This window comes from Bradyrhizobium sp. Ses1, assembly GCF_059512365.1.
Genome location: NZ_JCAMOQ010000033.1, coordinates 1 through 56,791, shown reverse-complemented (window position 1 = coordinate 56,791; position 56,791 = coordinate 1). Strand labels below are relative to the sequence as shown.

General features: G+C 63.1%; 51 protein-coding genes and 1 pseudogene (1 of these 52 cut by a window edge). 25 read left to right on the top strand and 27 right to left on the bottom strand.

The genetic code is table 11. The features are described 5' to 3' along the window. The 5 genes from AC5ZG5_RS29930 to AC5ZG5_RS29910 all read right to left on the bottom strand — a co-directional run. Positions 1-1,317 carry the 5' portion of a CaiB/BaiF CoA transferase family protein gene (locus AC5ZG5_RS29930; RefSeq protein ID WP_456644010.1) on the bottom strand. The gene continues 1,110 nt to the left of window position 1, outside the view, so only the first 1,317 of its 2,427 coding nucleotides appear in the window; the start codon lies at positions 1,315-1,317; its stop codon lies beyond the left edge, outside the window. A 140-nt stretch (positions 1,318-1,457) separates the two neighbouring features. Continuing rightward, positions 1,458-2,897, bottom strand: a complete 1,440-nt coding sequence (locus AC5ZG5_RS29925) for an amidohydrolase family protein (protein ID WP_456644009.1) — start codon at positions 2,895-2,897, stop codon at positions 1,458-1,460. Between the two features lie 14 nt (positions 2,898-2,911). Then, positions 2,912-3,937: an ABC transporter substrate-binding protein gene (locus tag AC5ZG5_RS29920; RefSeq protein ID WP_456644008.1), complete on the bottom strand. Its 1,026-nt coding sequence runs from the start codon at positions 3,935-3,937 to the stop codon at positions 2,912-2,914. A 36-nt stretch (positions 3,938-3,973) separates the two neighbouring features. Next, on the bottom strand, positions 3,974-4,750 hold the full coding sequence (locus tag AC5ZG5_RS29915; protein WP_456644007.1) for an ABC transporter permease: 777 nt from the start codon (positions 4,748-4,750) through the stop codon (positions 3,974-3,976). Position 4,751: 1 nt separating this feature from the next. Continuing rightward, complete coding sequence (locus AC5ZG5_RS29910; RefSeq protein ID WP_456644006.1) at positions 4,752-5,609, bottom strand: ABC transporter ATP-binding protein; 858 nt, start codon at positions 5,607-5,609, stop codon at positions 4,752-4,754. A 197-nt stretch (positions 5,610-5,806) separates the two neighbouring features. Here AC5ZG5_RS29910 and AC5ZG5_RS29905 point away from each other — a divergent pair, with 197 nt between their 5' ends. From AC5ZG5_RS29905 to AC5ZG5_RS29895, 3 genes are all read left to right on the top strand, one after another. Continuing rightward, positions 5,807-6,565, top strand: coding sequence for a GntR family transcriptional regulator (locus AC5ZG5_RS29905; RefSeq protein WP_456644005.1), 759 nt, complete (start codon positions 5,807-5,809; stop codon positions 6,563-6,565). Positions 6,566-6,570: 5 nt separating this feature from the next. Further along, positions 6,571-7,806, top strand: coding sequence for an amidohydrolase family protein (locus AC5ZG5_RS29900; RefSeq protein WP_456644004.1), 1,236 nt, complete (start codon positions 6,571-6,573; stop codon positions 7,804-7,806). A 100-nt stretch (positions 7,807-7,906) separates the two neighbouring features. Continuing rightward, positions 7,907-9,127: a mandelate racemase/muconate lactonizing enzyme family protein gene (locus tag AC5ZG5_RS29895; RefSeq protein ID WP_456644003.1), complete on the top strand. Its 1,221-nt coding sequence runs from the start codon at positions 7,907-7,909 to the stop codon at positions 9,125-9,127. Positions 9,128-9,157: 30 nt separating this feature from the next. Here the strand turns inward: AC5ZG5_RS29895 and AC5ZG5_RS29890 are convergent, their stop codons facing one another. From AC5ZG5_RS29890 to AC5ZG5_RS29880, 3 genes are all read right to left on the bottom strand, one after another. Further along, the gene (locus AC5ZG5_RS29890) at positions 9,158-10,276 is read right to left on the bottom strand and encodes an extracellular solute-binding protein (protein WP_456644036.1); all 1,119 of its coding nucleotides are present in this window, start codon (positions 10,274-10,276) and stop codon (positions 9,158-9,160) included. A 14-nt stretch (positions 10,277-10,290) separates the two neighbouring features. Further along, the gene (locus AC5ZG5_RS29885; protein WP_456644002.1) at positions 10,291-11,445 is read right to left on the bottom strand and encodes a CaiB/BaiF CoA transferase family protein; all 1,155 of its coding nucleotides are present in this window, start codon (positions 11,443-11,445) and stop codon (positions 10,291-10,293) included. A 197-nt stretch (positions 11,446-11,642) separates the two neighbouring features. Next, complete coding sequence (locus AC5ZG5_RS29880) at positions 11,643-12,419, bottom strand: IclR family transcriptional regulator (RefSeq protein WP_208824636.1); 777 nt, start codon at positions 12,417-12,419, stop codon at positions 11,643-11,645. Positions 12,420-12,619: 200 nt separating this feature from the next. On the opposite strand from AC5ZG5_RS29880, the gene AC5ZG5_RS29875 reads away from it, so the two are divergent. The 3 genes from AC5ZG5_RS29875 (at position 12,620) to AC5ZG5_RS29865 (ending at position 15,327) form a co-directional block, all read left to right on the top strand. Next, positions 12,620-13,093, top strand: coding sequence for a MaoC family dehydratase (locus AC5ZG5_RS29875; RefSeq protein WP_456644001.1), 474 nt, complete (start codon positions 12,620-12,622; stop codon positions 13,091-13,093). Further along, positions 13,075-14,484, top strand: coding sequence for an MFS transporter (locus AC5ZG5_RS29870; RefSeq protein ID WP_456644000.1), 1,410 nt, complete (start codon positions 13,075-13,077; stop codon positions 14,482-14,484). The genes AC5ZG5_RS29875 and AC5ZG5_RS29870 overlap by 19 nt, the downstream gene beginning before the upstream one ends. A gap of 72 nt (positions 14,485-14,556) precedes the next feature. After that, positions 14,557-15,327: an SDR family oxidoreductase gene (locus AC5ZG5_RS29865; protein WP_456643999.1), complete on the top strand. Its 771-nt coding sequence runs from the start codon at positions 14,557-14,559 to the stop codon at positions 15,325-15,327. A 64-nt stretch (positions 15,328-15,391) separates the two neighbouring features. On the opposite strand, the gene AC5ZG5_RS29860 is transcribed toward AC5ZG5_RS29865, so the two are convergent. The 9 genes from AC5ZG5_RS29860 to AC5ZG5_RS29820 all read right to left on the bottom strand — a co-directional run bounded on the left by AC5ZG5_RS29860 (position 15,392) and on the right by AC5ZG5_RS29820 (position 25,492). Continuing rightward, a complete protein-coding gene (locus AC5ZG5_RS29860; protein ID WP_456643998.1) occupies positions 15,392-16,627 on the bottom strand; it encodes an ABC transporter substrate-binding protein in 1,236 nt (411 codons plus the stop codon). Between the two features lie 171 nt (positions 16,628-16,798). After that, complete coding sequence (locus AC5ZG5_RS29855) at positions 16,799-18,055, bottom strand: MFS transporter (RefSeq protein WP_456643997.1); 1,257 nt, start codon at positions 18,053-18,055, stop codon at positions 16,799-16,801. 85 nt (positions 18,056-18,140) lie between these two features. Next, on the bottom strand, positions 18,141-18,986 hold the full coding sequence (locus tag AC5ZG5_RS29850; protein WP_456643996.1) for a CmcJ/NvfI family oxidoreductase: 846 nt from the start codon (positions 18,984-18,986) through the stop codon (positions 18,141-18,143). Between the two features lie 371 nt (positions 18,987-19,357). Then, a complete protein-coding gene (locus tag AC5ZG5_RS29845; RefSeq protein ID WP_456643995.1) occupies positions 19,358-20,299 on the bottom strand; it encodes an ABC transporter substrate-binding protein in 942 nt (313 codons plus the stop codon). After that, positions 20,296-21,396, bottom strand: coding sequence for an LLM class flavin-dependent oxidoreductase (locus AC5ZG5_RS29840; RefSeq protein ID WP_456643994.1), 1,101 nt, complete (start codon positions 21,394-21,396; stop codon positions 20,296-20,298). Before AC5ZG5_RS29840 ends, AC5ZG5_RS29845 begins: the two co-directional genes overlap by 4 nt. 29 nt (positions 21,397-21,425) lie before the next feature. Beyond that, positions 21,426-22,598 (bottom strand): acyl-CoA dehydrogenase family protein, encoded by a 1,173-nt coding sequence (locus tag AC5ZG5_RS29835; protein ID WP_456643993.1) that lies wholly within the window; start codon positions 22,596-22,598, stop codon positions 21,426-21,428. After that, positions 22,592-23,389, bottom strand: a complete 798-nt coding sequence (locus tag AC5ZG5_RS29830) for an ABC transporter ATP-binding protein (RefSeq protein WP_456643992.1) — start codon at positions 23,387-23,389, stop codon at positions 22,592-22,594. Before AC5ZG5_RS29830 ends, AC5ZG5_RS29835 begins: the two co-directional genes overlap by 7 nt. Next, complete coding sequence (locus tag AC5ZG5_RS29825; RefSeq protein WP_456643991.1) at positions 23,383-24,414, bottom strand: ABC transporter permease; 1,032 nt, start codon at positions 24,412-24,414, stop codon at positions 23,383-23,385. The genes AC5ZG5_RS29830 and AC5ZG5_RS29825 overlap by 7 nt, the downstream gene beginning before the upstream one ends. Continuing rightward, positions 24,392-25,492 (bottom strand): ABC transporter substrate-binding protein, encoded by a 1,101-nt coding sequence (locus tag AC5ZG5_RS29820; RefSeq protein ID WP_456643990.1) that lies wholly within the window; start codon positions 25,490-25,492, stop codon positions 24,392-24,394. The genes AC5ZG5_RS29825 and AC5ZG5_RS29820 overlap by 23 nt, the downstream gene beginning before the upstream one ends. A 473-nt stretch (positions 25,493-25,965) precedes the next feature. Here AC5ZG5_RS29820 and AC5ZG5_RS29815 point away from each other — a divergent pair, with 473 nt between their 5' ends. Continuing rightward, positions 25,966-26,943 (top strand): ABC transporter substrate-binding protein, encoded by a 978-nt coding sequence (locus tag AC5ZG5_RS29815; protein WP_456643989.1) that lies wholly within the window; start codon positions 25,966-25,968, stop codon positions 26,941-26,943. Between the two features lie 392 nt (positions 26,944-27,335). Here the strand turns inward: AC5ZG5_RS29815 and AC5ZG5_RS29810 are convergent, their stop codons facing one another. Continuing rightward, on the bottom strand, positions 27,336-27,635 hold the full coding sequence (locus tag AC5ZG5_RS29810) for an HU family DNA-binding protein (RefSeq protein WP_028164358.1): 300 nt from the start codon (positions 27,633-27,635) through the stop codon (positions 27,336-27,338). Positions 27,636-28,061: 426 nt separating this feature from the next. On the opposite strand from AC5ZG5_RS29810, the gene AC5ZG5_RS29805 reads away from it, so the two are divergent. From AC5ZG5_RS29805 to AC5ZG5_RS29790, 4 genes are read left to right on the top strand one after another with little or no spacing between them, the layout of a single operon-like run. Then, positions 28,062-29,678 (top strand): ABC transporter substrate-binding protein, encoded by a 1,617-nt coding sequence (locus AC5ZG5_RS29805; RefSeq protein WP_456643988.1) that lies wholly within the window; start codon positions 28,062-28,064, stop codon positions 29,676-29,678. 24 nt (positions 29,679-29,702) lie between these two features. After that, the gene (locus tag AC5ZG5_RS29800) at positions 29,703-30,680 is read left to right on the top strand and encodes an ABC transporter permease (protein WP_456643987.1); all 978 of its coding nucleotides are present in this window, start codon (positions 29,703-29,705) and stop codon (positions 30,678-30,680) included. Between the two features lies 1 nt (position 30,681). Next, the gene (locus AC5ZG5_RS29795) at positions 30,682-31,512 is read left to right on the top strand and encodes an ABC transporter permease (protein WP_456643986.1); all 831 of its coding nucleotides are present in this window, start codon (positions 30,682-30,684) and stop codon (positions 31,510-31,512) included. Next, positions 31,509-33,134, top strand: coding sequence for an ABC transporter ATP-binding protein (locus AC5ZG5_RS29790; protein WP_456643985.1), 1,626 nt, complete (start codon positions 31,509-31,511; stop codon positions 33,132-33,134). The genes AC5ZG5_RS29795 and AC5ZG5_RS29790 overlap by 4 nt, the downstream gene beginning before the upstream one ends. Positions 33,135-33,216: 82 nt before the next feature. On the opposite strand, the gene AC5ZG5_RS29785 is transcribed toward AC5ZG5_RS29790, so the two are convergent. Both AC5ZG5_RS29785 and AC5ZG5_RS29780 read right to left on the bottom strand, forming a co-directional pair. Further along, positions 33,217-33,804, bottom strand: a complete 588-nt coding sequence (locus AC5ZG5_RS29785) for a phasin family protein (protein ID WP_456643984.1) — start codon at positions 33,802-33,804, stop codon at positions 33,217-33,219. A 296-nt stretch (positions 33,805-34,100) separates the two neighbouring features. Then, positions 34,101-35,402: an NAD(P)/FAD-dependent oxidoreductase gene (locus tag AC5ZG5_RS29780; protein ID WP_456643983.1), complete on the bottom strand. Its 1,302-nt coding sequence runs from the start codon at positions 35,400-35,402 to the stop codon at positions 34,101-34,103. 113 nt (positions 35,403-35,515) lie between these two features. Between AC5ZG5_RS29780 and AC5ZG5_RS29775 the strand changes: the two genes are divergently transcribed. The 4 genes from AC5ZG5_RS29775 (at position 35,516) to AC5ZG5_RS29760 (ending at position 39,562) form a co-directional block, all read left to right on the top strand. Further along, positions 35,516-36,370: a VOC family protein gene (locus AC5ZG5_RS29775; protein WP_456643982.1), complete on the top strand. Its 855-nt coding sequence runs from the start codon at positions 35,516-35,518 to the stop codon at positions 36,368-36,370. 113 nt (positions 36,371-36,483) lie between these two features. Then, complete coding sequence (locus tag AC5ZG5_RS29770) at positions 36,484-37,806, top strand: ABC transporter substrate-binding protein (RefSeq protein WP_456643981.1); 1,323 nt, start codon at positions 36,484-36,486, stop codon at positions 37,804-37,806. Beyond that, positions 37,803-38,741: a carbohydrate ABC transporter permease gene (locus tag AC5ZG5_RS29765; RefSeq protein ID WP_456643980.1), complete on the top strand. Its 939-nt coding sequence runs from the start codon at positions 37,803-37,805 to the stop codon at positions 38,739-38,741. Before AC5ZG5_RS29770 ends, AC5ZG5_RS29765 begins: the two co-directional genes overlap by 4 nt. Next, entirely contained in the window at positions 38,738-39,562 is an 825-nt protein-coding gene (locus AC5ZG5_RS29760) for a carbohydrate ABC transporter permease (protein WP_456643979.1), read from the top strand. The genes AC5ZG5_RS29765 and AC5ZG5_RS29760 overlap by 4 nt, the downstream gene beginning before the upstream one ends. A 122-nt stretch (positions 39,563-39,684) precedes the next feature. Here the strand turns inward: AC5ZG5_RS29760 and AC5ZG5_RS29755 are convergent. The 5 genes and pseudogenes from AC5ZG5_RS29755 to AC5ZG5_RS29735 all read right to left on the bottom strand — a co-directional run bounded on the left by AC5ZG5_RS29755 (position 39,685) and on the right by AC5ZG5_RS29735 (position 44,075). Further along, positions 39,685-40,375: pseudogene (locus AC5ZG5_RS29755) on the bottom strand (cysteine hydrolase family protein). A gap of 98 nt (positions 40,376-40,473) precedes the next feature. Beyond that, on the bottom strand, positions 40,474-41,511 hold the full coding sequence (locus tag AC5ZG5_RS29750; RefSeq protein ID WP_456644035.1) for a YeiH family protein: 1,038 nt from the start codon (positions 41,509-41,511) through the stop codon (positions 40,474-40,476). A 215-nt stretch (positions 41,512-41,726) separates the two neighbouring features. Beyond that, positions 41,727-41,945 carry a hypothetical protein gene (locus tag AC5ZG5_RS29745; protein ID WP_456643977.1) on the bottom strand — a complete coding sequence of 73 codons (219 nt, stop codon included), beginning with the start codon at positions 41,943-41,945 and terminating at the stop codon, positions 41,727-41,729. A 206-nt stretch (positions 41,946-42,151) separates the two neighbouring features. After that, positions 42,152-43,252 (bottom strand): BMP family ABC transporter substrate-binding protein, encoded by a 1,101-nt coding sequence (locus tag AC5ZG5_RS29740; RefSeq protein WP_456643976.1) that lies wholly within the window; start codon positions 43,250-43,252, stop codon positions 42,152-42,154. 70 nt (positions 43,253-43,322) lie between these two features. Beyond that, on the bottom strand, positions 43,323-44,075 hold the full coding sequence (locus AC5ZG5_RS29735) for a GntR family transcriptional regulator (protein ID WP_456643975.1): 753 nt from the start codon (positions 44,073-44,075) through the stop codon (positions 43,323-43,325). Positions 44,076-44,315: 240 nt separating this feature from the next. Between AC5ZG5_RS29735 and AC5ZG5_RS29730 the strand changes: the two genes are divergently transcribed. The 4 genes from AC5ZG5_RS29730 (at position 44,316) to AC5ZG5_RS29715 (ending at position 47,167) form a co-directional block, all read left to right on the top strand. After that, positions 44,316-44,480, top strand: coding sequence for a hypothetical protein (locus AC5ZG5_RS29730; protein WP_456643974.1), 165 nt, complete (start codon positions 44,316-44,318; stop codon positions 44,478-44,480). Continuing rightward, positions 44,477-45,409, top strand: a complete 933-nt coding sequence (locus AC5ZG5_RS29725; RefSeq protein WP_456643973.1) for a DUF1989 domain-containing protein — start codon at positions 44,477-44,479, stop codon at positions 45,407-45,409. The genes AC5ZG5_RS29730 and AC5ZG5_RS29725 overlap by 4 nt, the downstream gene beginning before the upstream one ends. 3 nt (positions 45,410-45,412) lie before the next feature. Then, on the top strand, positions 45,413-46,078 hold the full coding sequence (locus AC5ZG5_RS29720; protein WP_456643972.1) for a flavin reductase family protein: 666 nt from the start codon (positions 45,413-45,415) through the stop codon (positions 46,076-46,078). Between the two features lie 75 nt (positions 46,079-46,153). Next, the gene (locus tag AC5ZG5_RS29715) at positions 46,154-47,167 is read left to right on the top strand and encodes a formamidase (protein WP_456643971.1); all 1,014 of its coding nucleotides are present in this window, start codon (positions 46,154-46,156) and stop codon (positions 47,165-47,167) included. Positions 47,168-47,255: 88 nt separating this feature from the next. Here the strand turns inward: AC5ZG5_RS29715 and AC5ZG5_RS29710 are convergent, their stop codons facing one another. Beyond that, positions 47,256-48,518 carry an allantoate amidohydrolase gene (locus AC5ZG5_RS29710; RefSeq protein ID WP_456643970.1) on the bottom strand — a complete coding sequence of 421 codons (1,263 nt, stop codon included), beginning with the start codon at positions 48,516-48,518 and terminating at the stop codon, positions 47,256-47,258. 330 nt (positions 48,519-48,848) lie between these two features. Between AC5ZG5_RS29710 and AC5ZG5_RS29705 the strand changes: the two genes are divergently transcribed. From AC5ZG5_RS29705 to AC5ZG5_RS29680, 6 genes are read left to right on the top strand one after another with little or no spacing between them, the layout of a single operon-like run. Then, positions 48,849-49,958 (top strand): BMP family ABC transporter substrate-binding protein, encoded by a 1,110-nt coding sequence (locus tag AC5ZG5_RS29705; protein ID WP_456643969.1) that lies wholly within the window; start codon positions 48,849-48,851, stop codon positions 49,956-49,958. Then, a complete protein-coding gene (locus AC5ZG5_RS29700; RefSeq protein WP_456643968.1) occupies positions 49,955-51,073 on the top strand; it encodes an ABC transporter permease in 1,119 nt (372 codons plus the stop codon). The genes AC5ZG5_RS29705 and AC5ZG5_RS29700 overlap by 4 nt, the downstream gene beginning before the upstream one ends. 1 nt (position 51,074) lies before the next feature. Next, positions 51,075-52,001 (top strand): ABC transporter permease, encoded by a 927-nt coding sequence (locus AC5ZG5_RS29695; RefSeq protein WP_456643967.1) that lies wholly within the window; start codon positions 51,075-51,077, stop codon positions 51,999-52,001. A 23-nt stretch (positions 52,002-52,024) separates the two neighbouring features. Further along, on the top strand, positions 52,025-52,708 hold the full coding sequence (biuH, locus tag AC5ZG5_RS29690; protein WP_456643966.1) for a biuret amidohydrolase: 684 nt from the start codon (positions 52,025-52,027) through the stop codon (positions 52,706-52,708). Next, positions 52,705-54,237, top strand: coding sequence for an ABC transporter ATP-binding protein (locus AC5ZG5_RS29685; RefSeq protein WP_456643965.1), 1,533 nt, complete (start codon positions 52,705-52,707; stop codon positions 54,235-54,237). The genes biuH and AC5ZG5_RS29685 overlap by 4 nt, the downstream gene beginning before the upstream one ends. Then, positions 54,237-54,737 (top strand): nucleoside deaminase, encoded by a 501-nt coding sequence (locus AC5ZG5_RS29680; RefSeq protein ID WP_456643964.1) that lies wholly within the window; start codon positions 54,237-54,239, stop codon positions 54,735-54,737. The genes AC5ZG5_RS29685 and AC5ZG5_RS29680 overlap by 1 nt, the downstream gene beginning before the upstream one ends. A gap of 107 nt (positions 54,738-54,844) precedes the next feature. Here the strand turns inward: AC5ZG5_RS29680 and AC5ZG5_RS29675 are convergent, their stop codons facing one another. After that, positions 54,845-55,972: a hypothetical protein gene (locus AC5ZG5_RS29675; RefSeq protein WP_028164381.1), complete on the bottom strand. Its 1,128-nt coding sequence runs from the start codon at positions 55,970-55,972 to the stop codon at positions 54,845-54,847. Positions 55,973-56,791: the final 819 nt, after the last annotated feature.

Here is a 56,791-nt window from a genome sequence, read left to right as displayed (position 1 = left end):
GGCCGGCCGCCGGTCGACGCCGCGCCACCAGTCCGGATACTGGATCGCCTCGATCTTGATGACGTCGGCGCCGAGATCGGCGAGCGTTCGGGTGCAGATCGGGCCGGCCCAGCCCATCGAGAAGTCGATCACGCGGACGCCTTCGAGCGGCAAGCGGTTCGGCCCGCTCCGCTCCGGCAGCGGCACACGCGGCGGCGTCTCGATCTGTTGCTGTTCGCCGATGGCGGGAACCTTGCCGCCGCGGCGCGGCGGCGTGCCGGTCAACCGCTGCATGCAGCCGGCGGAAAATCCGCGCTCCTCGCCGATGGTGACGGGAACGATCGCGCCGCGCGCCCGCTTCTCCCCGTCGGCGATCAGCTCGGCGACTTCAGGCACCGGCACGATCGGGATTTTGCGCTTCAGCCCTTCGGCAAGCCATTCCTGTGCGGTGCGCTGCTTCAGCCGCGGCAGGAATTTGGCTTCGATCGCCTCGACATGCTGCAATCGATCGACGCCGAGGAACAGCTTTGGATCGTCGCGCAGCTCGAGCAATCCCAGCATCTCGCAGAACGAGCGCCATTGCGCCGGTGTCACCGTTGTGACGCCGAGCCAGCCCTGCTTGGTTTCGTAGATTCCGACCGGAAAGGTCGGCCAGAAGCGGTTGACGCCGATCCGCCGCATGATATCGCCGCGGGAAAACGACTCGAACATGATGTATTCGGTCACGGCGATGGTGGATTCGAAGATGCTCAGGCGGCTCGCGCGCCCGCGCCCGTCCTGCATCCGGCCGAGCACCGAGGATGACGCAGCGATAAAGCCCCACAGCCCGGCGAGAATGCCGGTCTGGAAATCCGGCGCGTGCATCGGCGGCCCTTCGGTCGGCCCCACCAATTTGATCAGCCCGGTCAGCGCGCGAATGGTCGAATCGGTTGCGGCAAAGCTGGCGTAAGGACCGACATCGCCGAACCAGTCAGCTTCGAGATGGATCAGGCCGGGATGCTTCTCCTTGATGGCGGCGAGATCCACGGGCGGACAATCGGACGCATCGATATCGCGGCCGTCGAGCAGGATATCGCAGGACTCGATGAGTTCCGTCAGGCGGGACGACGCGCTGGCATCCCAGCGATCGAACACGACGCTCGACTTGTTGAAGTTGAGGAACGCGAACCAGGCGCTCTCTCCTTTCGGAGTTAACGGCGCCGCGCGGCGAAGCGGATCGCCCGCTGGAGGCTCTACCTTCTGCACGGTGGCGCCGAAATCGGCGAACAAACGCGCGCAATAGCTGATCGCAGCCGCGCTCCCGATCTCGATAATCCGCAGATGCGACAACGCGCCCATCACGTTTCCTTAAGACCCCGCATGGCCAGCGCCAACGACGCACCGGCTCATTTTTTGTTGCGACCATCAAACCTTGCGGGCGCGATGATGCAAGCGGAAAATTCTCCCGCGTTGCGGAATTCGCTTTGACGTGCTTGCGTTTAGCGGCAGTCGAATTGCGCTTCGAACCAATTTTCGAGCGAAGTCGAAAGCGGTTGCCACATGCGCTGGAAGTGCGAGAGTTTTGCAGCACTGCTGCGATAGATCGCGCGCAACTCCTGTTCAATCGCAGGAAGATCGACGCCGATGACATGGCCTTCGCTGACGATCGTGCGTCCATCGACAACGACTTGCTTGAACAGCGACGCATTGCCGCGCGCGAACAAGAGATCGAGCGGGTCGACCAGCAGGATCTGGTCGCCGTCGAGCCGATCGAGATCAAGTGTGACGAAATCGGCCGGCGCGCCCGGCGAAAGCTCGCCGCTACCCGGCGCGCCGGTCGCGCGGCGGCCGTTGCGGATCGCGAGCGCGAAGAACTCGGCCGGCGTCCAGGTCCGCTTGAATCCGACGCCGCCGTGCATCATCTGCACCAGCCGCATCTCGCGTAGCACGTCGTCGTCCTCATCGAGCGCGAGCCCGTCCACGCCAACCGCGACCGCGCAGCCGCATTTGTGCGCGGCGGCGATCGGCGCAAGGCCGGAACGCAGATGCATGTTGGAACTGAAATTGGTGACAATGCGCGCCCCGGAGGCCGCGATCATGTCCAGCTCGTCAGGTCGCGCATGGATGCAATGCGCGAGCGTCAGGCGGTCGGAGAGAAAGCCGATGTCGCGCAGATAGCGGACGACGCCATCAGGAAAGTTCTGGTCCGCCCAGGCGCGCTGATAGATCGTTTCCAGCAGATGCATGTGAATGCGGCGGCCGGTCAGCGCGGAATTTTCGGCGACGGCCTCCAGCAACGGTTTGGAACACCACTGCACGCCGGCGGGGCCAAGCTGCACGTCGATCTTTGGGCCTGCAATCGCCGCGGCGATGGCGTCGGTCAGTTCGATATAGGCCTTCGGCGACATCGGCGCGCGGACGAACAGGTCCTTGATCGTCTTGCGATCGTCGCCGGATAGATTTGATAGCACCAGCTCGGCATCGCCATAGACAACCGGATTCTGGTCGCGCACCGCGATCGCAAAGGCGATGCGGATACCGACGTCGGAAGCGGCGCGCGCGATCTCTTTGGCTTCCTCCACCAGCGGCATGGTTCCGCTCGGGCGGGTGTAATGCACCATCATCGCAGCGCAGCCGGCGCGCGCCGAGCGTGCCAGCGCGGAGGCCGCAGTGAGATAGGGATCGACCGGCGAGCCCAGTGCGGAGCGCAGCAGCCAGCTCTCCAGGGGCATGCCGAGCGCGCCGAAGGACGATGCGGTCGGCCGTGCATGATCATGGGCGTTGACGAAAGCAGGAAGCACGAAGGAGCGCGGCCCCGCCGGCGGCGCTCCCCGGTCGATGGAGGTGATGATGCCGTTGTCGTGCCGGAGCACGACGTCGTTGAGCACGCCGCGGTCACGACCGGCGAATAGGCTATGTGCCGGGACTTCGTTCGCCATGACCGCAGATTATCTCAGTTAGTGGTGTAGACCAACTCCCGCTCCGCCCGCGGCGGCAGGAACTCGCGGCTAAAGATTTCGGACGGCGTCGGCGTGCGGGTGAGCTGATAGCCTTCGACGATGATGCCGATGGCGCGGGCCATGCGGTCATCCTTGACGTCGCCGACGCCGATCTCCTTCATCTCCGGCGAGACGATCAGCTTGTCGAAGGAATATTGCAGGCGGCGCTTCTCGACGTCGACATTGATCAAATTGTCGAAATTCACCGCGGCCTTCATGCCGGCGTTCTGGTCTTTTGCCACTGCGATCAGGCCCTTGTTGATGGCACGGACGAGGCCGGCGACGGCCTTCGGATTGGACGCGAGCAATTTGCGCGAGACCATCACGCCGTTGGAATAGAGATCCATTCCGTAATCGCCGAACGAGAACCACTTGAAGTCCTTCTCGGGATCCTGGCGGTTCAGCACCAGGTTGAAATAGCTGGTGATGTTGAAGACGAGCGCGGCGTCGATGTCGCCCTTGATCAGCATCGGCTCCTGCAGGTTCGGCGCCATGTTGGAGATCTTGATCTTCTCGCCATCGAGCCCGTTCTTGTGCACGAACACCGGCAGCAGCCGCGTGGTCGGCGTGCCCTGCGCGCCGCCGAGCGTGTGACCTTCGAAATCCTTGATGGTGTTGATGCCGCTCGATTTCTTGGCGACGATCGCGAACGGCGGCTGGTTCCAGATCATGTAGACCATCACAGGCGCGTCCTGCGGCTTGGTCGAAGCATTCTGGATGATGGCATTGACGTCGCCGAAGCCGGCGTCATAGGCGCCGGACATGATGCGTGTCACGGTCGCGCCCGAGCCTTCGCCCTGATCGATGACGACGTTGAGGCCTTCCTCTTTGAAGAAGCCATGGTCCTTGGCGTAGAAGAAGGCGGCGTCGGAGCCTTGGGTCTTCCAGCCGAGCGTGAACTTGATCGTGGTTTCCTCGGCCGCCGCTGGCCCTGTTAACAGGATTAGTCCCAACAGCGCGGCGCTCACTTTCCTTGACATGACGACCTCATGAATGATGGTTGATAAAACTCTTTCTCAGGTGGCAATCGCGTCGTTCTTGCGCGTGGCCCAGCCGGTGACCTGGCCTTCGATCAGCGAGAACACGACGTAGAGCGCGACGCCGAGGCCGGCGAGCACGAACAGGCCGGCGAACACCAGCGGCACGTTGAAATTGGAGGATGCGGTCATCATCACATTGCCGATGCCGCGATTGGAGGCGACGGTCTCCGAGAGCACCGCGCCGACAAAGGCGTAGGAAATCGCGACCTTCAGCGAGGCGAAGAAGAACGGCATCGTTCGCGGCAGACCGACATTCCAGAGGATGTCGAATTTGCTGGCGCCAAGCGCCTTCAAGACGTCCTCGAGTTCGGGTTCGGTGGTGGCAAGCCCGGTGGCGATGTTGACGACGATCGGGAAGAAGCAGATCGACAGCGCGGTGAGAACCGCCGGCACCGTGCCGGAGCCGAACCAGAGCACGAAGATCGGTACCACCGCTACCTTCGGGATCGAGGAGAAGCCGATCAATAGCGGATAGGCCGTGTCATAGGCAGTCTTCGAGACGCCGATGAAGGCGCCGAGCACGACACCGAGCGCCACACCCAATACGAAGCCGAACATCGTGGTCGCGAGCGTCTGGACGATGTGCGGCCACAGCACCGGAAAGCGCTCGAACAGTGTCACGAAGACCTGCGACGGACGCGGCAGCACGAGATCGGACATGCCGGTCATCAGGCAGAACAGTTCCCAGGCGACGAAGAACAGCACGATCAGCGCCGCCGACCACGCCTTCTGCCTGATATCGAGTGCTGTCATCTCAGACCGCTCCTTCCTGCACTGCACTGCGCGCGTCAACGATCATCGCGCGCAGCTTCTGGTTCAGCGCGACGAAATCAGGCTCGAAGGTCATCGCCACCGTGCGCGGCCGCGCAAAGCCGACATGGCCGTCGTCGAGGATGCGGCCGGGCCGCGCGCTCATCACGCAGATGCGGCTGGCGAGAAAGCCGGCCTCGCGCAGATCGTGGGTGACCAGCAGCACCGTCGGCTTGTGCGTCATCCAGAGCCCCTGCAGGATCGACCACAATTCCTCGCGCGTGAACTGGTCGAGCGCGCCGAACGGCTCGTCGAGCAGCAAGAGGCGCGGCTCATGGATCAGCGCGCGGCAGAGGTTGGCGCGCTGGAGCATGCCGCCGGATAGCTGCCAGGGAAAGCGGCCACCAAAACCTTTCAGGCCAACCTGCTCCAACAGCGCGTTGGCCTTGTCGCGGAATTCGCTCTTGCGGAGTCTTCGGAACTGCGAGCGGAACGGCTCAACGATCTTGAGCGGCAGCATGATGTTCCGCTCGATCGTCATCCACGGCAGCATGGTCGGATTCTGGAAGGCCATGCCGACCCGCATCGCACGCGCCGCCACCTCGCGGCCGCCGACGATGACGACGCCCGTAGTCGGCTGCACCAGGCCGCTGACCAACCGCAGGATCGTCGATTTGCCACAGCCGGACGGACCGACCAGCGCGACGAACTCGCCGTCCGCGATCCGCAGTGTCGTTGTCGATAACGCCGGCACTGCACGCGCGCCACGGCCGAACGTCACGGAGGCGTCGGATAGTTCAATGGCAATCGGCGCGCTTCCGGAAGGAACCGGCTCGCCGGAGAATTCGGAATTTGCTTGCATGCGCATCACGGCAGAAAGTGTATGCAAGCCAGATGCCAGCGCGGCTTTCCTACGGAATCAACGCGATTAGGGGAATCGGTACTGCTCCGGCGGATTCTTTTTAGGCAATCGGCTCATCAAAGTGCATGCAATTCGTGCGCACAATTATTGGACGCCTGTGCTAAGAATCGGCCCGCAAGCACTTACGGGACCAACCGATGGCGCCGCGCGCGGCCAGCAAGACTGCTGAATCGTCCGACAAGGTCAGCGTGATCTGCCGCGCGCTCCGCCGCGCCATCATCGAGCAGGCGCTGGAGCCGGGCGCGAAGCTACCGGAAGATTCGCTCGGCGAGCGTTTCGGCGTCAGCCGCACCATTGCGCGCCATGCGCTCGGGCAATTGGCGGCCGAGGGGCTGGTCGAACTGCGCCGCAACCGCATCGCCGTGGTGGCGACGCCGAGCTGGCAGGATGCGCGCGACGCCTTCGATGTCCGGATTCAGCTCGAGCGGCTCGTGGTGCGCCATCTCGCCGGCAAGCTCACCAAGGCGCAGATCGCGGAATTGAATGCGCATGTCGATGCCGAGGACCGTGCGCGCGGCGGCTCGGACCCGGTCTCGATCCGGCTTGCGACCGAATTCCACATCCTGCTCGCGCACATGACCAACAGCCCGATCCTGATCCGGTACGTCAGCGAGATCGCCTATCGCTGCTGCCTGACGCTGTCGCTGTTCAGCCGCCCGCATTCCTCGGAATGCGCCATCAACGAGCATCGCGCGATCATTGCGGCGCTGGTCAGGGGCGACGAGGAGAAGGTGATGAGCCTGATGCACAGCCATCTGGACTCGGTGGCGGGCCGCGCGCTGGTTACTCCGGTCCCGCAGCGCGGCCGCGATTTGCTCGATATCCTTGCCCCCTATGCCGAAGAGGCGGAGGGTGGCCGCGTCGTGAAACTGCCGAAGGCGGCGCGCGGACGCTGACGACGATGCGAACCGCCTTCGATCTCCTCTTCCGCAATGCGCGCACGCGAGGTGCGAGCACGCCGGTCGATATCGGCATCGCCGGCGGCCGGATCGCGGCGATCGAACGTCATCTCATCTGTGAGACGGCGGAAATCGATGTCGGCGGCAAGCTCGTGCTGCCAGGCTTCGTCGACACCCATATCCATCTCGACAAGGCCTGCCTGCTCGGCCGCTGCGCCCATGACCATGGCAGTGTCAGCGAAGCCATCCGGGCGGTGGCGGCGATGAAGCGCGATTTCACCGTCGAGGACATCTATGCTCGGGGCGCGCGCGTGATCGAGCGCGCGATCACCTTTGGCACGACGCGGATGCGCACGCATGTGGAGATCGATCCGCGCATCGGCCTGCGCGGCTTCCAGGCGATCAAGGCGCTGAAGCGCGATTATGCCTGGGCGATCGATATTTCCCCGTGCGTGTTCCCGCAGGAAGGGCTGACCAACGATCCCGGCGCCGAGGAATTGCTGATCGCAGCGCTGCGCGACGGCGGCGAGGCGATCGGCGGCTGTCCCTATGTGGACACCGATCCGAACGCGCATATCGAGAAGATCTTCGATCTGGCGCAGGCGTTCGACGTCGACGTCGATCTGCATCTTGACTTCGACCTCGATCCGTCCTGGTGGCATATGGAAGAAGTGTGCCGCCAGACCGAACGCCGGAACTATCAAGGACGCGTCGCCATCGGCCATGCGACCAAGCTCTCGGCGCTGCCACCGGATCGGCTGAAGACGGCGACCGAACGGTTGGCAAACGCTGGCGTTGCGGTCACCGTCCTACCCGCGACCGACCTCTATCTGCTGGGGCGCGACGCGACACATAACGCGCCGCGTGGCTTGACCGTCGCGCACAAACTCGTCACCGACGGCGTGCTCTGCTCGGTCGCGACCAACAATGTGCAAAATCCGTTCACGCCGTTCGGCGATGCCTCGCTGCTGCGGATGGCCAATTTCTACGCCAACATCGCCCATGCCAAGGTCAACGAATTCGACGCCTGCCTCGATCTGGTGACGGACCTCCCTGCCCGCCTGATGAACCTGCGGGACTACGGCATTAGCATCGGCAATCCCGCTGACATCATCGTGCTCGATACCGATAGCGGCCGCGCCGCGATCGCGGAATTGCCCGAGGTGCTCATGGGCTTCAAGGGGGGCCGCCAGACCTTCGAACGGCGCCGGCCAATGCTGTTTCCGCCAAAGAGCTAATCGCAACCTGCCGACCTGGATTGCCGCTGATGTGATTGACGCGCCGGCCGTTCCATTGTTGTTATCGGCTCAACGAAACAACAACGCCGGGCAGGAAACCATGGGCAAGTCGTCCAACATCAGAAGCATCGAAACGCTCGCCTGCGATGCCGGCTGGCGGAATTACCACTTCGTCAAGATCACAACCGAAGACGGTGTCGTCGGCTGGAGCGAGTTCGACGAGGGCTTTGGCGCACCCGGTGTCACCGCCGCGATCGAGCGGCTGTCGACGCGGATCATCGGCAAGAACGCGCTGCAGCACGAGCGTATCTATGCCGAACTGTTCTCCGCGACCCGGCCGGCCGCCGGCGGCGTGGTGGCGCTGGCGCTCGGCGCGATCGAGAACGCACTGCTCGACGTCAAGGCGAAGGCGCTCGGCGTGCCCTGCTACGAGCTGCTCGGCGGCAAGATTCGCGACCGCATCCGGGTCTACTGGTCGCATTGCGCGACCTGGCGCATCAACCATCCCGACTGGTACAAGCCGGCCATCACCGACCTCGACGGCGTCAAAGCGATCGGCCGCGAGGTGCGCGAGAAGCGCTTCACGGCGCTGAAGACCAACATCTTCGTTTATACCGACGGCAAGCCGCAGGGCTGGCGGCCCGGCTTCGGCGCGCCGTTCGAGCCCGAGATCAATGTCGACCGCACGGTGCTGCGCAATCTCTGCATGCATTTGGAGGCGATCCGCGACGGCGCCGGGCCCGATGTCGATCTCCTGCTCGATCTCAATTTCAACGCCAAGACCGAAGGCTATCTGAAGATCCTGCGGGCGATCGAGAAGATGGACATGTTCTGGGTCGAGATCGACACCTTCAACCCGCAAGCGCTAGGTTACATCCGCCGCCAGAGCCCGCATCCGATCTCCTCCTGCGAGACGCTATTGGGCCTGCGCGAATTCCTGCCCTACTTCACCGAACAGGCGATGGACGTCGCGATCATCGACACGCCCTGGAACGGCGTCTGGCAATCGATGAAGATCGCGAACGCCGCCGAACATTTCGAGGTCAACGTCGCCCCGCATAATTTCTACGGCCACCTCTGCACCATGATGAACGCGCATTTCTCCGCGGCGGTGCCGAACTTGCGGATCATGGAGACCGACATCGACCGGCTCGCCTGGGACCATGAGCTGTTCACGCATGTCCCTGAAATCGTCGACGGCCACCTCGTGATTCCGGACCGGCCAGGCTGGGGTACCGAGCCGAACGAAGAAGGCCTGCGCGCGCATCCGCCGAAGGCCAAGGGTGGACTGCTGAGTTACGGGCAGGCTGGGAAGAAGTAGGCCGCGCTTCGAGACTGCGCAGCCGACCTCTTAGGGTTCGATCGAAAGATCGGCCTCGAACAGGCGATTGAGGTCACCGATCAATGCAAGACCATTTTCGCGCGCTCTAAGCGCTGAGTTGATCTGCTCTGACGCCGCCGCCTGGAACGCCATATAACCATGGTATCGCGGCCGAACATAGGATCCCTCTAGCGTCGCGCGTGTGCTCCGATAAAACTCGGCGGTCGCGCTATTGACCACCGGATCGTCCCAGGCGGTTGCATGTCCGGGCTGGCCGCCGGCAGCGGCGTAAGGTCCGCGCTGCACCTCTGCGCTTGCGACCCAATAGGCGAAATCGATCGCGTGCATCGCGTGCGACGTCTTGGCGGAAACGGCAATTCCGGTACCGCCAAGCGCGGCGCCAATCGGCTTGCGCGAGCCGATCGTCGGGATGTTGGCGAAACGGATCAGTCGTCGGCGGAAGGCAGTCTGGGCGTAGGACACGTAACCGTAGATGAACGGAACGCAGTCGATGTCCGAGGCATCATCGACCATCCTTTCGAACACCGCGATCGGATCGCGATCGAGGTCCGCGGGATCGATCAATTCGGCAAGTTCGCGAATCCTGCGCCACACTTCGAGGCCCGTCTCGGCATCCACGAACCGGGAACGTTCAATGCCGCATGGCTGGCCGAGATGCGCTGCAAGCGTATAGAACACCATGAGGGAATGCGGCGGCCGGAGCGGAAGTGCCACTCGCCCGCGCCGCGCCAGTTCCATCACTTCGGTGAAGTCCGACGGAGCTTGCGCCAGCCGGTCCGGTCGAAACGCCTGGACCTGGGTGGCCGCATCGATCGGAAACGCCCATTGTCTTCCATTCCACCTATATGAAAGATACGACGGGCCGACGGATGCGGCTTCGAGCAAAGTCCGCTCCGCCGCCCGGCCGGTGACATCCAGCGGCAGCAGGCACTTCTCCTCGGTGACTTGCCCGACATGCGGATGATCGATCACAATCAGATCATAGCGCTCGGCGAGCTCCATCACCGGGAAGCTTTCGAAGTCCTGAAGCGAACGCTGCTCCCAGGTGATGTTCACTCCGCTGCGCCGTCGCCATATCTCCGAGCACGCGACCAGCGGGTCGTAGCCGCGCGGATGGCTCCACGTCATGCCCTTGAGATGGATCACAGCCCGAACTCCCGGCGGAGGACGGCCGAATGCTGACCGATCTTCGGCGCCGCCTGATCGCCCTTCGGCCTGAAGCCGTCGAAACGCAGCGGCACGCGCGTGGTCCGGATTCTGACATCCTCGCGCGACACGGTTTGCAGCATATCAAGCGACTTGAAGCCCTCACTCTCCAGCAATTCAGGCCAGGTCAGGACCTTCGCGCACCAGATGTCGGCGGGCTCGAGGATCGAGAGCCAGTCGTTGCTGGTTCGCTCGGCCAGCCGCTGGGCGATGATGGCCTTGATAGCGTCCCGGTCATTGAACCAGCTCGCGGGGTCGTCGCGATAGGGTGCGAGCTCATCCAGCCCGAGCAGGTCGGCAAGCTTCGGGATCGGCGCCATGGCGATCGCCAGGAACCCGTCCTTGGTCGGATACACGCCATATGGCGCGGCCAAATAGGCGTGAGCGCTGCGACGCGCGGAACGGCTGGGCAGTCGTCCGCCGTCATTCAGATGTACCGTCAGCACCTCGAGCTGGAAGTCGATGAGCGCCTCAAGCAAGCTTGTCTCCACATGAGCGCCCTCACCAGTCACGCCGCGGCGGACCAGGGCAGCGAGAATGCCCTGGGCCATCGTCGCGCCGGCCATCATGTCGGCAACCGCAAGCCCGAAAGGGACCGGTCCTTGGGCATCGTCGCCATTCAGCCACATCACGCCGGACCGGGACTGTGCCAGCAGGTCCTGGCCCGGGCGTTGCACCCACGGCCCCTCCTTGCCGTAACCCGTGATGGACGCGTAGACGATGCGCGGATTGAGCGCTCTCACGGCATTGTAGTCGAGCCCGATCCGCTCGATGACGCCGGGACGGAAATTCTGAACCACAACGTCTGCACGCGCGAGGAGCGTGCGCAGCGCCGCCAAATCGTTCGGGTCCTTGAGATCGAGGGCCAGGCTTTCCTTGCCGCGGTTGATCGCGTGGAAGATCGTGGAGTCGCCGCCGATCTCTGCGTCGCTGAGATACAGGCGACGGGACAGGTCGCCGCTCTCCGGCCGTTCGACCTTGATCACCCGCGCTCCGAGATCGAGCAGGCGGAGGCAGCAATAGGGACCGGATAGAAACTGGCTCATGTCGACGACCAGAAGACCTTCGAGGGGAAGCGTCGTTTCGAACATCGGGCCACCTTCTGTCGGACAAGTTCTCGCTCGCAGTGCCGGACTGCTCAAGCGCCCCTGCAGTTGATCCGCTCCGGCGCCATCATTCTTATATGAATATGATACTTACAAATGAATGGCAACCTCGGCGTGACGAATACCGGGCGGGCCAACGCAACCTGAGGGTCACTGGCCGGGCGTCAGGTCGGCGGCGGAATTCAGGCTACGCCCGCGGCAGCAGAAATCTCGCCTGCCGTCGTGAGCAGCATCGCGAGAATGTCGTCTCGTGATGGCGCGTCGTCGCGGTCGAGACGACGAATATGCGGGCAGGTAAGCGCCGCAAGTGGGATTCCGGTCGAGCTGAGAATCGGAGCGGAAATATTGGTGACTCCGGCGGTTTGCTGGCTTGGACGAACCTCGTAGCCTCGCTGTCGCACCTTTGCGATGATTTGCTCGAACCTTTCCGGTAAAGTCTCGCCTGGAATAGGCACTCGCTCGTCGAGCATCAGCTTGCGCTCTGTCTCGGTCACGAAGGCGAGCAAGACGTGGCCCGATCCGGTGTTCAGCAGGCTGATATGCGAACCTACCCGTATCGAGAGCCCCCAATAATCCGGAGCATCGGTCTGTGCGATGACCACTCCGCTGCCCCGGTCATAAACCACCATGTGGCAGGCCTGCTCCGCCTTGCGCGTGAAGCGGCGCATCGCAGGGAGTGCGAGACTTACGAGGCGCCGCATGGGCGGATGCCGATGAGCCAGCCCAAACAGCTTCAGGGACAGTTCGTAGCGATCTTCGCTGGTCCGCACGACGTAGTACCGCCGAACCAGCCGGTCCAGCATCCGGTAGATCTCGTTAGGTGAACGGTCGAGCGCCTTGGCGATTTCGGCCTGCGAAAGTCCCTCATCGGTACTCGACAAGAGCTCGATGATGTCGAGGCCCTTGTCCAGCGCAGGCGCCTTGTAAAGCTCTTCCGTCGTTTCATGTTTCTTCGTCATTGCTCACCCACGGCCCATGGGCGGCGACAATAGCACACGACCGGATTGCCGCCGGCCAGTGCCGCCGACGTTTTCGACGGCTTTTTCGGGGCACTTGACTTTCTTCCATATATGAAAATACTTTCCATATTTGAATAATGGCGGCAAGAGCCTTCGCGGCGTCGCTTGCTGCGCCGGGAGGACGTCAAGGAGTTTCACGCATGATCGTGAGCGAGCTTTTTTTCGAGGATTACCAGATCGGCTTCAGCCGCCGCACCCTCGGCCGCACGATCACGGAAGCCGACATTGTGATCCACGCCGGCCAGACTGGCGACAATTTCCCGCATCATATGGACGCCGAGTGGTGCACCAAGCAGGATTTCAAGCAGCGGATCGCACACGGAACGCTGGTCTTCAGCGTCGGCATCGGCATGACCGCGTCCACGATCAACCCGCATGCAATGTCCTACGGCTACGACCGGTTGCGGTTCATTCGCCCGGTCTTCATCGGTGACACCATCACCGTCAACGCAAGCATCACGACCAAGCGCGACCACGCCAAGCGCGCCGATGTGGGTGTGGTCGTCGAATCGATTGAGATGCTGAATCAGTCCGACGAAACCGTGCTCGTCTGCGAGCATCTCTATCTCGTCAAGCGAAGACGGCCCGGCGACGAGTGCCGCAAACCGCATTGAGACATTGCGCAAGACAACAAAGTTTAAACAAGGGAGGTCCGATGATGTCGCAGAATACCCTGGATTCGCCGCTGGAGAGCGCGATCCGGCGATCCGCATGGCGCTTGCTGCCGTTCCTCATGCTAATGCTTGTCCTGGCATTCCTCGATCGGGTCAATATAGGCTTCGTCAAGCTCGCCTATCAGGCCGATACCGGCATCGGGGACGCGGCCTATGCTTTCGGAGCAGGCATTTTCTTTATCGGTTATGCCCTGTTCGAGGTGCCCAGCAATCTCATCATGACGCGCGTCGGCGCACGCACCTGGCTCGCGCGCATCATGGTGAGCTGGGGACTGATCTCCGCGGCGATGATATTCGCGCGTTCGGACACCGTCTTTTATGTCCTGCGCTTTCTTCTCGGAGTCGCTGAGGCTGGCTTTTACCCGGGAGTGCTGCTCTATCTGACCTACTGGTTTCCGGCCAAGCAACGAGCGCGGGCAACCGGCCTGTTCTATCTCGGCGTCCCCCTCTCACTCGTATTCGGGAGCCCGCTCAGCGGCTACTTGCTGCAATTCGATGGGGTGCTGGGTCTGAAGGACTGGCAGTTCGTTCTTGCGGTCGAGGGATTAGCCGCAGCTTTTGTTGGCATCATTGCGTTCTTCTATCTTTGCGACCGGCCCGCGGAGGCGGCCTGGTTGACGCCGGCGGAGCGCAAGGCGCTGTCCGACGAAATCGCGCGGGAGGAAGCCCTCAAGGCGGGGCAGGTAAAGCATTCAGCCCTCGGTGTGCTCAGGGATGTGCGGGTTATCGCCTTCATCTTGGTCTACTTCTGCTTCCAAGTCGGCACCTCGCCGTTCTCTTTCTACTTCCCCTCAAAGCTCGCCTCGGCCACGGGAGGCAAAGTCGACTTTACGATCGGCCTCCTGCTGGCACTTCCCTGGCTGTGCTCGGCGATCGTCACCCTGCTTGCGACCGCATACGCCGATCAGCATCAGAATCATCGCCAAGTCGCTATAGTGCTGATCATCGCCGGCGTTCTGGCATCGGCCGCCGTCGGATTCACCAACAATCCGATTCTGCTCGTGATCGCCTTCTGTATTGCTGTCCCGGGGCTGACCTCGTCGCAGCCGGTCTTTTGGAGCCTGCCGACGCAATATCTGAGCGGCATCGGCGCGGCGAGCGGGATCGCCTTCATCGTATCCCTGGGCAATCTGGGCGGGTTCTTCTCGCCACAGATCAAGACCTATGCGGAGCAGGCCCTTGGCAACAGCAGCGTCGGCTACTTGGTCCTGTCGGTGATTGCAGCCGGTGCCGCAGTCATCCTGCTGGGTCTGCCGCAACATGAACCGCGCGCCCGCTTCGCGCCGCCCCTCGCCAAATTAGACGCCGCAGCCAGGAAGGATCCTGCCTAACCGCGCAATGCGAAGGCAGGCAAGAAAATCAAAGGATCGGCTGAGAATGCCGGCCGTTTTAAAGAGGGCCAGATGAGCAAACGTCTTGCTGGAAAGACCGCCGTTGTGACCGCGGCCGGAAATGGTATCGGGCGCGCGTCCGCAATGATGCTTGCCGCAGAAGGGGCAATGGTGTGGGCGACGGATATCGACCAGGTCGCGCTCGACGAGTTGAGAAGAGATGCAGACCGCGGCTTGCATCTGCGAGCTCATTGCCTGGATGTGCTCGATCCAGTCAAGGTAAGGCAATTCGCCGAATCGCTCGGACCGATCGACGTTTTGTTCAACTGCGCAGGCTACGTACATGCAGGAGATATTCTGCATTGCGAGGAGAGCGCTTGGGATCTCAGCTTCGATTTGAACGTGAAAGCGATGTACCGCTCCATCCGGGCGTTTCTTCCCGCAATGATCGAAGCCGGCCGCGGCGGCTCTATTATAAACATGGCGTCCGTTGCTTCGAGCGTGAAAGGTGTCCCGAACCGTTGCGCCTACGGCGCCTCCAAGGCGGCCGTGATCGGTCTGACGAAATCCGTTGCGGCGGACTTCGTATCGCATCAGATTCGTTGCAACGCCATTTGCCCCGGGACGATCGAGTCACCTTCCCTGCAAGCTCGCATAAAGGCACAGGCACTGAAGGACGGACTGGACGATGCCGCAGCACGTCAGAGCTTTACGTTGCGGCAGCCACTCGGAAGACTTGGTCGACCCGACGAGGTCGCGGCTCTCGTCACATATCTTGCTTCGGATGAGTCGGCGTTTACAACAGGAGCGATCCACATCATCGATGGCGGCTGGTCAACTTGAGTAGCTCGGTGGTTGGGCCCCGGCTCCAGCCCGGGAGGACGGAGCGGCATTTCATCCCGTACGATCACTTATCGCTAGGCGCGTTCAAAAATGCGCTTTCGACCACATCGCCGATCGGTTGCCAGACATTGCCGTCGAACTGCACCAGTCGCATCTGCTTGATCGGGCGGAAATCGGTCGGGCCGGTGTTGATCGCGATCCCCGGCAGCGCGACCGGATTGAGATAGTTCTTCAAGGACGCAGCCTGGCGCATGATGTTCTCGCGCGACAGATCATCGCCGCACTGGTTCAGCACCTGGACCAGGGTCTCTGCCGCGGCGTAGCCGAAGATGGCGTAGCTGTCCTCCTTGTCGCCGTCGGGATAGTATTTGTCCATGAAGGCCGACCATGCCTTGATCGGCGGGTCCTCCTTCCATGCCGCATCGTCGGCGTCCTTCAGGAAGGATGTCGAGATCACGCCGAGCGCATTCTGCAATCCCGCTGGCCGCAGCGCGCTGGCGATCGAGGCCGAGGCATTGTCGAGGATGAAGACCGGATGCCAATCCAGGTCGGCCGCAATGCGAATGGCGCGGGCGGCGATCGCCGGCGCTCCGTTGAACACCAGTATGTCGGCGCCGGAATCCTTCAATATCTTGATCTGCACCTGGATCGAGGTATCGGACGCATCAAAGGCGAGATCGGCGACGATCATGCCGGCGGTATCGCCGAGACCTTCCTGCAATCCCCTGAACAGATCGCGGCCGAACTGATCGTTTTGCCAGAGCACGGCGATCTTGCGGTCGGGATAGGACGCCTGGATGTAATTCGCATAGATCTGGCCCTCCGCGCGGAAGGTCGGCTGCCAGCCCATGCTCCACGGATATGTCTTCGGATTTGCCCATTCCTCGTCGCCCGAAGCGACGAACAATTGCGGGATCTTCTTGTCGTTGAGATAGGTCCGGGTCGCGAGATTGCTCGGCGTGCCGAATGAGCCGAACATCAAGAGCACGTTCTGCTTCTCGACCAGTTCGCGCGTCTGCTGAAGCGCGGTGCGCGGATTGGAGCTGTCGTCGACGGAGATGAACTTGATCTTGCGTCCGTTGATGCCGCCGCGCTCGTTGACCATGTCGAAATAGGCGGCTTCTGCCCTGCCGATGGTCGCAAAGGCCGCCAGCGGTCCGGTGTAGGGCATGACGTTGCCGATGCGGATCTCATTATCCGCGGCGCCTCCCTCGGACGCCTGCTGTGCGCTGGACGGCGCCCACGCGAGAAGCAGTGCGGCGGCGAGGGACAGCGACAATCTTGCTTTTCTTTGTTGCATCGGCATCGCCTCAAACCTGCTCGAACGGCAGCCTGCTGCGTTTCCCCGCCACAACAATAGCGCGTAAATATGGGCAGAGAAATGAAATGGTGCATTGCAGCGATCTGGCGATCATCGACGGTTGGCGCCGAAAGGAACTCCCATCAGCGCCAACAAAGCGGAGAACATCGTCTATTTTATCGCCACCGCCCGGGACGTATAGATCAAAAACACCACCGTGCCGGCCAGCAGGGCTGCTGCCATGAAGATCATCACGGCCGGCAATCCATAGAGTGCCGCCACGGCGCCGGTTATGGACTGCATCAATGCCGCGCCGAGGAAGAAGGAGAGATTGATCGCCGAAAGCGCCTTGCCTGCGCTCTGGGCGTCGACGAGCTGTCTGGTCATGCCGTAGAGCAGCGGCTGCGCCGAGACGGCAAGACCGATCAGGACGAACAGGACGAGATCATATTGCGGCGGCATGACGGCGACGCCAAACAGGTCAGATATCGGGTAGCCCGGAGCTCCCAGGGCCATCAGGAGAAGCAGCAGCGCCGATACGAGATGGGATGCCGCAACAACGGTGCGCCGGTGGCCGAGCCTGCGATCGATCATGCCGATGCAGACCGGCCCAGCGATCAGCGCCAGCGTGAACATGCCGAGTTGGTTGCCGGCTTCGATGCGGGTGAGCCCCTTGACCTCCATCAGCCACGGGCCGCCCCACAATCCCCTGAGCACGAGCGACGCGGCCAGCGAGACCAGCGACAAGGCGACCAGGCCCCGGAGCTGATGGGACAGGCCGAGGCGCAAGACTTCCATCATCTGCGAAAGCGGCGACGAATCGTCCTTGTGTTCAGCCGGCTGTCTCGGCACCAGCGCGAACACCGCAAGCAGCACCGCGACACCACCGACCGCCGATATCCAGAACCCCGCGCGCCAGCCAAAACGCTCGACCACGAAGGCCAGTGGGCTCGACGACAGCAGCATGCCGATGTTGCCGATCGACAGGATCGCGCCCGACCACAGGCCAAACTTGAGCGGGGAAAGCTGTTTCGCAGCCAGCGTCATCGGGCACATCAGCATGCCTGATGTCGCGATCCCCAGCATGAGCTGGCCAACGAGGAAGCTCCCCGGTCCGGTCGCAAACGCCGATGCCACTGCCCCGAAGATGGTTCCGATGAGCAGGCCCAGGGAGACTGGGCGAACGCCGAAGCGGTCCATCGCGGCGCCGACGGGAACCTGCGATGCGGCAAAGGCGAAATGGTAGATCGAGGTCAGGCTCGCGAGCGTCTGCGGCGGCGTCGCGAAATCGGCGGCCATCAGGTCGAGGCTGATGGCCGGGATCGTCCGCAGCAGGGTCGATAGCATATGGCCACAAGCCAGGGCCAACAGAGCATAAATCAGCGTGCGGGTACTGGACCCCGCATCTTCTTTGGTAACGCCGCCCACGAATCGTCTCGTCTTCCGAGGAATTTCGGGACGGCGTATCACCAATAGGCAGAGAACGCCAATCTCTGCCTAGGTATTGGGCAGTTTAGTGCTTATGGAACACCAGCGTCCGCACCTCGATGCTCTCGCGAGGCTCTGCATCAGCCGGCGTCGTCGGATCGATGAAGGCCGTATGCGGCGCGAAGCGCGTGCGGCCGTCGGTTGCCGAATCGTAGCACTTGAGCAGCAGCGCTTCGTCGGGGGTCATTTCCGGGAAATAGAACCAGCGGTGGTTCGCATTGTATTTCACGGAATAGGTCTCGCCCTGACGGTTCGGATAGATCAAGTCGGAGGCGATGAGATCGCCCTGCTCCACCGACTGGCCGTCGCACATCGCCAGCGGCGCATCGCGCAGCGGCCCGCGGATCGGCCTCCACAGGTTGATCACCTGGGCGCGACCTTTGAGAAGTTCGTTGGCCTCCTCAGGCAGATGTTCGAACACGCGGTTACGGCCGGACAGATCGGTCTGGTCGACATGGACCCGAGTCGCCGGCTGGCGCGGCGTCCCGTCACGCACATCAGGTGCACCCTCGACGCGCTTGCGCACGGTATGGTCGAAGATGACGACCCGATCCGCCTTCAATGTCGCCTTCAGGAAGGCTTCGACGGCGGGATAGTAGACGCGCCTGATTTCGTTGTCGTCGTAGTAGTTCTTCACCACGGTCGGATGCTTGACGAGAGCGAAGCCTTCACGGTCGAGCGAAAACTGGTTGGCGATCAGACGGCCGTCGAAGATCGGAACGTTGTGGGGTTCGGGGAGCGCCGTCGACTTGGGCTCGCCAGGCGGCGGATCAAAGGCGTAGGTGCGTGGCTTGCCCGCTGTCGGGGCGAGATAGTTGAGCTCGGCAGTGACGAAGGGAAGCGACTCGATCTTGGTTTCATGCAGGCCCATGGTGGTCTCCCGGACTCCCTATTGTTCGTTCTGCTTCATTTTGGCCGGGTGAACCGTCCGGGCAAGGGACGCCAAGAAATAGCAACGTTGACATTCTTGCGAGGATGAAACGTGGAAAATCCTTTCGGCACTCTCGACTCGCCAAGCGGATTATTTCCGCCGATCACGCATTCGGGAGGTGCGCTCCCTCTCCTACCCTCGTCATTGCGAGCCGCCGCTCTCTCCCCCGTCATTGCGAGCGCAGCGAAGCAATCCATGCCTCGACAAGCGGAGAGATGGATTGCTTCGCTTCGCTCGCAATGACGCTGGTGTGAGCGCTTTCGCGACTCATCTTGTTCGACCTCAGGGGGAGGTGGAAGATTGGCCCGGGCCTACAAACCCGTGCCCTTGCCGATCGCCGTCGCGAACGAGCGGTCGACGATCTCGGCGGCATTGAGCTGCTGCTTGATCAGACCCCACCGGTGATAGAGATCGATGGTCTTCTGCTCGTCGCTCACGACGGCGTCATCGATCGGGGTGATCTGGATCTTGGCCCGCGCCAGCCAGTTCAGCGGCACCGAAGTCGGGATATTCATCAGCTTGCCCCAGGTCTCGGCATAGCCGGCGACATTGTTCTGCGACCATGCCCGCGCCGCGGCGAGGCGACGGACGAAATCCTGCAACTGCTCGTGCTTGTCCTTGATCGCGCTCGGCGTTGCGACCTGAAAGCCGAGGCCGGGCGTGATGCCTTCGGCGGTGATTACGCGGCGCGACTTGAAGAGTACCTCTTCCTGGCTGACATAGGGCTCCCAGGTCGACCAGGCCTCGACCGACCCTTGCGTATAGGCGACCTTGGCGTCCGAGGGTGCGAGGAAGACGATCTGCACATCGCTCGCCTGCCAGCCCCTGGATTCGAGCGCGGCCAGGATCAACTGATGCCCGATCGAGCCGCGGCCGGTTGCGATCTTCTTGCCGCGCAGGTCGTCGAAACTCTTGATCGCGGATGTCTCGGGCACCAGGATCGCGAGCCCTTCGCGCGACTGCCGCACCGCCGCGATCGCTTTCACCGGCACGCCTGCCGCGGCGGCAAAGGTGAAGGGCGCATCGCCGACGAGGCCGGTGTCGATCGCGCCGGCGCTGAGCGCTTCCAACAGCGGTGCGGCCGCCGCGAACTCCCTCCACTCGATCTTGTAGGGCACGTCCTTGAGCACGCCGGCGGCTTCCATCACCGCCTGCGAATTGCCCTTCTGGTCGCCCACGCGCAACGTGGTTTGCGCGGACGCGATGCTCGTGCCGCTGAGCGCGAGCAAAACAGCGAGAGCGAACCGGATCATTCGGCGGCAATCCCACGCGTCGCATTGCGCTGGGCGATCAGCTTGCGCGTCAGCGGGATCAATTCACGGCCATAGTCGATCGCATCGATCAGCGGATCGAAGCCGCGGATCAGGAAGTGACTGACGCCGAGGTCGTAATAATCGGCGAACACCTCCGCCACCTGCTCGGGCGTGCCGACCAGCGCCGTGGTGTTGCTGTTGGCGCCGGTCAGCTTGGCAATCTCGGTCCAAAGCCGCTTGTCGATACGCGCGCCTTGATCGGCAAGCGCAAGCAGCCGCTTCGCGCCCGCGGTGGCATGACCATCAGCTGGCTTACGGTAGCCGGTCTGGTCCTGCAATTCGGTGGCGCGCTCGAGGATCGACTGCGCTTTGGCCCACGCCTTCTCCTCGGTGTCGGCGAGGATCGGCCGCACCGAGAGGCTGAAGCGCGGCGCCGGCCGGCCGTGCTTGGCGGCAGCAGCGCGCACGCGCGCGGTGACGTCGCGCACCTGCGCATAAGATTCGCCCCACAGCGCGAAGGTGTCGGCGTGCTTGCCCGCGACCTCCACCGCGGCATCCGAGCCGCCGCCGACAAAGGTGTAGATGCCGCCCTTCTGATGCGGCTTAACTTGCGAAAAGCCCCGCTCGACCTGGTAGTACTTGCCGCGATAGTCGAACGGCTTCTCGCTGGTCCATTCCAGGCGGACGATGTCGAGGAATTCGCTGGTGCGCGCATAGCGCTCGTCCTTGTCGTCGAGCGTATTGCCGTCCTGGCGCAGTTCGGTGGCATTGCCGCCAGTGATGACGTGCAGCGAGACGCGGTCAGGGTAGAACTGGTCGAGCGTGGCGAGCTGACGCGCCAAGAGCGTCGGCGCGGTGAAGCCCGGCCGCTGGGCGATCATCACTTTCAACGTCCTGGTGATGCCGAGCACGTGCTGGGCGACCTGCAGCGCATCCGGCGTCGTCGAGTGAAACGCGAGCAGCGCGCGGTCGAAACCGGCAAGCTCATGCGCCTTGGCGACCGTCTCGAGATAGGGCGGATCGAGCACGGGACCGGAGCGCACGATGGTCTCGGACGCATTGTTGTTGGTGATGAAGCCGATGAACTCGACTGACATGGGGAAGCTCCGATCTTGTTGGCTGTTGTTCAGATGCCCAGCGCCAGGCGTCCGGCGGCGATGCGGGTGGAGTCATCCTGCGGGGTGTGGACGCGGCCGCACAGCACATCGCGAAAATGCCGCTCCAGCGGATTGTGTCGCAACAGGCCGTGATTGCTGGTCAGTGACAGCGCGTCCTCCACCACGGCGACGGCATTGTTGGTCACCGTCAGCTTGACGATATTGGACTCGGTCGCGCTGAGCGGCAAGCCGGCATCGAACTCGGCGGCAAAACTGTCGATCAGGCGTGCATTGACCGCAAGCCGCGCCTCGATGCCGCCGAGGATTTCCTGAGCTCGTGGCAATGTCGCGAGCGGTCCGCCGAGATTGGCCGGAACACGTTCGCGCAGGAACCTGATCAGCCAGTCGCGCGCGGCGCGGGCGATACCGTCATAGATCGCGGCCACGAAGATGGCGTGGATGGTCGCCTGGGTGACATCAGGCGCGGTCCACTCTTCCGGCTTCCGCACGTCGACCTCGCAATCGAGCGGGAACACGACGTCCTCGAAAATCACGTCGTGACTGCCGCTGGCGCGCAGGCCGAGATGGTTCCAGGTCTCCTCGATCCTCGTTCCGGGCAATCCCGCGGGCACCAGGAACTGGCCGACGCGGGTTTCCGGCTCGTCGGTCCTGGCCCACACCAGATACCATTTCAGGATCGGCGCGCCGGTCGAATAGATCTTGCGGCCACTCAGCCGCCAACCCGTCTCTGTGCGGCGCGCAATCGTCGCCGGGAGGCCGCCGCGCGCAGGCGAGCCGAGTTCAGGCTCGACGCGCAGCGCGTTGATCAGCGCGACGCCCTCGACGGTCTCCTTGGCAAGCTTGCGCGATAGGCGTGCAGGCCAGCGCGGGCTGCGCGCCATCACCAGATGGTTGATGTAGTGCATCGAGAGCACCAGCGCCGTCGACGGATCGGCCTTGCCGATGATGGTGAGGATGCGCGCCGTGTCGCGGGCGCCCGCCCCTGCTCCGCCGAGCGCAGCCGGGACGGTCAGCGCGAGCAGACCGGCTTGCGCGAGGTCGTCGAAATTCTCGAACGGAAAGCTGGCGTCACGGTCGTGCGCTGCCGCCCGCCCGGCAATGACCTCGGCGAGCTGTGAGGCGCGCGCAACATGGTCCAGCGCTTCCGACGGCGTCAGCTCTTTCGCCGCAGATGTCACCATGTCGCATCGAGCCCGAGCAGGCCGAGGATCTGCCTGCGCAGATCGGCAAGATAGGGGTCGCCGCGATGGCGCGGATACGGCCGATCGACTTTGACGTCGGCCTTGACGCGCGCCGGGCGGTCGCTAAGCACGATGACGCGGTTGGCGAGGAACAGCGCTTCCTCCGCATCGTGCGTGACGAGCAGCGTGGTGAAGCCCTTGCGCTGCCAGAGCGAGACGATCTCCGCCTGCATGGTGATCCGCGTCAACGAATCCAGCTTGCCGAGCGGCTCGTCGAGGATCAGCACCTTCGGATCGTTGACCAGCGCACGCGCCAGCGCAACGCGCTGCGCCATGCCGCCGGAAAGCTGGTGCGGATAGGCTTTCTTGAAGGCGGAGAGGCCGACGAGATCGATCGCTGCGTCGACACGCTGCCGCTGGCTTTTCAGGATGCCCTGCGCCTCCAGCCCGAGCGCGACATTGTCCCAGACCGAGCGCCAGGGAAACAGCGTCGGGTCCTGGAACACGACGACGCGCGACGGGTGCGGTCCGTTGATGCGGATATCGTCCTCACGCAGCACGCCGCTGCGCGGCTTCTCAAGTCCGGCCACCAGCCGCAGCAGCGTGGACTTGCCGCAGCCGGACGGGCCGAGCAGCGCGACGAACTCGCCGGGCTTGATCGCCAAGCTGACGTCCTCGAGCACGGGCAGCACGGCGCCATCGATATCGAAAGCGTGGCTGACATGCTCGATATCGAGCTCGGCACCGACGGCAGGATAAGTGATCGCTTCGGCCAAAGCGGCGGCTACCATTTGACGACACCTTTCTGCCAGACCAGCAGGCGGTCGCGCGTCTTGAACAGCAGCGTGATCGCGCCGGAGCAAAGCAGCGACATCACGATCAGCGCGGCATACATGTTGGCATAGGCCGCCCAGCCCTGCGCCCACTGCAAATACCAGCCAAGCCCGGCCTTGACGCCGATCATCTCGGCCACCACCAGCACCGCGAACGAGGCGCCGAGCCCCATGAACAGGCCGACGAAGACATGCGGCAGCGCCGCGGGGATGGCCACCTTCAGCACCAGGAAGGACGGTTTGGCGCCAAGCGTCCGTGCGACGTCGTAATAGGCGTTCGGCACGCTCGCAACGCCGGACCAGGTCAGGACTGTTACCGGGAAACCGGTGGCAAGCGCGATCAGGAAGGTGCTCGCGCTCCAGCTCGAGGGAAAGGTGAAGAAGGCGAAGGGCAGCCAGGCGGTGGCCGGCAACGGTCCGATGAAGCGCAGCACCGGATGCACCCAGTAGCCCACCTTCTGCGACCAGCCGATCGATACGCCGGTCAAAAACCCGATGGCCGCGCCGATGATATAGCCACCGAGCTGCAGCTTCACGGATGCGATGACGCTGTTGAACAGCTTTGGCAGATCATCGGTATAGACTTCCACGATCGCCTGCGGCGGCGGGAAGAACGGCAGCGGCAGCCAGCCGAATTTTGCGGTGGCAATCTCCCAGAGCGTCAGAAACGACCCGAGCGCCACCAGCCACGGCGCGCGCCGGCGCAGCGCCACGCCGGCGCCACCGAGAAAATCGGCGCCGAGTGTCCCAAGCAGTGCAAGCGCTGCGATCAAGAACGCGCCGATCGCAACCCCATTCGTTCGCGACCAGTCGCCAAGATCTTCCCAGTAGAGGCTGGACGCGCCGAACGCCAGCCACGCGGCGCCGGCGGCCAGGCCGGCGCCATAGCCGCCACTGCGCAGCTTCTCAAGCCAGCCCGGGCTGACGCCGGCCGCGGCCTGTCCCGCGGCGGCCGATGCGTCAGACACTGAATACGTCGACATAAATCCGTTCCGCGAATTTCGCCGTGTCAGTGCTTTGCTTGAACACCGAGACGGTCTTCAGATCGTCGGCGTACCCTTTCAGCTCGCGCTTCAGGACTTCGCCAACAGGGTGATGGTGATGGGTGTGATAGCGCGCCATCGCTTCGAGATCGGCGAGCGTCGCAGTCTTCGGCGCATAGGGCTGGAACGACTTCGCGGCCTTGTCCGGATTCTGCGAGGTGAACATGGCGGCATCGAGCAGCGCCTGGGTGATCGCGCGCGCGACATGCGGCTCATTACGCACGAGAGAGCCGCGGAGGCCGACGATGCAGCAGGTCTTGTCGCGATATTCACCGTCAAGATTAGACGCGACTTCCTTGTATTGGCTGTCCTTGAGCCAGAGATAAGCGAGCGGATCGGAGGCGAGGAACGCCTGCACCTCGCCCTTCTCGACCGCGACGTTGAGAAGGTTGCCGGGATAGGCGCGCCAGTCGACGTCCTTGTTCGGATCAAAGCCCTGCTTGGCAAGCTGGATCGAAAAGAAGTTCTTGTCGGGACCGGCGAGATCGCCGACAGCGACGATCTTGCCCTTGAGGTCGGCGAGCTTGTCGACGCCGGAGCCTACGCGCGTCAGCACGCGCATGCAGCCGCCATGGGTGCCGGCGGCGATCTTGACGTCAAAGCCTTGCTCCAGCGGCTTGAGCCAGCGCAGCGCCATGCCGAGCCCGGCATCGCTCTTGCCGGTGGCGATCGCCTCCAGCAATTGGTCGGTCGAGCCGCTGTAGTTGACGAGTTCGATGTCGAGGTTCTGCTTCTGGAAGAAGCCGTAGTCGATCGCGACCGGCAGCGGCGCAAGACACACCGCGCCTGCGTTCCATGACAGCTTCAATTTGCGCGGCGCACCGGTCAGCGGCGGCGCATCGGATGCCGTCTTGCAGATCGGGAATTCGGAGAAGTCGATCGCCGGTATTGCACCGCGCGCGGAAAACGCCTGCGCGCCAAACGCCCCGATCGGCGCAGCAAAGGCGGCAGCCGCGCCGGCCCGGAGCAGCGTCCGCCGATCCATCGCCACTCTATTCTTCTTCTCTTCAATCGACATGCTCACCTCTATATTCGACACGGCTCCGCCGTCCGCGCGAACGGCCCAGCCCGCGCACATCTCATCCAGAGCTATTGTTGTAAGAAGGCGGATTTCTCCGGCGCTATTGGCACCCAATGCAACGGTCAAATGATGCGGTGCGATCGTGTCATCGTCAATGAAATGGAATTTCGAATGTGGCGCACGCGAAAGGGATTATCTCCACGATCCCAGCGGCGGACGATGAAACGATTTCGTCGTGACGCGATCGTCGGCAGCGCACGTACTGACGCAAATCGCGCGGGAATTTAGCCCTCTTGTAACGGTGCGCGTGGCGCCTTCTCCGCCGAGGAACCCAACGAGACGTTCTTTGTCGCCAGCCGCGCCAATACAGATTTCCGTTTCGTTGACTGCGCGGGGTTCGCTCATAGACTCGATGGAACGCTCATGTGCTCTCTACGCAATGGGCGAATGAAATCACAAAAGAGATGGACATGCGCAGGCTCACTCGCTTTCACTCCGTTACGCGCAAGCTGGCGACTGCATTCGTCGCTACCGCAATCACCCTTTCTTCAGTTCTCGCAGCGCTGGCCGACGACGCAATCGTGTTGCGGGTCGGCGACCAGAAGGGCGGCAACCGTTCGCTGCTCGACATCTCAGGTTTCGGAAAGAATCTGCCCTACAAGATCGAGTGGTCGGAATTTCCTGCGGCCGCGCCGATACTCGAAGCCTTGAACGCGGGCGCGCTCGACGTCGGCTATACCGGCGACCTCTCCTTCCTGTCGGTCTATGCATCGGGTGCGCCGATCAAGGCGATCGGTGGCACGCGGTCCGACGCCAGGACGCAAGCCATTCTGGTGCGCGAGGATTCGCCGATCAAGACCGCGGCTGATCTCAGGGGCAAGCGTCTCGCCGGCACGCGAGGCGGCTGGGGGCAATTCCTGATCGACGCGACACTGGAGAAATCCGGCTACAAGCTCGAGGACGCGACGTTCGCGCCGCTCGGCCCGGTCGATGCCAAGATCGCACTGCTTGCGGGATCGATCGACGCCTGGGCGGTGTGGGAGCCCTATATTTCGTTTGCGACGCTGAGGGACAAAGCACGCGTCGTTGCCGACGGCCAAGGCCTGACGCCGACGATCACCTTCATTGTCGCCTCCGATAACGCTATCGCCACCAAGCGCGCCGCGGTCCAGGACCTGCTGCAGCGACTGAACAAGGCACGGCTGTGGTCGCTCGATCATCTCGCCGACTATGCGAAGAACACGGCCGAGCTGACCAAACTTCCGGAGGACGTGCTGCTGAGCGCCTATACCGCGCAGAAGACCAGCCCGATCGCAATCGACGAGAACGTGGTCAAGGAAGTGCAGGAAGCCTCCGACCGCGCCACACGCTACGGCATCCTGTCGAAGACGCTCGACGTCGGCAAAGCCGTCGATCGCAGCTTCACCGCGGGCGCCAGTCTGAATTGATTGTCTCTTGAAAGGGCGGTTGGTGCCGCCGCGATGGACGCTGCGCCCCCTCTCCCGCTTGCGGGAGAACATTGGGCTGAGGGTGTCTCCACGATGGGACCATCCGTGAGGAGAGAGCTCTCACCCGGCGCTAAGCGCCGACCTCTCCCGCAAGCGGGAGAGGTGTCGTAAAGCGAGGAGACGTCGGATGCCCGGTCCTCTTCATCTTGCGCTCATCGTCGCGGGCCACCTGGCCTGCATGGCCCTGCTCGTGGGGCTTTCGTTTTGATGGCTTGTTCCCACGAGCGCTGATTGCCGCGCCCCGCGTTGCGGAGGGATAGAGGGTCAGGCCTCACGCGAACGCCGGGCGCGCTTCATAGCAAAAAGGCCCCCGCTTCCGGAGGCCTTTTGCCTTAGACCGCGTCCTTGGCGGCCTTGACCGGGCGAGCCCGGACGACCTTGCGGGCCGGCTTGGCCTTGAACACCGTCTCTTCGCCGGTGAAGGGGTTGATGCCCTTGCGCGCCTTGGTCGCGGGCTTCTTGATCACCACGAACTTCGCGAAGCCGGGGACGAGGAACACGCCGTTCTTCTTCAGCTCCTTATGACCGACGTCCGTGAGGGTATCCATCACGTTCTTGACGTCGCGCTTGGAGAGTTCGGTGGTGGTCGCGATCTTCTCGATCAGTTGCGACTTCGACAGTTGGGTAGCCATGGTTGCTCCATTGATTCTGGAAACGGCACGTTATGGCGGAAACTGGCTAAAAAAACAGGGTTTTCAGCATTCTTCACAGCTATATCGCCGCTGATACACCGGAATCCTGCGTTTTTCCCGGGTTTTTTCGTTGGTCGAGCCCCTTCGTCGTCTCGAACAGCCCTTTCATGAGCCCGCGACCGGGCCATCCGACACCCCGCGGACCCCTATTTTTCTGCTGCAGATTCGCACTTAGTGATTCGCGGAGCCCGCCGAACCCCCGCTTGGTCGAGCCGGGCCGATAGCACCCGTCCGGTGCCGGGAGAGGAGAATGATCGTTCGGATTGCGCTGCAATTAAGAGGTTCCTCTCCCAGCGTAACATCGGCTAAAGACGGCCTGTGGCCCCATGCCGCGCGCTGCCCGACGCCACTTTCTGGAGACCTTGTATGGATTTCACCCGCCTCGAGATCAACCGCCGCACCGCGCTTCTGACGTCGGCCGCCATCGCCGCCAACGTCATCAACCCGATGCGGGCATTTGCGCAGGAGACGCCGCGCAAGGGCGGCGTGTTCAACGTCCATTACGGCGCCGAGCAGCGCCAGCTCAATCCGAGCCTGCAGGCGTCGACCGGCGTCTACATCATCGGCGGCAAGATCCAGGAGAACCTGGTCGACCTCGACGCCGACGGCAAGCCGGTCGGCGTGCTCGCCGAGAGTTGGGAAGCCACCCCCGACGGCAAGACGGTCACCTTCAAATTACGCAAGGGCATCACCTGGCACGACGGCAAGCCGTTCACCTCTGACGACGTCGCGTTCACCGCGATGAACATGTGGAAGAAGATCCTGAACTACGGCTCGACGCTGCAACTGTTCCTGACCGCCGTCGACACGCCCGATCCGCAGACCGCGATTTTCCGCTACGAGCGGCCGATGCCGCTCAACCTGCTGCTGCGCGCCCTGCCGGACCTCGGCTACGTCTCAGCCAAGCACCTCTATGAGAATGGCGACATTCGTCAGAACCCGACCAACCTGGCGCCGGTCGGCACCGGCCCGTTCAAGTTCGTCAGATATGAGCGCGGGCAATACATCATCGCCGACCGCAATCCCGACTACTGGCGGCCGAACGCGCCCTATCTCGACCGCATCGTCTGGAAGGTGATCACCGACCGCGCCGCCGCCGCGGCGCAGATGGAGGCCGGCGAACTGCACTACAGCCCGTTCTCCGGGCTCACGATCTCGGACATGGCGCGGCTTGGGAAGGACAAGCGCTTCATCGTCTCCACCAAGGGCAACGAGGGCAACGCGCGCACCAACACGATCGAGTTCAACTTCCGCCGCAAGGAACTTTCCGACATCCGCGTCCGCCGCGCCATCGCGCATGCGATCAACGTGCCGTTCTTCATCGACAACTTCCTCGGCGACTTCGCCAAGCTCGGCACCGGCCCGATCCCCTCGACCTCGACCGACTTCTACCCGGGTGCGGACACGCCGCAATATCCTTACGACAAGGCCAAGGCGGTCGCGCTGCTCAATGAAGCCGGCTACAAGCCGGGCCCCGGCGGCACGCGCTTCTCGCTCCGGCTGTTGCCCGCACCGTGGGGCGAGGACATCTCGCTGTGGTCGACCTTCATCCAGCAATCGCTGCAGGAGATCGGCATCCCCGTGGAGATCGTGCGCAATGACGGCGGCGGGTTCCTGAAGCAGGTTTACGACGACCACGCCTTCGACCTCGCCACCGGCTGGCACCAGTACCGCAACGATCCCGCGGTATCGACCACGGTCTGGTATCGATCCGGCCAGCCCAAGGGCGCGCCCTGGACCAATCAATGGGACTGGGAAAACAAGACAGTCGACAAGACCATCGACGATGCGGCCACCGAGGTCGATCCGGTCAAGCGCAAGGCGCTCTATGCCGAGTTCGTCAAGGAAGTGAATACGGAACTGCCGGTCTGGATGCCGATCGAGCAGATCTTCGTCACAGTCATCGCGGCAAAAGCCCGCAACCACTCAAACACGCCCCGCTGGGGCTCGTCGAGCTGGCACGATCTTTGGCTTTCCGCGTGATCCTCAATACGTCAAGATGAGACCATGCGCATCTTGAGCCTTGCGGGGCGGCGGCTCGCCGCCTCGATCCCGACCCTGTTCCTGATCCTGATTGGCGTCTTCCTGCTGCTGCAGATGGCGCCGGGCGACACCGTCGACGCGCTGATGGCGCAAATGGGCGGCGGCGACGCCGCGACTGCGCGCGAATTGCGCCAGTTCTACGGGCTCGACCTGTCAATCCCGATGCAGCTCGCCAACTATCTCTGGCGCCTGGTCCGGCTCGATCTCGGTTTCTCCTCGATCTATGGCAAGCCGGTCGCCTCCGTGATCCTGGAGCGGCTGCCGCCGACCATCCTCCTGATGACGGCGTCGCTGTCGTTCGCGTTCTTCTTCGGCCTCGTGTTCGGCGTGATCGCCGCGCGCGGCGTCAACCGCTGGCCGGATACGCTGATTTCGACGCTCGGCTTTATCTTCTATGCAACGCCGTCGTTCTGGTTCGGCCTAATGGCAATTGTGGTGTTCTCGGTCTACCTGCAATGGCTGCCGTCGGGCGGTTTCGAGGATATCGGCACCGTGCAGACCGGCATCTGGCGCGTGCTCGACATCGCAAGGCACCTCATGCTGCCCACCTTGACGCTCGGGCTGATCTTCCTTGCCATTTACCTGCGCATCATGCGCGCCTCGATGCTTGAGGTGCTCAACCTCGATTTCGTCCGCACCGCCCGCGCCAAAGGCCTGGACGAGACCCACGTCGTGACACGGCATGTGCTGCGCAATGCCCTGCTGCCGATGGTGACGCTGATCGGGTTGCAGGCCGGCACCATGCTCGGCGGCTCGGTCGTCGTCGAAAGCGTGTTCTCGCTCCCGGGCCTCGGGCGGCTGGCCTACGAATCCGTGGTGCAGCGTGACCTCAATACGCTGCTCGGCATCGTCTTCGTCTCGGCCCTGCTCGTGATCGTGGTCAACTTCGTGACCGACCTCCTCTATGCGCGGCTCGATCCGCGGATCTCGGCGGATAGCTGACATGGACGTGCTGAAACGCTATTTCCGCAGCCCCGCCGCGGTGATCGGCCTAGTCCTGCTGCTCGTCGTGATCGCGATGGCGATCAGCGCCGGCTTCCTCTATCCGCGCGATCCGCTGTCGCTCGCAGGGCGCCCGCTGATCTGGCCGTTCTCCAACCCGCGTTTCCTGCTCGGCACCGACAATTCCGGGCGCGATATCGCCGCGCAAATTTTCTACGGCGCGCGGATCTCGCTTCTGATCGGCGGCGTCGCGACGGCGATCGCGATCCTGATCGGGATCCTGGTCGGCGCCTTTGCCGGCTATTATAGCGGCTGGGTCGACAATGTCCTGATGCGGATCACAGAGGCATTCCAGACCCTGCCGAATTTCGTGCTGCTGCTGGTGCTGGTCGCGGTGTTCGGCTCGACGCTGACGACCGTCACCATTGCGGTCGGCGTCGTATCCTGGCCGGCGCCGGCGCGATTGACCCGTGCCGAGTTCCTCTCACTGCGCAACCGCGAGTTCGTCCAGGCCGGCAAGACGCTGGGGATGCGGGACATCAAGATCATCCTCGGCGAGATTCTGCCCAATGCGCTGCCGCCGGTCATCGTCTATGCCAGCGTCGTGATGGCGGTCGCGATCCTCCTGGAGAGCGCGCTCGCTTTCCTCAGACTATCCGATCCCAATGTCGCCTCGTGGGGCAATCTGATCGGGCTCGGCCGCGACGTGCTGCGCGTGCAGTGGTACGTCTCGGCGATCCCTGGGATCGCCATTCTCGTCACCGTGCTCGCGGTATCGCTGGTCGGCCAGGGGCTGAATGATGCGCTCAACCCGAGGCTGAAGAGCCGATGAGCGACGCCATTCTTTCGCTCGAGAAGTTGAGCGTGCGCCTGCCGGAGGGCGCCGACCGGCCCCATGCGCTGTCGGACGTTTCGCTGTCGATCGCCTCGAACGAGATCCTCTGCGTGGTCGGCGAATCCGGCTCCGGCAAGTCGATGATGGCGAACACCATCATGCGGCTATTGCCGAACGAGGTGAAAATCGAGAATGGCCGGATGCTGTTCGAGAGCCGCGATCTCTGCGCCGCCGATACGGCCGAGATGCGCGAGGTGCGCGGCGCCGGCATCGCCATGATCTTCCAGGAGCCGATGACCGCGCTCAACCCGCTGCGCACCATCGGCGACCAGATCGGCGAAATGTTCTCGATCCACACCGAACTATCGAAAGCCGAGATCAACGCGCGCGTGCTGGCGCTGCTCGCCGACGTCCGCATTCCCGATCCCAAGCTGGCCGCAAAGGCCTATCCGCATGAGCTTTCCGGCGGCCAGCGCCAGCGCGCCATGATCGCGATGGCGCTGGCGCTCGACCCAAAGCTCCTGATCGCAGACGAGCCGACCACCGCACTCGACGTCACCACGCAGGCGCAGATATTGAAGCTGATCCGCGACCTGCAGCAGCGCAAGAAGACGGCGGTGCTGTTCATCACGCACGATTTCGGCGTGGTCGCCGAGATCGCAGATCGCGTCGTGGTGATGCAGCACGGCAGGATCGTCGAACAGGGCACGGCTCACCAGGTGCTGAGCCATCCGGCGCATCCCTACACCAGGCAGCTCATTGCCGCCGTACCACCGCTGAAAGCACCGCCGCCACGGCCGCTGTCGAGCGAGAACATCCTGACCATTTCCAACGTCTCAAAGACCTATCGCACCGGCGGCTTCCTCGGACGTGGCGCGCGCGTCACGGCCGCGGTCAAGGATACCTCTCTCGATCTGCCCAAGGGCGCAACGCTTGGCATCGTCGGTGAATCTGGCTCGGGCAAGTCGACCCTAGCGCGCTGCATCGTGCGCCTGATCGATCCCGATACCGGATCGATCGTGCTCAATGGCAAGGACTGGGCAAAACTGTCGCGCGAACAAGTCCGCCGCGAAACCCGGCATATCCAGATGGTGTTCCAGGATCCCTTTGCCTCGCTCAACCCGCGCCGCAAGGCGGCCGAGTTGGTGGCACAAGGCCCCATTGTCCACGGCACGCCGCGCGCCACGGCGATTGCCGAAGCCAGGAAATTGTTCGAACTGGTCGGGCTTGATCCGTCCGCCGGCGATCGCTACCCGCATGAATTCTCCGGCGGCCAGCGCCAGCGCATCGGGCTGGCACGGGCACTGGCGCTGAAGCCTGACGTGCTGGTCGCGGACGAGCCGGTCTCCGCGCTCGACGTTTCCGTGCAGGCGCAGGTATTGAAGCTCTTGGCCGATCTGCGCCAGCGGCTCGGCCTCTCCATCATCTTCATCACCCACGACCTGCGCGTCGCCGCGCAGATCTGCGACCTCGTCGCCGTCATGAAGGATGGCACGGTCGTCGAGCAGGGATTGGCCGCCGAAGTGTTCGGCAACCCGACGCACCCCTACACGAAGGCGCTGCTGGATTCGATTCCCGGCGGCGAGTTCGCGCGCGAGCACGAGACGGTGAGCGTGTAGCGTTCGATTTGGCCGCAATCCGAACAGAGCGGCTGAAGGAATCCGCTCTTGTCCGTGACTGCCAAGGCGGCGCAAAGCCCGACTAGGCGGCGCGCCGTTCGATAGTCTGAGCCATGCGCTTCGCGCTATCGTCAGCCGCCTTGAGCGACATGTCGGCCATTCGTCGGCCGCATCCCACAGCGTTCTCCACGGTTTCTCGCAGAAAATCACTTTGGACAGCGAGAACATCCTGAGGAGTACGGCAGCGCCACAATTCGTTCATGCGGTTCATACTGCACTCCATTTGGTGCCGGACGAACGCCAGATACTCTTGCGACATCCCGCTCATCCCTTTGGCAATTGCGGTGGTGGACTGAAGGACGCTGGCGGCGCTGTGAGCCGACCTTTCGGTTGCACGTTGTGCTTCCTCCGATAGTCCAAGTGCACCACCAAATTGATCGGTGGAGCGGCCCATGACCGCTGTCGTCATATCCAGGCCGAACCGCAGGGCGCTCTGTACCGCCTCGGCATTTTGGCGCAGCAGATCGGTGGCAGCCCGAGCCATCTCTTGACTGGCCTCAGCCGCGGTTTCTCCGATCCGTCTGGTCTGTTCAGCAGTTCTCTCGCTGACGCGCCGAACTGCATCCTCGGCGGCTTGAGTAGACTTATCCTCTGGACGTGGATTTGCCATCTGTTGCCTCCTCGTTATTGATTGTAGTTGGATATTGCAGTCGGGATTCCCGTGCGACTGGATCGCTGAACAGCGGGGCGAATCCTTCGCAACCAAACGCGGTGAGTTTACAACCGTTCCGGCATTTCTTGAGCTTTTGGGATGCTCTATAGGCGCCGGCTCCAAACTCGATTTCTGCGGCCTGGAACTCGGGCAGCCAGCTGCTCATCAAGCCGGGGCGTACATTGGATGATATCCGAGTTAGGTCAGGAATGCTCTCCTGACGGATGTCGCGCTCGGCACAGCGTTCCCCTGCTCTAGATCTCCCGCGCGTCGCGGCGGCGGTAGACCAATAGCATCAAGGGCGCGAGCTTTCGCAGCAGTCCATGCGCAGCAATCGGCCGCGCGTCGGTGAACGGCAGCGCCAAGTCTTTCACCGCTACGCCTTGCACCGCCTTTGCAAACTCGGCGCCAATCGCAATCGTCAGCGCCACTGCGCGGCCGTTGCAGCCGGTCCAGCCATAGGCGTCGGGGCCGAGCTGGTGGAAGCGCGGCAGGAAATCGGTGGTCATGCCGACATAGCCGTTCCAGACGTGATCGAAGGAGACTTCGCCGATCTGCGGCCACAAGCGTTGCAGCCGTTCGGCCACCCTCGCCTTCAGCCGCGCGGCCTTGTCGCCTGGGCCGATCACGGCGCCACCAGTCACGAGCCGGTTGCGCGCGTCGTAGCGCGCGAAATAGAGCTCGCCATGGGTATCCGACATCGCCTGCCGTCCTGGGATGATGGACTTGCGAACGTTGTCCGACAATGGCTGCGTCGCCATCTGCCAGGACAGCACCGGCATCACCTCGATCGCGATCTCCGGCACCAATGATTTCACGATCTCCCCGCTATAGGCATTGGTCGCGACCACCAGCGCGCGGCCCGAGATCTCGCCGTTGGCGGTCTTCACCACCCAGCGGTTATTCCTCCGCTCGAAACTCTCGACCGGAGAGCGCGCATAGATGCGTCCGCCGAGATCAAGCACGGCGCGCGCGAGCCCCCGCGCCAGCGCCAGCGGATTGATGTGGCCGCCGCTCCTGTTCCAGAAGCCGCCGTACCACGCATCCGAGCCCAGCATGTCGCGGACCTGATCGCGTGACAGCAATTCGACCGGCGCGCCGAATTTCGACCATTGCCGCACCCGCCGCTCGGCGATCTTGATGCGGCCGGGCGAATGCACCGGCTGCACCCAGCCGGCCTGCTCCTGCTCGGCCTGGATATCGTATCGCATGGCGACGTCGAACAGCGTCGAGGCGCTGTCGCGCAAGAGGCCGACAAAGCGCTCGCCGGCTGCGCGATGCTTGGCGACGATGTCCTCCGGATCGGGCCGCGACAAGGTCGGGATCACCTGGCCGTTGTTGCGCCCCGAGGCGCCCCAGCCCGGCTCCATCGCCTCGACGACAGCCACGTCCACGCCGGCCTCGCGCAAATGCAGCGCGGTCGACAGCCCCGTGAAACCGCCACCGATCACGACCACGTCGGCCTGCCGGGCGCCGGTCAATTCGGGCAGATCAGGCCCCGCGGGCGTCACTGCCGCCCATAGGGAATCGGGCCAGCGGACATCTGTTCTTTCCATCATCAATCTCTTCACGAGCGTTGCTCGGCGGCCAATGGGAACGTCGGCTTGCGGGCGCCGGATCGATCTGTTTAGTGTAGTACGCCATCTATCCATGCCGGGGAAACAACAGAGTGTCACTCAAGAACGTCATCGGAATCGATCACGCCGTGATCATGGTGAAGGATCTCGACCGGGCTGCCGACAACTGGAAGCATCTCGGCTTCACCGTTTCGCCGCGCGGCACCCATAGCGCGCATATGGGATCCGGCAACTACACCATCATGCTCGACCCCGACTATATCGAGCTGCTCGGCGTGCTCACCCCGACCGAGCACAACGCGCCGGCGCGGGCATTCCTGGAGCAGCGCGGCGAAGGCATCGAGCGCATTGCATTCACAGCGGTCGATTCGGCTGCGGGCGCCGAGGAGATTCGCGCGCGTGGCTACGCGCCGATCGGCCCGACCGATTTCGAGCGGCCGGTGACGATGCCCGATGGCACGCTGTCGGCGGCCAAATTCCGCACCTTCCAATGGCCGACCGCGGAGGCGCCGGGGGGCGTGCGCATCTTCGCCTGCCAGCACAAGACCCGTGAGACGGTGTGGATCCCCGAATTGATGACGCACGCCAACGGCGCGAAACGCCTGAGGCAGGTGCTCATCGTAACACCCGAGCCGGCCAAGGACGCTGCGCATCTGTCCGAGATGATCGATGTCGCAACAAGGAACGAAGCCGATGGCGCCGTCACTGTCCCCTCGGGCTCTGACCGCGCGGACTTCGTGTTCGCGACAAAGGACCAACTCGGCAAACGCTATCCCGGCGTCTCGCTGGCCGCGCTGCCCGAACGCGGCGGCGCCGGCCTGGTGATCGCGGCCGATGTTAGTGCAGCGGAGAAGGCACTGGGCCCGATCGGCGTACACAGTGCGGGCGCGATCTGCGTACCGCCTGCGGCGGGCAACGGCACGTTGCTTGCTTTCGTCAAGGCATAATCGACCAACCACTCGCGCGACAATTGTAGTGTATTGTCGCGCACATTAGGGCTAGGCAGAGCCCGCGCAGACGCTAGTATCTCTCCCAAACAAAAACGAGCAGGGAGAGAAATATGACGGATCACCAGATCTCGCGCCGGCAGCTTTTGGCCGGCACGGCTGCGGCCGGCGCGCTCAGCCTCACCGGGTTTCCGGCGCGCGCCGACATCGACTGGAAGAAATATAACGGCACCAAGCTCGAGGTGATCCTCGCCAAGGGGCCGCGCGGCGACAATCTGCAAAAATACATCAAGGAATTCACCGCGCTCACCGGCATCCAGGTTGAGTCCGAGCAGATCCCCGAGCAGCAGCAGCGCCAGAAATGCGTCATCGAGTTCGCTTCGGGCAAGCCGAGCTTCGACGTCGTGCATCTGAGCTATCACGTGCAGAAGCGGCAATTCGAGAAGGGCGGCTGGCTCGCCGATCTCTCCGGCTATTTGAAGGACCCGAATTTCACTCCGCCCGATCTGGTCGAAAGCGATTTCTCCGCCGCCGGACAGCAATACGCCAAGAACGACAAGGGCCAGATGCTGTCGCTGCCGTGGTCGGTCGACTATTTCATCCTCTATTACAACAAGGAGCTGTTCCAGAAGAAAGGCGTCGAGGTGCCGAAGACGCTGGACGAGATGGTGGTGGCCGCCGAGAAGCTCACCGACCCCAAGGAAGGCACCTTCGGTTTTGTCGGGCGCGGCCTGCGCAACGCCAACATGGCGATGTGGACCAACTTCTACCTCAACTATGGTGGCGAATTCCTCGACAGCAAGGGCAACATCCTGACCGACGGCCCCGAGGCGATCGAAGCCACCAAGCTGTACCAACGGCTGCTCACCAAATCGGCGCCTCCAGGCGTCGCCGGCTTCAACTGGATGGAATCGATGGCCTCGTTCACGCAAGGCAGGTCCGCGATGTGGATCGATGCCGACGGCTGGGCGCCGCCGCTGGAAGACCCGACCGCCTCGCGCGTCGTCGGCAAGGTCGGCTACACCCTCGTGCCCGCCGGGCCTAAGGGCGCGTTTTCCTCGACCTATGGCGATGGCATCGGCATCGCCGCGGCGAGCAAGAACAAGGAAGCCGCCTATCTGTTGTGCCAATGGGTGGTCTCCAGGACGCAGGCTGCGCGATTGCTGCAGGCCGGCGGCGGCGTGCCGTTCCGCAATTCGATCGTAAACGACCCTGATGTCGCCAAGGGTGTGAAGACCCAGGAATGGCTGAAGTCGGTCGTCGACTCCGCCAAGATCAGCAAGCTCGGACTGCCCGTCATCATCCCCGTCGCTGAATTCCGCGACATCGTCGGCGCGGCGCTCACCGCGACGCTCTCGGGCGCCGATCCGGCAACGGAGTTGAAGAAGGCGCACGAGCAATTCCGGCCCATCCTGGAACGCAGCGAAAAAGCGTGAGCACGATAACCGAGACGACTCCGGCCGCGACGGAAACCTCCGCCGCACCGGAGCAGGAATGGCATCGCCCCACCTACTGGCCTTTCGTGCTGCCGGCGCTCATCGTCGTACTGGCCGTGATCGTGTTTCCCTGGCTGTTCACGATCTGGATGAGCTTCAACGAGTGGAAGGTCGGCTCGCCCACCACCTTCGTCGGCTTTGCCAATTATCTGCGCTTGCCGAACGATCCGCGTTTCGTCGAGGCGGTCGGACACACCATCATCTACACCGCGCTCTCGGTGATATTGCCGCTGATCTTCGGCACGCTCGCGGCCGTGGTGTTCCACCAGCGCTTTGCCGGGCGCGGCTTCCTGCGCGGCGTCTTCATCATGCCGATGATGGCCACGCCCGTGGCGATCGCGCTGGTCTGGACCATGATGTTCCACCCGCAGCTCGGCGTGCTCAACTATCTCTTGTCGCTGGTCGGCCTGCCGCCCCAGCTCTGGGTGTTCAATCCCGCGACCGTCATTCCATCGCTGGTGCTGGTCGAGACCTGGCAATGGACGCCGCTGGTGATGCTGATCGTGCTCGGCGGCCTCGCCGCGATCCCGACCGAGCCCTATGAGAGCGCGGAGATCGACGGCGCCGGCTTCTGGCAGATGTTCCGCTACATCACGCTGCCGCTGATCATGCCGTTCCTGTTCATCGCTGGGATGATCCGCATGATCGACGCGGTGAAGAGTTTCGACATCATCTTCGCGATCACGCAAGGCGGCCCCGGCTCTGCCTCGGAGACCATCAATCTCTATCTCTACAGCGTCGCCTTCGTGTATTACGATTTGGGCTACGGATCGGCGATCGCGGTGGTGTTCTTCCTCTTGATCGTACTGCTCGCGGCGGTGCTGCTCTACTTGCGCAAGCGGATGCTGTGGACCGAGATCGGAGGCGGCGCATGAGCCCGCGCCAACTGCTGGGCCGGATCGGCCTCTGGTTCTCGGTGTTCGTAATCGTGTCGCCGGCGATCCTGTTCTTCCTCTGGATGATCTCGCTGTCGCTGAAGTACGAGATCGACAACGCCGCCTATCCGCCGGTGTTCATCCCCGAGCAGTTCGCCTGGAAGAACTATACCGACGTGCTCGCCTCCAACCGCTTCCTGACCTATTTCTTCAACAGCCTCATCGTAACGGGCGGCGCGACGCTGCTGGCGATGCTGGTCGGCGTGCCCGCCGGCTACGGCATCGCGCGGATGGCGGCGCATAAATCCGCGATCGTGATCCTGATCGCGCGCATCACGCCGGGGCTGTCGTATCTGATCCCACTGTTTCTGCTGTTCCAATGGCTGGGACTGCTCGGCACGCTGGTGCCGCAGATCATCATCCATCTCGTGGTCACCGTGCCGATCGTGATCTGGATCATGATCGGCTATTTCGAGACAACGCCGCTGGAACTCGAGGAAGCCGCACGGATCGATGGCGCCACGCGCTGGCAGGTGTTCCGTCACGTCGCGCTGCCGATCGCGCGCCCCGGACTTGCCGTTGCCTTCATCCTTGCGGTGATCTTCTCCTGGAACAATTTCGTGTTCGGCATCGTGCTGGCGGGACGCGAGACGCGCACGTTACCGGTTGCCGTCTACAACATGATCTCGTTCGACCAGTTGAGCTGGGGCCCGCTCGCCGCCGCGGCGCTGCTCGTGACCTTCCCGGTGCTGCTGCTCACGGTGTTCGCCCAGCGCCAGATCGTCGCCGGGCTTACTGCGGGTGCTGTGAAGGGTGGATGACTTCGTGGCCGCGCCGCCGCTACATCCCCTCATCCTGAGGAGCGCGCAGCGCGTCTCGAAGGATGAGGCCACAGGCGGGGCCTCATGGTTCGAGACGCGCTACGCGCTCCTCACCATGAGGGTCAGCCAATCTTCAAGGCCTCCAATACTGCCGCTGAGCTCGCGACCCAGCCGAAGATTTCCGCCCTGGGCCTTGATCATCTTCAGGCCCATCTCGTGAAATTCGGGAAAATAGGATGCGCAGCCGTCGGAGATAACGACGCAGCGATAGCCGCGGTCATTGGCCTCGCGCACGGTGGTGTTGACGCAGACTTCGGTGGTGACGCCGCACACCAAGAGATTATCGATGCCGTATTTCTGCAGCACATCGCCCATCTCGGTCGCGTAGAACGCGCCCTTGCCGGGCTTGTCGATCACGATCTCGCTGTCGAGCGGATAGAGCTCGGGGATGATGTCGTGGCCGGCCTCGCCGCGGATGAGGATGCGGCCCATCGGACCGGGATCGCCGATGCGCAAGGATGGCGCGCCACGCTCGACCTTGGCGGGCGGCGCGTCGGAAAGGTCGGGCAGATGTCCCTCGCGGGTATGGATCACCAGCATGCCGGCATCGCGCGCCGCCGACAGCAACGCGCCGATCGGCTTCACGGCGCGCGCAAGCTGGCTGACGTCATTGCCGAGCGTTTCGCCGAAGCCGCCGGGCTCCATGAAATCGCGCTGCATGTCGATGATGACGAGCGCCGTCTTGGTCCAGTCGAGCTCGATCGGCTCCGGCTCCGCGACGATCTTCCCCAATGGATCGCTTGAGTTCGCCATGACGTACTCACCCCGAACAAGAGAATTCTTGATCGGGGATTAAGCAAACGCCGTGCCATTGTGTACAATTCGAGATCGTGCGCTGCCGGACGCAGCCCTCATCTGAAGAGATGGACGAGCCCGATGCTGATGGCGAGCAGCACCAACAGCGACAGCGTGACCGCGGCTGTCACGCGTCCTCCGACGGTGGCGATGACGCGGATATCAACGCCGAGGCCAAGGGCCGCCATCGACAGGACGGTGAGCAGGACCGCCGCCTTTGTCACCAAGGGGACCACGGCATCCGGAACGAGTTCGAACGATCGGAGCGCAGCAAGGACCAGAAAGCCGATGATGAACCAGGGCACGAGTTTGAACGGACTGATCGATGCCGCCTTCTCGTTCGTGCGGCGGCTGGCAACAAATAGCGAAAGGCCGATCACGATCGGTCCCAGCATCAGCACGCGCACCAGTTTCACCAGCGTCCCGATCTGCGTGCTGACGATGCCGGCAGGCACGGTGGCGGCAAGCACCTGGGGAACGGCATAGACGGTAAGTCCGGCCAGGATGCCGTATTGCGTCGCCGTCAATCCCAGGAGCGGGATCAGCAAGGGCAATCCCAGCACCATCAGCACGCCGAGAATGGCGGTGAATGAGATCGACGAGGCGATGTCGTCGCTGTGGGCGTCGATCACGGGGGCAACGGCCGCGATTGCCGAATTCCCGCAGATCGAATTGCCACAGGCGATCAGGATCGACAGCTTGGTCGGCAGGCCCAGCACGCGGCTGACCCCGAAACTGAGCGCCAGCATGATCGCGACTGTCCCTGCGATCGCGCCGATCAGGGCAAGGCCGGACGCCGCAATCGCGGCGAAGCTGATCGAGGCCCCCAGCAGCACGACGGCGACTTCGAGCAGTTGCTTGGCGCTGAAGGCGATCCCCGAGCGCCATCGCTCGGACGGATTCCAGGCGGTGCGGATCGCCATTCCCAGGAGGATCGCGATCACCAGGGCTTCCACATAGGGATGGTCGAAGGCCCGTTCCTCCAGATGCTGGACGCCGACCGCGACGATCGTGATCGCGCCGCACAGCACGATGCCGGGAAGAAGGCTAAATGTGCGGGCGACGGCGCTGGGACGCCCTGCTGTTTCCTTGATACCATTGGTATTGTCAGCCACGGTGGCACTCCCTATCGGGGAATAATTTATGCGCCTACCGTGATGTTTTGGCTAATATATTCTCCGATGTCCCCAGTCACGAGAAGTTATATTCCGTGACAAGGATAACCCGGACTGACGCGTCCGGTCTATGGTGCCCATGGCGGGCGGCGCGGGGCTTTCGGCTATACGAAGGAGAGTGACCGGATCTGAGGTCAGAGGGCTGCGAACAGGCCCTGCGCCCAGGCAACGGCGCGGTCGAAATTGAAGACGCCAGCCTCAAAATAGGCGGCGCGGGCGATCACGATGCCAGCAACGAGCAGCCAGAACGCGCTGGTGCCGGCACGCAGCAGCCAGGACGACGCACGTCCAGGGGCGCGAACGCTCTCAGCCGTCATCGGCTCGCCAAACGCATCAAATCCGGGATTGCTCATGGCCGCTTCCATTGAAACCGACATCAAATGTCGTCAATTGCAGCCAGGAAGCAATGGTAGCGAAATGTCTTTTGCGGCAGCGACTTGGAAGCGCGTTCCCCGACGCCCCCACGGGGAAGAATTTTTGTCCCCACCCCTTCAAATCGCCCGGAAATGACCGCCAACGCCATCGAGCCAGCGCCGGCTCCTAGTCAGCGCCAGAGACGTCAAACCGTACCGACAACACCCTCGACCAGATAGTCGGTCGTCTCCAATGCGGGATCATAGAGCCCGGTGTCCTTGGAGGTGATGACCTTGCCGGTATTGCTCTTCACGCCGGCGACGAAGATCGGCTTGCCGGCCTTCAGCTCGGCGATCGCGGCGGTGGCGGCATTGCGGCCGGCTTCGCTGCAGCCGGCGCCGAACGGCGAGCTCACCACCATGTCCTTGTCGTAGCCGCCGATCACCATGTTCGGCAACTTCTCGCCCTTGGCGATCATGCCGGCAAAGCTCTTGTAGACCGTCTCCCACTTCAACTCAGCGCCGGTGATAAAGCCCTTGGGCGCGAGATCCGCCTGGTTGGCGTTATGGCCGCAGCTCTTCACGCCGCGCTTCTCGGCGGTCTCGATCACCACCTTGGGGCTGTCGATGTGGCAGGCGATGATGTCGCAGCCGGCATCGACCAGCGCGTTGGCCGCTTCCGCCTCGCGCACCGGCAACGCCCAGTCGCCGGTGATGATGAGCTGCACCGTGACATCAGGATTGACTTTGCGCGCGCCGAGCATGAACGAGTTGACGTTGCGGAGCACCAGCGGGATCGGCTTTGCCGCGATATAGCCGATCTTGTTCGCCTTGGTGGACAGGCCCGCGGCGATGCCATTCACATAATGGCCCTGGTCGAGATAGCAGAAATAGCCACCGGCATTGGCGGGATGCTTGTCGGCCTGCCAGAGCGACGTCGGATGGCGGAATTCGACCTTCGGATATTTCTTCGCCGCATCGATCATGAACGGGTTGAAGTAGCCGAACGACGTCGGAAACAGCAGCGTCGCACCGTCGATGTTGATCATCGACTCCATGGTTTTCGCAACCGCCACGGTCTCCGGCACGTTCTCTTCTTCGACGACCTTCACGCCCGGCACATCCTTGAGCGCTTTGGCGGCGACCGCGTGGGCCTGGTTCCAGCCATAGTCCTGGCGAGAGCCGACATAGATGATGCCGACCGTGAGATCGGCGGCGTGCGCCGGCCGGCCGAGCGCGGAAAGAACGAAAGGACTTGCGGCTGCGCCAGCGAGAAAGGTTCGGCGGGAAAGCGGAGGCGTGGTCATTGATACTCTCCTTGATCGCCGAACCATTGGCGCGGCTTGGGTGACGCTGGTGATGAAATCCTGTCCCCGGTCATTTCGCGGCCCGTGTCTTTCGCCGCGGCAGCCGCGCGATCTTTGATCCGTTGCCGGTCTCCGCCGCTTCCGTGTAGCGGGACAGCACCGCGCCGAGATCGGATTGCGCATCGCGATCCTGATCGAGTAGCGCCCGGTGCTCGACCGCGCCGAGGTGATGATCCATCAGCTCGATCGCCGCTTCGGCATTGCGGCTGCGCAGCGCGGCCACGATCTCGCGGTGTTCGTTGACGGCGCAGTCGGCGGAATGCGGCCGGCCGTAAAGCGCCAGGATCAACGAGCAGCGCGATACCACTTCGCCGAGATAGCGGCGGAACAGACTGTTGCCCGCGAGCTCGCCAAGCTTGACATGGAATTCGCCGGCGAGGCGGATGGAGACTCTCGCTTCGCCAGCCTTGCGCGCAGCTTCTTCCTTGCGGACATGCCCTTCGAGCTCGGCGCCGAATTCCGGCCGCCAGCGCGCGATCACCAGCCGCACCACTTCGCGTTCGAGCGTGCGGCGGACCTCGAAGACTTCCCTCGCCTCCTCCAGCGTCGGCTTGGCCGTGGTGGCGGTGCGCCGCGGCGGCGCATCGACCAGACCTTCCGATTGAAGCTGCGCCAAGGCTGCGCGCACCAGCGTGCGGCTCATGTGAAACTGAGCACCGAGCTCGTCCTCCGGCAGCTTCGTGCCCGGCGGCAACGCCTGCTCGATGATCGCCTGGCGCAGCGCCTGGCAGGCAACATCAACGCGGGTCGATTTCTTGCTCATCCGAAATCCGCATGCGCCGTCGGACGAGAACGCGTCCGCGATTGCGCATACGATAGTTCGGCATTTCGTACACAGGATGCGGCAATATTGGTCGATGCGCTCGAATAAACGGCAGCACGACGCTCAAAGTTTGCGCTTCGAATGCGCGGCAAAACGCAGGATAACTGCAGCTCGATATCCGATTGGGTGTAATTCTGTATACAGGATTTTACTATCTCGGATCGCTGCGGAGGGAATGCCATGAAGGAAACAGTCGTTAAGTTACGATTGAACCAGCAACAGCTTGAACTGATGGACCGCACCATCGCGCAGGGTGTGGCGCGTGATCGCGCGGCGCTGGTCCGTCTCGCGCTGCGCGAATACGCCGCCAACCGGAAGGCCGAGACCGCGAGAAGCTCGCGATGACCACGCGCAAGATCATATCGGAATGGCTACTCGAGCCGGGCACCGGCAACGCGATCGAATTGTTGAAGGGGCAGATCCTGCGCATCGAGCAGGTCGAAGGCGGCCAGTGCGCCGACTTCAACTGCTTCAACCTGCATGACTACAAGGAGTTCATGCATTGCGGCCGCACCCGCACCGTGCACGGCTTTCATCCGACCAAAGGCACCTTCATGTGGTCGGCGCCGCCACGCGAGCGCGCGATGCTCTATATTCTGGAGGACACCGTCGGCCGCAATGACGTGCTGTTCCCGCGCTGCAGCGCCTATGTCTATGAAGCGGCCTACGGCTTTGCCGTTCACACCAATTGCCACGACATCCAGGCGGAAGCGCAGCGCGAATATGGGCTGACGCCCGACGACGTGCACGATTCCTTCAACCTGTTCATGTGCACCGGCGTCGACGCCGACGGCCATGCCTACATGACCCGTCAGACCACCAAGCCCGGCGACTATGTCGACCTGCTGGCACTGATGGATGTGCTGGCGGTCCCCAATGTCTGCGGCGCCGACGTGATGAAGACCAGCAACTTTGCGCTGAAGCCGCTGAAGCTCACGGTGTTCGAGGCGACCGAAGCCGATCTCGCCAACGTGCCGAAGACGCCCGTGCTCGCGAGCCAGCGAACGCCCAAGGATTTCAGGAACCCGATCATCAAGAGCGACCGCGCCTTGCGGCGGGATCCCGACTACAAGCCGGAGTTTCCGAACACGCCGATCGTGCTCACCGAACTTCCGATCACACTGACCGCGGAGGAAATCGCGATGTTCGACGCGGTCAAACTCACCGACATCTACGGTGATGACGACGCGGCGGCGTTGCGCGACATCCTGTTCTCCTGGTGGGAAGAGCGCTTCCTGCAGGCGCATGCCGGGGCGCCGGCGATCGAGGCCTGAGCGATGGACCCGATCCCGGCTCCGGACGAAGTCACCTTCGACTTCCGCAAATTGTCGGCGCGCGAGCGCTACAAACTGATGATCGGCACTGTCGTGCCGCGGCCGATCGCGCTGGTAACGACAGTCGATCCAATGGGGCGCATCAATGCCGCGCCGTTCAGTTTCTTCAACTGCCTCTCCGCGGACCCGCCGATCCTCGCGCTCGGGGTGGAAAACCATCCCGATATGTCGTTCAAGGACACCGCACTGAACATCCGCCTGACCGAAGTCTTCACCGTTAACATCGTCGCGCACGCGATTGCGGAAGCGATGCATGTCTGCGCAGTGCCGTTTGCGGCCGGCCACGACGAGCTCAGGGCCGCGGGGTTGACGGCGATGCCGGGCACTGCTGTGGCCTCGCCCTGGATCAAGGAGGCGCCCGCTGCCTTCGAATGCCGCCGCCATGTCACGCTGGAACTGGGAAAATCCCGCCAGATCATTCTCGGCGAGATTGTCTTTGCACATTATCAGCGCGAGGTGATCGATGCCGAGCGCCTGTACATCGATCCGGCCAGACTCGACGCGATCGCACGTCTTGGCGGCAACACCTGCGCCACCATCCGCGACCGCTTCGAGATGCTGACGCCGACGATGGAGGAATTCGAGGCAATGGCGGCGCCTGAAAAATAGTCTTTCGATGCAAACAGAAATCGGATTTTCTTCGCTTAATCCCAGAAACGACCAGCACTGAACAGGGAGTTCGACATGAACGGACTTGGCGGCCTCAATAAATCACCCAACGGCGTCGTGATCGGGCTTGTTCAACTGCAATTGCCGGTCGTGGCGACCAAAGTCGATCTGGCGAAGCAGACCGAGAAGATCGTCTGGATGGTCGGCAAGGCGCGGCGCAATCTGTCCACGATGGACCTCGTCGTGTTTCCGGAATACTCGCTGCACGGCCTGTCGATGGACACCAATCCCGAGATCATGAGCCGGCTCGATGGGCCAGAGGTCGCCGCTTTCAAGCGGGCCTGCATCGACAACAAAATCTGGGGCTGCTTCTCCATCATGGAATACAACCCCGACGGCAACCCTTACAATTCAGGCCTGATCATCGACGACCACGGCGATATCAAGCTCTACTATCGCAAATTTCATCCCTGGATTCCGGTCGAGCCGTGGGAGCCCGGCGACATCGGCATTCCCGTGATCGAGGGACCGAAGGGCGCCAAGATCGCTCTCATCATCTGCCATGACGGCATGTTCCCCGAGATGGCGCGCGAATGCGCCTACAAGGGCGCGGAGATCATGATCCGTACCGCCGGCTACACCGCCCCGATCCGCGAGAGCTGGCGTTTTACGAATCAGGCCAACGCCTTCCAGAACCTGATGGTGACGGCCAATGTCTGCATGTGCGGCTCCGATGGCTCGTTCGATTCCATGGGCGAAGGCATGATCGTCAATTTTGACGGCACCATCATCGCCCACGGCACCACCGGCCGCGCGGACGAGATCATCACCGCCGAGGTGCGCCCTGACCTGGTACGCGAGGCGCGGATCAACTGGGGCGTCGAGAACAATATCTATCAGCTCTGGCACCGCGGCTATGTCGCGGTGAAGGGCGGCGCGATGGATTGTCCCTACACGTTCATGCAGGACATGGTCGCGGGTAACTTCCGCCTGCCGTGGGAAGACCAGGTGAAGATCACCGACGGCACCTCCTGCGGCTTCCCCGCGCCGACGCGGATGTTCGGCAAAACAGCGAAAGCGGCGGAGTGATTTGTAGGGTGGGCAAAGCGAAGCGTGCCCACCATTCACGAGCGGTGCAAGAGATGGTGGGCACGCTTCGCTTTGCCCACCCTACGGGCTAGAGCCGAAAATTCTCGATCAACCGCAGCAGCACGCGTGCACCGGCGTCAGCATCGGCAAGCTCGACATGTTCGTCCGGATGATGGCTGATGCCGCCGCGGCAGCGGACGAAGAGCATCGCGACATCGGCGACATCGATCATCGCCATGCCGTCATGCCCCGCCCCGCTCGGCAACTCGAACACGGCATATCCCTCGCCGGCGACCGCCTCCGCCACCTGCGCTTTCAGCCACGGCGCGCAGGGCACGGTACGGTTCTCGTGGGTGACATCGAGCTGCAGCGCGAGTCCGCGGCGTTTCGCGATGGCCTCGATTTGACGAACGATATCGGCGACCGCGCGCTTGCGATGCATGTCGGTGGGGGCCCGGATATCGATCGTGAAGGAGACCTTTCCCGGAATGACATTGGTCGCGCCCGGCAACGCATCGATATAGCCGACGGTGCCGACGAGGCCGCCGTCATCGGTCCTGCAGAATTCCTCGATCGCCGTGACGCATTCGGCGGCGCCCGCCAGCGCATCGCGCCGGAGCGCCATTGGCACCGTACCGGCATGGCCGGCCATGCCCGTGATCTTTGCCGCAAGCCGCGTCGCGCCGGCGATCGCGGTCACCACGCCGACCGGCAGCTCCTTCTCCTCCAGCACCGGCCCCTGCTCAATATGCAGTTCGACATAGCCGAGCAGTTCGCGACGGGCGCGCGCGGCAGCGCCGATATGATCGGGATCGAGGCCGAAGGCGATCATCGCCTCGCGCATGGAAATGCCGGCATGGTCGCGCACGTTCAGTAGGCTTTCGTCGAAGGTGCCGGCGACCGCGCGGCTGCCGAGCAGCGTCGAGGCAAAGCGCACGCCTTCCTCGTCGGCAAAGCCGGTCACCTCGATCGCGAACGGCAATCGGCGGCCGCGCCGGTTGATATCGGCGACACAGGCGATCGCGGTGATGAGCCCGAGCGGCCCGTCCCATTTACCGGCGTCGCGCACGGTGTCGTAATGCGAGCCCAGCATCAGACACGGCACGCCGGGCGTATCCCCCTCATAGCGGCCGCAGACATTACCGATCGCGTCGAGATGCGCGCTCATCCCGGCCTCACGCATCCAGGACAGAAGGAGATCGGCCGCCTTGCGGTGCTGGGGCGTCAGATAGATGCGCGCCAGATGCGATGGCGCTTCCGATATCGCCGCAAGCTGGTCGATGCGGGCAACGATCTCCTCGCCAAGCAAGGTTGGTCTGGTCCCGGCTCCCGCCGCGTCTGTCTTGCTCATGCTTTTCCAGTGAAAGGCCGCTTCGATCCCCGCGTCGTCGGGATCGATACAAGTTCAATGCCAGCGCCTTGGCGCATGATCAACGCCCCAAATGGTGCTCACCGGCCTTGCATACAATTATCTGGCAACGCTCAATAATTAGGCTGACGCACCGTCGCTCAAAGTTTGAGCGGAATATGGCATCGAATAATACCAAAGTTATTTCAATAGATTGGTAGTTCATGCCCGCCAGATAGGCTCTGGCACGAAGCTTGCGACATCCCGTCTGAGCTCCGCCGTTGGCGCGGACGCGAAACGACCGGCGGCCGGACCGCCCCAGGGGAGCAGGCAATGGATTTCAGCAGGATTTCACGACGGCATTTATTGCAAGGCGGCGCCGCGCTGGCGCTGGGCGGCACGATCGGTGCCCGCGTGGCGCACGCGGCCGAGACCACCATCGGCTTCATCTATGTCGGGTCGCGCGACGACTACGGCTACAACCAGGCGCACGCACAAGGCGCAGCGGCGCTCAAGAAACTGCCCGGCATCAAGGTGGTCGAGGAAGAGAAGGTGCCCGAGACCGATGCGGTCGAGAAGACCATGGAGTCCATGATCAATCTCGACGGCTCCACGCTGCTGTTCCCGACCTCGTTCGGATACTTCAGTCCGCACATGGTCAAAATAGCCAACAAGTATCCGAAGGTCCGCTTCGAGCATTGCGGCGGCTTGTGGACCGAGAAGGACCCGAAGAACGCCGGCAGCTATTTCGGCTATATCGACGAGGCGCAGTTCATTTCCGGCATCGTCGCGGGCTATTCGACCAAGAGCGGCAAGCTCGGCTTCGTCGCGGCCAAGCCGATCCCCCAGGTGCTGCGCAACATCAACGCGTTCACGCTCGGCGCCAAGCTCGCCAACCCGAAGGCAACGACGCAGGTGATCTTCACCGGCGACTGGTCGATGCCGGTCAAGGAAGCCGAGGCCACCAACAGCCTGATCGACCAGGGTGTCGATGTGCTGACCTGCCACGTGGACGGTCCCAAGACCATGGTCGAGAACGCTGCGCGCCGCGGCGCATTCGTCTGCGGCTATCACGTCAACCAGTCCCCGCTGGCGCCAAAGGCCTATCTCACCGGCGCCGAATGGAACTGGGAAGCGCTCTATCCGAAATTCCTGAAGATGATCACGTCGGGCGAATCGATCCCGAACTTCTATCGCGGCGGCCTGAAGGAAGAGATCGTCAAATGCTCGCCCTATGGCGAAGCGGTCTCGGCCGAAGCGCGCAAGCATGCCGACGAGATGAAGGCAAAGCTCATCGCCGGCGAATACACCATCTTCAAGGGACCGATCCTCGACAACAAAGGTAAGACGGTGATCGCATCTGGCGTCGACCGCGGCCAGAAGGATCCCGAGCTCGAGAAGATGGATTATCTGATCGAAGGCGTGATCGGAGCGACTTCGTGACGACGGACACGGCTGACTCGGCCGAGGCAGTCGAGGCGGTCGGGGTCGCTCCGGCCGCCGATCCCGGTTTCCTGCAGCGCTACGGCGCCGCCATCGAGTACATCCTGATCCCGGGCGCCGCCCTGATGGGCGCGCTCGCGACCTTCGGCGCGTTCGTTGCGCTCTACGGCAAAAACCCGCTCGATCTCTATTTCTACATGTACCAGGGCGCGTTCGGCACCTGGTTTTCCTGGCAGAATACGCTGACCCGCGCCGCGCCCTTGATCCTGACGGCGCTGTGCACGGCGCTGCCCGCGCAGCTTGGCATGGTGATCATCGGCGGCGAAGGGGCGCTCCTGATCGGCGCACTCACGGCGACCAGCGCTGCGCTCGCGATGCAATGGGCGCCGCCGCTGGTGGTGCAGATTGCGATGGTCATCGCAGGCGTGATCGGCGGCGGGTTGTGGATCACACTGTCGGGCGCGTTGCGGCAATATCGCGGCGTCAACGAGACGATCTCGAGCCTCTTGCTGGTTTATATCGCGCTCGCGATCCTCAACCATCTCGTCGAAGGCGTGATGCGCGATCCCGCCAGTCTCAACAAACCGTCGACGCGGGAGATCGGCGCCGCCAACATGATCGGTACCATCCCCGGCACCGACGTGCATTGGGGCCTGGTGTTCGGCCTGGTCTGCGCGATCGCTGCCTACATCCTGATCTATCACACCACCTTCGGCTTCGCCGCCCGCGTCGCCGGCGGCAATATCCGCGCGGCGAAGATCGTCGGACTCGGCGTCGGCAAATTGATCATGACGATCTGCTTTCTCGCCGGCGCCTGCGCGGGCCTTGCCGGCATGATCGAGGTCGCGGCCGTCCAGGGCCGCACCAACGCCAATCTCGCCGCGGGTTACGGCTTCACCGGGATCCTGGTCGCCTTCCTCGCGCGGCAGAATCCGCTCGCAGTCATTCCGGTCGCGATCCTGCTCGGCGGCATCAGCGCCAGTGGCGGTCTGTTGCAGCGGCGGCTCGGATTGCCCGACGCTTCCGTGCTGGTGCTGCAGGGCATCATCTTCGTGTTCGTGCTGGCGAGCGACGCGCTGTACGGACGCATCGGCTTCCTGAAAGGAAAGTCCTGACATGGCTGACAGTTCGATCGGACTGTGGACCGTCCCGCTCGCCGTGCTTGGCGGCGCCATCCGCGTCTCGACGCCGTTCCTGTTCGTCAGCCTAGGGGAATGCATCACCGAACGCAGCGGCCGCATCAATCTCGGGCTCGAGGGCACACTGGTGATGGGCGCGATGAGCGCCTATGGCATCTCCTATCTCACCGGCTCGCCCTGGTTTGGCGTCCTCGCCGCCGGCGTCACCGGCGCGCTGCTCGGCGCACTCCATGCCGGCATCTGCTCATTGCCGCGCGTGAACGACGTCGCGGTCGGCATCGCGCTGATGCTGTTCGGCATCGGGCTCGCCTTCTTCCTCGGCAAGCCGCTAATCGAGCCGACCGCGCCGCGCCTGCCCGCGATCGATTTCGGCTGGTGGAGCGACATTCCGCAGGTTCGCGCCGCGCTCCGCATCAACGTGCTGTTCCTGATCGGGGTTGCGATCGCCCCCATCCTCTATTGGGCGTTCAAGACCACGCGCTGGGGCCTCCTGATCCGTACCGCTGGTGAAAGCTCGGATGCGGCGCGGGCGATGGGCCATTCCGTGCTGCTGATCCGGCTGCGCGCTACCATGGTTGGCGGCTTCCTCGCCGGGATCGGCGGCTCGTTCCTGTCGCTGTTCTACCCCGGAAGCTGGAACGAAGGCCTTTCCTCGGGCCAGGGCATCACCGCAGTCGCGCTCGTGATCTTCGCGCGCTGGGATCCCCTGCTCTGCCTGTGGGCCTCCCTCGCCTTCGGCGGCGCCGCGGCGCTGGGACCAGCGCTGCAATCGGTCGGCGTCACCTCGGGCTATCACCTGTTCAATGCCGCGCCGTACATCCTGACACTCGCGATCATGATCATCACCTGCTCGCCGAAACGAACGCTGACCGGCGCGCCGGCGGAACTTTCCATCACCCGATAACACGCGCACCAACGAGGTCGTCCATGCCCGAGCGCACTATCAAGTCCGAGCCTTACGCCTGGCCTTACAATGGCGATCTGCGCCCGGAAAACACCGCGCTCATCGTCATCGACATGCAGATCGATTTCTGTGGCGTCGGCGGCTATGTCGACAAGATGGGCTACGACCTGTCGCTGACGCGGGCACCGATCGAACCGATCAAGCGCCTGCTCGCGGTGATGCGGAGCCAGGGCTATCACATTATCCACACCCGCGAGGGCCACCGCCCCGATCTCGCTGACCTTCCCGCCAACAAGCGCTGGCGCTCGCGCCAGATCGGCGCCGGCATCGGCGATCCCGGTCCCTGCGGCCGCATCCTGGTGCGCGGCGAACCCGGCTGGGAGATCATCCCCGATCTCAGCCCCCTGCCCAGTGAGCCGATCATCGACAAGCCCGGCAAGGGCTCGTTCTGCGCGACCGACCTGGAGCTGATGCTGCGCCTGCGCGGCATCGCGAACATCGTGCTGACCGGCATCACCACCGACGTCTGCGTCCACACCACGATGCGCGAGGCCAACGATCGCGGCTTCGAATGCGTGCTGATCGAGGATTGCTGCGGCGCGACCGACAAGGGCAATCACGACCATGCACTGAAGATGATCAAGATGCAGGGCGGCGTGTTCGGCGCGGTGGCGAAATCCGCCGACCTGATCGGAGCGATCTCGTGATCATCGGCGAGGCACCCCCGCCAAGTGGCGCTTTCGGCGTCGACGCCATCGCCATGACGATGCGCTTCGGCGATTTCCTGGCGCTCGACAATGTCGAATTGAAGTTGCGTCCCGGCTCCTTCCATGCGCTGCTCGGCGAGAACGGCGCCGGCAAGAGCACGCTGGTGAAATGCATCATGGGCTATTACCACGCGACCCAAGGCGACATCCTGATCGGCGGGCGTGAGCAGAAGATCGGCAACCCGAAGGACGCGCACGCGTTCGGGCTCGGCATGGTCTACCAGCATTTCACGCTAGTGCCGGCGATGACGGTCGCGGAGAACCTGGTGCTGGCGCGCGACGACGTCCCGGCCGTGGTGGACTGGAGCAGAGAGAAGAAGGAGCTCGAAGCGTTCCTGGCACGGATGCCATTCAAGGTGCCGCTCAACGCCAAGGTCTCCGACATCTCGGCCGGCGAGCGGCAGAAGTGCGAGATCCTCAAGCAGCTTTACCTGAAGCGGCGCTTCCTGATCCTGGACGAACCGACCTCGGTGCTGACGCCGGGCGAGGCCGACGAGGTCTTGGGCATGTTGCGCGCGATGGTCGTGGCCGGGGAATTGACCATCCTGATGATCACGCACAAGTTCCGCGAGGTGATGGCCTTTGCCGACGAGGTGACCATCCTGCGCCGCGGGAAGCTCGCCGGCCAGGGCCGCGTCGCCGAACTCACGCCGGATGAGATGGCGCGCACGATGATCGGCGCCGAGCAATTGACCGTGCAGCCAGCCCGCGTCGGCGAAGTCGGCGAGGCGCGGCTCGAGCTCGACAGGCTCACCGCGCTCGACGATGCCGGCGCGGTCGCCGTCCGCAACATCTCGCTCACGGTCCGTGGCGGCGAGATCGTGGGCATCGCCGGCGTCTCCGGCAACGGCCAGCGGCAGCTCGTCGAAGTTCTCGCCGGCCAGCGCGATGCCGAGAGCGGTGACATCCGCATCCGCGGCGAGCGCTATTCGGCGACGCGCGAGGAGATGCGCCGGCACAAGATGTCGCTCTTGCCGGAAGAGCCGCTCAAGAACGCCTGTGTCGGCGGCATGAGCGTGGCCGACAACATCGCCCTTCGCGAATTCGACCGCGCGCCGTTTGCCAAGGGCGGCTGGTGGCTGAGCGGCGCGGCGTTTCGCAGGAACGCCGAACGCAAGATCGGCCTCTACAAGATCAAGACCCGCACGCCGGACACGCCGATCGCCGCGCTCTCGGGCGGCAACGTGCAGCGCGCGGTGCTGGCGCGCGAGCTTGGCGGCGAGGTCGAGGTGCTGATCGCGGCCAATCCCTGCTTCGGGCTCGATTTCGCCGCGGTGGCGCAGATCCATGCCGAGATCATGGCCGCCCGCAACCGCGGCGCTGCCGTGCTTCTCGTCAGCGAAGACCTTGACGAGCTGCTCGAACTCTCCGACCGTCTGGTCGTGATGTTCCACGGTGAGTTCGTCCACGAGGCCCGCGCCAGCGAAGCCGATCTCACCGAGATCGGGCGGCACATGGCAGGACATTGATGACCGATATTTCTGCGCTCACTCAGGAAGAAGCTGACCTGCATTTCCTCCGGCGGTCCTTCGAGGTCGCCCGCCGCTCCGTCAGCCACGGCAACCATCCGTTCGGCTCGGTGCTGGTCGACCGCAATCGCACCGTGCTGATGGAGATGGAGAACGGCTATATGCCGTCCCGTGACGGCACCGCGCATGCAGAGCGCTTGCTCGCGACCAGGGCCTGCACGAGCTTGCCGCCTGAGGTCCTCAAGCACGCCACGCTCTATTCGTCCGCGGAGCCCTGCGCGATGTGCTCCGGCGCAATCTACTGGGCCGGCATCGGCCGCCTGGTCTATGGCTTAAGCGAACATCGCCTGCGCGAGATCACCGGCAATCATCCTGAGAACCCGACGCTCGACCTGCCCTGCCGCGAGGTGTTCCGGACCGGGCAGCGGCCGACCGACGTCGTGGGGCCGCTGATCGAGGATGAGGCTGCCGAGCTCCACGCCGGCCTCTGGCAGAAATAGCGCGAAGAACTGCCGCCTCATTTCGCTGCGTCCTGTCCACGCTCTTAAGAAAAATGGCGCCGCGGGTTCATCGCGGCGCCCAGTTCACCTGGAGAACGGGTAGGTGGTTAGAACTTCACGGTGATACCGCCATAGACAGTCGATTCGGTGCAGCTATTGGTGCTGACCGTCACGCCGGCCGCGTTCGTGAGGGTGCAGACGCCGGGAGCAGCGTTGTGGTCGAGGCCGAACTTGTTCTGCCAGTAGCGGTAGGCAACCCAGAGGTCGACGAAGTGAGTGTACTTCGGTCCCCAGACCGCCTTGCTGGCGTCGAAGGTCAGACGGATCGGCTCGCTGTTGAACTCGACGGCGGTACCGGTGCTGAACGGACCGGTGCCGAAGCCAACCAGCGGATTGTTCTGGTCACCCTTCTTGCCGTACCAGGCAGCGCGGCCGCTGATCGACCAGAACTGCATGTTCTCCGGCAGGAAACCGAGGTCCATATAGTAGTTGGTTTCGACCGCCCAGGTCGGATTGAAGCTGGTGTTGCCGTCCGGAAGGCAGGTGGCGCCGGGGGCTGGATACGGAATGCCGGGACCGAACAGTCCGCACTGGTTGAAGGCGTTGTGGTTGGAGAACTCCCAGGACGCCAACGGCGACACGTTGAAATAGCCCTTGTAGGGCAGAGCGAATTCGAACTGCAGACCGGCGACGACCTGTCGCTTGGCCGGGGCGAGGAAGTTGTTCTCGCTGTTGGCGTCCATACCGACCTCGAAGGAGACGTTGGTGAGCGGTCCGACGTTGAAGGCCTTGGTGTTGAAGATCTGGTTGAAGCCGAAGGTCGAGCGGAACAGACCGTAGATTTCGGTGGCGCCGGCGCAATTGCCGGGCGCGCCAGTGATCAGCACGCCGGCATTGGAGCACGGCGAGGCCGGATCGTTCTGGCCCGACTTGAACATCGAGATCGTGAAGAAGTTGGTGCCGTAGGTCCAGATGTCGAAATGGGTGAACGAATAGACCTGCTTGGCGGTCGTGCCATTGATTGAGCCGTCCGGCCGAATCGAGAATACACCGGGATCGGTGCCCTTGGGCATCCAGGAGAAGGTTACGCGGTTATCGACCAGCAGAAAGAACGGCAATTCAGGCGCGGGCTTCGGCGCTTTGACTGCCAAGTCGGCCGCACTGGCGAAGCCGGCGGGCGCAAGGGTGGCCAGTGACAGTGCCGCGGCTACCAGAGTTCGGCGAAGACTGAACATATTTGTATGTACCCCCAAAGTTGACGTGCGAAAGTTCGAGGCCCTTCGCAACGACCCTTGCGCCGTTCCCCCGAAGTGAGAAGCCTCAAGTTTTTCCACTGCGTGCTGCAAGTTTCGGCACGTAACGACTGCAACGTCAGTGTTTTAAGGAGTGGCCAGCGGCGAGGCGAAAACCCACAAGCAACCTCCGCGCGTGGCGCGCATTTTCCGCTTTTGCCTATTTCTATTGGTTTTCTGCGACCTTTGAGCGCAGCGCCTTGCGACGCTGCACGATCACCACGCGTCATCGTACGCAGTCGAAACTTCGCTGCTCAACTTTTTGTCAGCACTGCTTGGACGGACTCGAATTGTCTCGACCGTCGTAAATATGCAACAGGCGATGGAATGCAGTCGTTGCGAAGCCGAAGTGGCTCGCATCGTTCTCAGCGTCGTCCCCGCGAAACGCCGGGCCCATAACCACAGGGAGGTGTTGTGGCAAGAGCAAGTAGTTGTAGCGGAGCACACAACAAGGCCTGTGGTTATGTGTCCCGGGACGACGGGGATAGATCTGATTCAAATTTCAAACAGCGGCCGCGTAGGATGGGTAGCGCGAACCGAAACCCGTCGCGATGGAGCAAGCGGCACCAATGATGGGTTTCGCTTCGCTCTACCCATCCTACGTCGGATTCTAACGGCGGATGTGAGTCCGCATTCTCGCGGCGCGTTACGCCCGAGCTTTGCGTCTTGTTCCACCCTCCTCGAGATCAGAGGGCGCAGGGAAAGCCGGGTGCTGGTTGCACCCGTGGGTCCCGTGCAACAAAAAGCACGGGGGTAGGACCA

What these genes read in the sequence shown, in the direction of transcription:
- AC5ZG5_RS29925 (WP_456644009.1), bottom strand. Translation starts at nt 2,897, where the DNA reads ATGGCGAACGAAGTCCCGGCACATAGCCTATTCGCCGGTCGTGACCGC.
- AC5ZG5_RS29920 (WP_456644008.1), bottom strand. Translation starts at nt 3,937, where the DNA reads ATGTCAAGGAAAGTGAGCGCCGCGCTGTTGGGACTAATCCTGTTAACA.
- AC5ZG5_RS29915 (WP_456644007.1), bottom strand. Translation starts at nt 4,750, where the DNA reads ATGACAGCACTCGATATCAGGCAGAAGGCGTGGTCGGCGGCGCTGATC.
- AC5ZG5_RS29910 (WP_456644006.1), bottom strand. Translation starts at nt 5,609, where the DNA reads ATGCAAGCAAATTCCGAATTCTCCGGCGAGCCGGTTCCTTCCGGAAGC.
- AC5ZG5_RS29905 (WP_456644005.1), top strand. Translation starts at nt 5,807, where the DNA reads ATGGCGCCGCGCGCGGCCAGCAAGACTGCTGAATCGTCCGACAAGGTC.
- AC5ZG5_RS29900 (WP_456644004.1), top strand. Translation starts at nt 6,571, where the DNA reads ATGCGAACCGCCTTCGATCTCCTCTTCCGCAATGCGCGCACGCGAGGT.
- AC5ZG5_RS29895 (WP_456644003.1), top strand. Translation starts at nt 7,907, where the DNA reads ATGGGCAAGTCGTCCAACATCAGAAGCATCGAAACGCTCGCCTGCGAT.
- AC5ZG5_RS29890 (WP_456644036.1), bottom strand. Translation starts at nt 10,276, where the DNA reads ATGACGTGGAGCCATCCGCGCGGCTACGACCCGCTGGTCGCGTGCTCG.
- AC5ZG5_RS29885 (WP_456644002.1), bottom strand. Translation starts at nt 11,445, where the DNA reads ATGTTCGAAACGACGCTTCCCCTCGAAGGTCTTCTGGTCGTCGACATG.
- AC5ZG5_RS29880 (WP_208824636.1), bottom strand. Translation starts at nt 12,419, where the DNA reads ATGACGAAGAAACATGAAACGACGGAAGAGCTTTACAAGGCGCCTGCG.
- AC5ZG5_RS29875 (WP_456644001.1), top strand. Translation starts at nt 12,620, where the DNA reads ATGATCGTGAGCGAGCTTTTTTTCGAGGATTACCAGATCGGCTTCAGC.
- AC5ZG5_RS29865 (WP_456643999.1), top strand. Translation starts at nt 14,557, where the DNA reads ATGAGCAAACGTCTTGCTGGAAAGACCGCCGTTGTGACCGCGGCCGGA.
- AC5ZG5_RS29860 (WP_456643998.1), bottom strand. Translation starts at nt 16,627, where the DNA reads ATGCAACAAAGAAAAGCAAGATTGTCGCTGTCCCTCGCCGCCGCACTG.
- AC5ZG5_RS29850 (WP_456643996.1), bottom strand. Translation starts at nt 18,986, where the DNA reads ATGGGCCTGCATGAAACCAAGATCGAGTCGCTTCCCTTCGTCACTGCC.
- AC5ZG5_RS29845 (WP_456643995.1), bottom strand. Translation starts at nt 20,299, where the DNA reads ATGATCCGGTTCGCTCTCGCTGTTTTGCTCGCGCTCAGCGGCACGAGC.
- AC5ZG5_RS29840 (WP_456643994.1), bottom strand. Translation starts at nt 21,396, where the DNA reads ATGTCAGTCGAGTTCATCGGCTTCATCACCAACAACAATGCGTCCGAG.
- AC5ZG5_RS29835 (WP_456643993.1), bottom strand. Translation starts at nt 22,598, where the DNA reads ATGGTGACATCTGCGGCGAAAGAGCTGACGCCGTCGGAAGCGCTGGAC.
- AC5ZG5_RS29830 (WP_456643992.1), bottom strand. Translation starts at nt 23,389, where the DNA reads ATGGTAGCCGCCGCTTTGGCCGAAGCGATCACTTATCCTGCCGTCGGT.
- AC5ZG5_RS29825 (WP_456643991.1), bottom strand. Translation starts at nt 24,414, where the DNA reads ATGTCGACGTATTCAGTGTCTGACGCATCGGCCGCCGCGGGACAGGCC.
- AC5ZG5_RS29820 (WP_456643990.1), bottom strand. Translation starts at nt 25,492, where the DNA reads ATGTCGATTGAAGAGAAGAAGAATAGAGTGGCGATGGATCGGCGGACG.
- AC5ZG5_RS29815 (WP_456643989.1), top strand. Translation starts at nt 25,966, where the DNA reads ATGCGCAGGCTCACTCGCTTTCACTCCGTTACGCGCAAGCTGGCGACT.
- AC5ZG5_RS29810 (WP_028164358.1), bottom strand. Translation starts at nt 27,635, where the DNA reads ATGGCTACCCAACTGTCGAAGTCGCAACTGATCGAGAAGATCGCGACC.
- AC5ZG5_RS29805 (WP_456643988.1), top strand. Translation starts at nt 28,062, where the DNA reads ATGGATTTCACCCGCCTCGAGATCAACCGCCGCACCGCGCTTCTGACG.
- AC5ZG5_RS29800 (WP_456643987.1), top strand. Translation starts at nt 29,703, where the DNA reads ATGCGCATCTTGAGCCTTGCGGGGCGGCGGCTCGCCGCCTCGATCCCG.
- AC5ZG5_RS29795 (WP_456643986.1), top strand. Translation starts at nt 30,682, where the DNA reads ATGGACGTGCTGAAACGCTATTTCCGCAGCCCCGCCGCGGTGATCGGC.
- AC5ZG5_RS29790 (WP_456643985.1), top strand. Translation starts at nt 31,509, where the DNA reads ATGAGCGACGCCATTCTTTCGCTCGAGAAGTTGAGCGTGCGCCTGCCG.
- AC5ZG5_RS29785 (WP_456643984.1), bottom strand. Translation starts at nt 33,804, where the DNA reads ATGGCAAATCCACGTCCAGAGGATAAGTCTACTCAAGCCGCCGAGGAT.
- AC5ZG5_RS29780 (WP_456643983.1), bottom strand. Translation starts at nt 35,402, where the DNA reads ATGGAAAGAACAGATGTCCGCTGGCCCGATTCCCTATGGGCGGCAGTG.
- AC5ZG5_RS29770 (WP_456643981.1), top strand. Translation starts at nt 36,484, where the DNA reads ATGACGGATCACCAGATCTCGCGCCGGCAGCTTTTGGCCGGCACGGCT.
- AC5ZG5_RS29760 (WP_456643979.1), top strand. Translation starts at nt 38,738, where the DNA reads ATGAGCCCGCGCCAACTGCTGGGCCGGATCGGCCTCTGGTTCTCGGTG.
- AC5ZG5_RS29745 (WP_456643977.1), bottom strand. Translation starts at nt 41,945, where the DNA reads ATGAGCAATCCCGGATTTGATGCGTTTGGCGAGCCGATGACGGCTGAG.
- AC5ZG5_RS29740 (WP_456643976.1), bottom strand. Translation starts at nt 43,252, where the DNA reads ATGACCACGCCTCCGCTTTCCCGCCGAACCTTTCTCGCTGGCGCAGCC.
- AC5ZG5_RS29735 (WP_456643975.1), bottom strand. Translation starts at nt 44,075, where the DNA reads ATGAGCAAGAAATCGACCCGCGTTGATGTTGCCTGCCAGGCGCTGCGC.
- AC5ZG5_RS29730 (WP_456643974.1), top strand. Translation starts at nt 44,316, where the DNA reads ATGAAGGAAACAGTCGTTAAGTTACGATTGAACCAGCAACAGCTTGAA.
- AC5ZG5_RS29725 (WP_456643973.1), top strand. Translation starts at nt 44,477, where the DNA reads ATGACCACGCGCAAGATCATATCGGAATGGCTACTCGAGCCGGGCACC.
- AC5ZG5_RS29720 (WP_456643972.1), top strand. Translation starts at nt 45,413, where the DNA reads ATGGACCCGATCCCGGCTCCGGACGAAGTCACCTTCGACTTCCGCAAA.
- AC5ZG5_RS29715 (WP_456643971.1), top strand. Translation starts at nt 46,154, where the DNA reads ATGAACGGACTTGGCGGCCTCAATAAATCACCCAACGGCGTCGTGATC.
- AC5ZG5_RS29710 (WP_456643970.1), bottom strand. Translation starts at nt 48,518, where the DNA reads ATGAGCAAGACAGACGCGGCGGGAGCCGGGACCAGACCAACCTTGCTT.
- AC5ZG5_RS29705 (WP_456643969.1), top strand. Translation starts at nt 48,849, where the DNA reads ATGGATTTCAGCAGGATTTCACGACGGCATTTATTGCAAGGCGGCGCC.
- AC5ZG5_RS29695 (WP_456643967.1), top strand. Translation starts at nt 51,075, where the DNA reads ATGGCTGACAGTTCGATCGGACTGTGGACCGTCCCGCTCGCCGTGCTT.
- biuH (WP_456643966.1), top strand. Translation starts at nt 52,025, where the DNA reads ATGCCCGAGCGCACTATCAAGTCCGAGCCTTACGCCTGGCCTTACAAT.
- AC5ZG5_RS29680 (WP_456643964.1), top strand. Translation starts at nt 54,237, where the DNA reads ATGACCGATATTTCTGCGCTCACTCAGGAAGAAGCTGACCTGCATTTC.
- AC5ZG5_RS29675 (WP_028164381.1), bottom strand. Translation starts at nt 55,972, where the DNA reads ATGTTCAGTCTTCGCCGAACTCTGGTAGCCGCGGCACTGTCACTGGCC.